Below are 57671 nucleotides of genomic sequence, written 5' to 3'. Positions count from 1 at the left end.
CGGGTCGATGTTGCTTTACGACGAGATAAACCGCAAAGGGTTTGAAGGAGATTTGGTATTAAACGGCTATGCAGAATTTATTCGCAATGTGCTGGTTTGTCAAAATCCCAGAGCTGCGTCTTTGCTTGATGTGGTAGAAGGTCTTCAGCCAAAATATATAGAAACAGCTAAAAAGGTCAGTCCTGCTTACCTTATAAGTGCGCTAAACATTTTGAACGAAGCGGAGATTAATTACAAGATGGCCCGAAACAAGAGGCTGCATGTAGAAATGACCATGATAAAGCTTACTTTTTTGCAGCAAGCAATAGAATTGTCTTTCGATAATCAAACGGCTTCGCTTGTAAAAAAAAAGCGGGTTAATGGCCCGGTAGCAGTAAGATTTGAACCGTTGCAATCGTTGCAAATAAAGTCTGCACCTGCTGTTCCATCAAATGCTACGTCAGCCAAACTATATATTGAGTCAAAGCTACCTTCTGCTACTGTGGCTGAACCAAAGGTTGTTGCTTTAAAGCCTGCACCTGTTGCAGCGCCGTTGTCAATGTTGCAAACTGCTACAGATACCTTAACTGAAACAGCGGTTAAGACAGCACCGGTTAAACCAAAAGAGCCTGCCACTGCAAAAAAGTCTCTTCTTCAAAGTCTTCGTGATAAACATATCACCAATAAAACTGCTGAGAATATAGAGGAAGCAGTTCCGGTAACGGAAGAAAACCTGAAAGAACATTGGAAATGCTTTACCGATAAATTAAAGCAACAGTTAAAACACTCAGTCGTCACTGTTTTTAATAATGCCGAGCTACAAGTGGTAAATGAGCAGCATTTTTCTATTACTGTTTCAGCCAGCCTTGAGCAGAAATTTATTGAACAGGAGAAAGTGCCTTTGCTTGAGTATTTAAAAAGTTGTTTCAAAAACCGAAACGTAGGTTTTACCATACGTATAATCGAACAGCCAAAAGAGATTGTAATTTCTGAAGCAACTTTAACTACCCGCGAAAAGTATCAGCGGGTTATCGAGCAATACCCAATGATTAAGGAATTAAAAGACCGCCTGAAATTAGAGCTGGATTATTGATTTTCTTAACCAACGGTGTTCGTTGTAGCAGCATTGTTGTGTCACTCACTTGTACTTTTATACTTAAGGCAGCTTTTTATATTATTTGCACCAGGCTAATAAAGCAGGAGGATCTTCAAATTTAGATTTTCAGCGAAAACAATTCAATTCCGTGGTTTTTTCCTTTCAATTCAACTATACCCAGGCTCTCGGTTTGCCAGTCCTTTAAATCAACATTTTCTCTAAAGTCAAGTGACACAATGTATTTCTGGTTCAATTCGCTGCATGCACTTCGTATACGGGCTGTTGTATTCATCGTATCACCACTCATAGCGATGTCCTTTTTTATCACACCTATTTCTCCAACCGTTACATCACCTAAATGAATTCCAACCCTAAACTCTGGGATCAGTCCATACCTTCTACGAAAATGTTCCCCTCGCTTCTGCAAATTTTTTCTTGCTTCAATTAAAGCATCCATACACTTCCGGGTATTCTTTTTTTCAAAAAGCCACGAGACCACTACTTCATCACCTACATATTGATAAATACTGCCACCATGTTCTATTAGTGCATTTGAAATTTGGTAAATGAACTCCCTTATAAATTTAAAATACTGCTGGTGACCCAATTTTTCAGCTATCGGGGTCGAGTCTTTTAGATCGATGAACATTACAATCCTTCTTTCTATTTTGGGCTCCAGATACTTTCCTAAAAGAATATCCATAAAAACCCCGGGCGCATACTTCTCGTTTACCTCTATTATTAATTGTGTAAATACGAAAAGAGCCATCCAATATATTATTTTTTGAGTAAGCCATAAAGGATGAAACGCATCTTGTCCGTAGCGTTGCAATGCTTCACCAACGCTTAAATGAAGAATGAAAATAATGTTTGCTGCGTGGATGAGATAGTTAACAATAAATGCGGCAATAAATAAAATACCACTTCGAAAAACAAAACTTACGGCGAGAGAACGATTTCTGAAAAGCCTTTTTAATTTAAAGACTAACACGTACCCTATAACAAGGCTCATGCAAAAAATAAGAACACTTCGAAGTAAGATGGCAGAGGCAAAGCTATAATAGGCCGGTTCGGGCCTGGTAAGAACGATTATAAAATCAACCACCGTCCAGAAAACAGACATGTAGAATATAAGTGAGAACCTATACCTGCTTACAAAGCTAAAAGCGAATAATTTCTTCAGTGGCGACTTCATATTTTCTTTTGAAAACATTCACAGAAAGAAAAAACTCGCTGCATCTTTAAATATTGGATGGAAAAGTTAAGTAACATTTTTGTTGGAATTGAGTTTTTAAAAGGAAAAGAAAAATGAGGGCAACCTGGTAACAGCTTTATAGCGGGGACCCTTGCGGAAGAGTTATTGAACTGCCGCTGCTACTCATCATAACTGCAATGGCAAAGGCAATCACTGAAATTATTATTCCAAACATAAAGATGTTGTAGGCCCACCTGATGAGTCTGTATTTACGCGCAAGTACTACGCCTAGCTGGTAAATATCTTTAATAAGGGAGCCATACAAATACTCCGAGTCAACCATCATCTTCGACATTGCTTTTTCATACTCCTCCTGGGTGCATTTATAAAAATTACCAAAGAAGAGAAGGTTGGTTTTTTTAGTATCAATATCCTGCTCACTAAACCTTCCTGCGCTTACTTTAGGGCGGGTAGCTAAAATGGCTACAACAATAGTGCATACTGACGATGATAGAAAAATAATGGTGGGAACGGTTAAATAAGTATCCTCCTGCAACCTTCGCATCAGCACAGATAAAATTACGGAGATGATAATGGCATTTACAGATATAAGAATGTTGGCCTTTCCGTCTGCCATGTCACTCAACTTCATGTGATTTTCCGAGGTAAGACGAAGCATTGTTTGGATACCTTTTGTAGTAAGGTTATTAGCAGCCTTTACAGATTGCCTGTCGCCAAGAAGAGTGGCCGCTTCGTCTGGTTCCTGTTCGATATTTTTCTTTAACTTTTTGATATTTTTCTTTTTTCTGTCGTTAAGCAGTTCCCTGCAATATGTGGTGTAATAGCGATGGTTTTCCAACATTTTCACCGTTTGCCTGTCCCAGTCCTTCTTGCTTATAGGTCCATTGCGAGCAGTAAATTCATCATGCACCTGCTTATTGGTAATATCAATTTCTTTTGTTCCAAAGTGATAGGAGTCGGCATCAACTAATATTTGTTGTAACAGATTTGCTGGCTTTGCCGATGGTTTTGTTGCTAATATTACCTCTTCAATACTTTTTATAATATCGTTATCGTTGATAAGCGTTTGGTTAAAATCGCTCATTACCTGTACACTCTTCTCTTCATGCAAAGCTACTTCATCAAACAAGTAGCCAGTATCGTGAAACCATGCAGCTACAAAAAGAACAAGTAAATCATTTTCAATCAGGTGGTAATGTGCTGAAATTTCTTTGGTTCTGGCTACTACTTTAATCGTGTGCTGTAAATTGTGGTAAGTTAGGTTTGGGTTCGCCATTCGCTCAAAAAGATCTGTGACATAGGCTTCTACTTTCTTATAGATTGAAGTGTAATCCATTAGTATTATTAAAAAGTCAGATTAAATTTTGTGCCGATCGAAAGATTAAAAAGCGTCCCTTCTTCAGAAAAGCCCATCGCCGCTGAAATAAGCAGCATATTAAATGGCGAATAATACAGTCCTCCACCAAAAGAGTTGTGCCATTTTTTACTCGTCTCATTTTCTGCCCAAACCCTTCCAATATCATCAAATGCAAGTACGCCAACAGAACCTGGCAAAATATAAGACTTGGTATCAAATAACTTCACAAGCAAAGACAAGCTTCCGTATGCTAATGAAGTTCCTGCAAACCGGTTTTTTCTAAATCCTCTTAAAACATTGTTTTGTCCCAGGTTCAACGCCTGGAAGTATTCGTAATTTTTGCTAAAGATATGCCCCCCACCAAGCCTGAGGATACTCACCACCCTGGCAGGATCGGTGAGGCTTGAGTAGAGTGTCATGTCTGAAGTTAGCGTAGTAAGTGGCTTACTGTTTTTATTAATACCTGCTAAAGCATTAAACTCGGTATTCCAATAAATTCCCCTTGTGGGCATAAACTCATTGTTTACATTATTTAACAATATTCCAAACTTACCCCCCACATAGGTCTTTGTCTTATATACGTTAATTGAATCTAAACCGACAAGAGAGGGAGCATCTAATATTTTGTCCCGGTTATCTTCAAGATGGTTCCAATAATTGAACACTTTTGGACCCCCAAACATCTTTAAAACATTCCCCAATCTACGTCGAAGTAACACCTCGGCATCAACATAGTTATAGCGTACACGGTAAAACAAAGGTTCTTTATTATTCGCCACTTTAGTAAAATTCCCGATACCGAAGAAATTGTTGAGGGTAGGTTTAGCGAGTGCCGCATTAATAACAATATCATCTTTTCCAATCACCTGGTTGAATTCTCCTGAGTAATTAAGCCTGTATGCACCACTACTAAAGGCATAAAGCGTTGAAAATTTTTGAAAAGTTGAAAAAGGCTCTTTTCTAAACCCAAAAGTTTTTCTTGAAAAGCCAAGGCCAGCCATTAAACCGTCTTCAGCATTAAAGCCTAGATTTAGATTTGGAAAATTGTTCTTGTTATAATTAAAACCTGTGGTGCTGTATTTATTTACTTCCGGAGTATTCTCAAATCGGATCCTCGTCCTGCTTTTATTTTCTATTAAATTTTTTTCGCTGGACAGATCGTAGAGGTAATTCTTAACATCTCCCTTAATGTTAAAAGTATCATTGCCCCTGCCGCCAATAATCCTCATTTTAATTTTTGACTTAGCATTTTCATCCACATCAAAAACGTCGTCTCCATTCAGCCCGTACATATGTATTTGCTCGGTCACCCCGGGCTCAAAAATGCGGCTATAGACGAGAGATGCGGAATCTGTTTCTTTTGTTTTTTTATATACCCGTACCTGTAGATTTTTACCAACTGACTGTACTTTGAAATATTCATTTTTATTGCTTCCTACTACATTTACCTGTTTGGATAGAAACCTGTAGTAATTCATTCCTTCTCGCGGCAAATAATTGCGGCGGCTTTTTAACTTGGCGCTAATTTCAGATCCACCTAAAGCGTACACTTCTGGCGGGAGTTTTTTGACAGCCTCATCTATCACGTTATCAGGAAGATTGGTTTTAAAATTAGCTAATGCTTTTGACCATGTTGAAGAGTCGAGGGAATTAAGAAAGCTACGGTCAAGATCTTTAGCCCAATATGCAAGCCATTGAATTCCTGGAATTTGTCTTCTAAACCCCTTTAAAAAAGGAATAAGATTTTGCGACGCCAGCTTTACAAGTAATCCATTGGAGTATGAAAAGGCCTGGTCACGATCTCTCGGAATAGGGTAATAAAGCTTGCCTTTGCCTGTATCTTTTTCTAAAAACCTCCACTGGTCAAAATGCCGGTCCCAGTCGGCGATAAGAAAGTCTAGTAAACGTGCGCGCAAAAACGCTTCCTGGTCTACGTGATTGTCATTATCCTCCAACATTTTGTTTACCACTTTCTGTTCACTCTTTGTGTCTTCTCCGCGTGCTATTGGCTGTCTTTCTTCCAACAGGCAAATCGTGTTAGCAAAAAAGGGTCGATAAGGACCTAAAGCAGGATCATTTGGAATAAAAAATATTCTTGGTGCAGCAACTGTAACATTTACAGCCTTGGCAAGGGGTGGAATAATCACAGGCGAATAAGGATGTGCAGATGAAATAAAATCTTGCAAATAGTCCTGCGCCAGCGTTCCCTGTACGTTTCCCGGAAGTATTTTGGTAATGTCTTTATTTATAGTTCTTAGAGTCCATTCTTTTCCGCTTGTGTCAGTTAACCGCAATGACTTGGTCTGGTGTCCTCCACCCATTTCTCCAACTTTAAATCCACCCATTTCTTCATTTACTCTAAAAACTTTCATCTTAACCTGTTCTGCCCATACATCACGATAATTACTGCCATTGAAAAATTTCTTAGTTCCGGAAACTTCGGCGTATGTAAGATTTGCAGCTACACTTATGCTATCAGCAGAATAAGGCACGTAAACGACCGGAACATCGTTTTTATTCTCCTCCTCGGGTAGTTTTGAAAAGTTTAGAAGGTGACTATTGTAAGCCTTTTTTATAGAATCGCTTACGGTATAAAAAGTAAGGTTAACGTTTTTGTTCTTTGACACATCCAATACAGCATATCCATTTAAATCCGAAACAAAGGGAGCTTTTTTATTGGGCGAAACACGAGTATGTTTGGTTCCACTTCCGCTTACAATGTAATTATAGGTGCTGTCTTTGATTAGTTGAAGGCTGTGCTCGTGACCCCCGGCAAAAATGACATTACGATGTCCCTTAACTACTTTCTCTACGTCGCGAATCATATTGGCGTAAGCGGGATGAGATAAATCTTCCGGTACTCCAAAAACACCACGGGCAATCGGGTAGATAGAACCAATAGCGGGCAGTGGGACATATAGGTTAGGGAAGGCATCAGTAAGAGGAAAAATATGTTGCTTAAGGGTAAAATAACCCCCATGAATACCATAACTTCTAAAAGTATGATGACATGCAAGTATCACAAGCTTCTTCGAGTTCTTCGAAAGAATATCTTCTAACTGGTTTAGTACTTCAAAAGGCGTTTTATATTCACAGTCAGACTCTATCCCTGGTTTGTCATATGGATGTATCCACCACTGGCTGTCAAACATTACCAGCGTCACGTCATCGCTTAAAGATACTTCCACCGGTCCACCGCAACCATCTTCGGGATAGAACTTCACATTCTTACCCCCTTTAGCATCTATATACTGCTGCTGCCGCCTAACTGCCTCCCAACCTCCTTTGCCTCCTCTATCCCAATCATGGTTGCCCGGTATGAAAAATACTTTTGCATCTGTACCATTTGCAATAGCAATTTGGGTATCTAGCACACTTCTTTTTATATCGTAAAAAGAATTTTGTTCATCGGGCAAGCCGGTGGTGTACAAGTTGTCTCCCAAAAAAACAATTGTCGTTTTCTTATCTAGTTTATTTGTTTGTCGCACCGCCTCTATTACAGGGTGCCTCCCACCTTTAAAGTCACCGGCATCCCCAATTAATATAACTTTTGCCTGTAGTGTATCCTCCTGGCCATAGCCGATCAAACCTAAAAATAAAAACATCAAAACCCCACTAGCCTTTTTCATTAACCAAACTTGTTTTTAAAATTGTAATATTTATTATACTCGTTATATACAAAATTCTTTATGCCCTTTTTAGGAATGACTAAAATCTATCTTATAATATCTCTTAATGTATTGGTAAGAAAATTATCAGGTATTATTTTATTTCCGTGCTTTTTTCGTCCAAAGTATAAAAGGTAGTGAAAACAAACAACTACGATTTTTCGTACAAACTTACCTGTATCAAAACTTACAGACAGATTAACGTTAAAACAGTCAATTAAAGTCAAATCCTCTGCCGCCTACTTTAACTATCAGAACAGCACAATCGCCATACAGCATTATGAAGCAAACAAGCGATGAGGAAACATTTCTACATCCACTTCTTTGCTTATCTTTTTTAACGGAATGATTTATAAAAGGCTATAAAATAGGGAGAAGAAGTGAACGTGTTTACCACAACGAATTTTACCTGGCAAAATTTTAGCGTAGGAGTTAAATCTCTTCTAATAACGCTTCACCCATTATACATGTGTTTCTGTTAGTGCTGTAACAATAACCAAAAAGCTTCCCGCGCGAAAAAATAGTAGCCAGCACCTTCTTTTGTTACGCTTATCTCCATTTGCATAAAAATATTTTTTTTCGAGGAAAGCACGTGTCCTCAACCTGCACCGTCAGTAATTCTTAAATTATTAAACCCAAAGGTGTTAACGGAGCTGCTACCACAGCAGTGCTCGCAAACACTGTCGCTCCGAAACGTTCACTGGAGGAGAAGGGTAATATTCAGTTAAACATGCGTGATTGTAGGGGGGAGTTTGAAAGAAGAAATATCGCTTGTGCCAGTATAACCTTAACTTTTTCCTAAAAAAACCGTGATAAACGCCGTTTTCGTAAATTCGTACCCATGGAAGAGCAGGACATAGTAGCGGTGCCAACCACCCAAAAATATAATCTAAACGAGGAGCAGGAGAAGAAGGAGATTTTGCGCCATTACCGCGCATTGCTGAGGGCATTACGGGAAAAATTAAAAAAGGGAGATAAAGAGCTTGTCCGTCATGCTTTTGAAATGGCTGCTGATGCTCATAAAACCATGCGAAGGAAAAGCGGCGAGCCTTATATTATTCATCCGCTTGCCGTGGCTATGATTTGTGTTGAAGAAATTGGCCTCGGGGTTCGCAGTACTATCTGTGCCCTGCTTCACGATACTGTCGAAGATACCGATATGACATTCGAAGACGTTGAAAGGGAATTTGGTCATGAGATCGCCCGAATTGTAGACGGCCTTACAAAAATTTCAACTGTTATTGATAATAACACCAGTCAACAGGCCGAAAATTTCAAGAAAATATTACTTACCCTAACGGATGACCCAAGAGTTATTTTAATTAAGCTTGCTGACAGGCTACACAATATGCGGACTCTCGACAGCATGAAACGTGAGAAGCAGTTGAAGGTCTCCAGCGAAACAGTTTGGGTATATGCTCCCCTTGCCCACCGGATGGGGCTATACAATATTAAGACCGAGCTCGAAGATTTATCCATGAAGTACATGGAGCCGGAAACGTACAAAGACATAGCACGCAAGCTGGCTGAAACCAAGAGAGAGCGTACAAGATATATCAACGAGTTTATTCGTCCTGTAAAAGAGAAACTAGTCGCCGGAGGCTTTGATTTTGAAATTCACGGCCGTCCAAAAAGCATTCATTCCATTTGGAATAAAATAAAGAAAAAAGGGGTTGCATTTGAAGAAGTATACGACCTGTTTGCTATCCGGATTATTTTGAACTCTCCTCACGCCCGCGAAAAAGAACATTGCTGGAAAGTGTACTCAATCATAACTGACGAGTACACCCCCTCACCCGAACGACTAAGAGACTGGCTTAGCAATCCAAAAAGTAATGGCTACGAAGCTTTACATACAACTGTAATGGGGCCGCAGGGTAAATGGGTAGAGGTGCAGATAAGAAGCAAGCGCATGAATGAAATTGCGGAGAAAGGGTTGGCCGCGCATTACAAGTACAAAGAAGGGTCAGCAGATGAAGATCGTTTTGACAAGTGGTTTAGCCAGATCAGAGAAGTGCTAAACACGCAGGATACGGACGGCGTCGACTTCCTGCAGGATTTTAAAACAAGTTTTCTCGCAGAAGAAATTTATGTATACACTCCCAAGGGAGATGTAAAAATGCTGCCCATCGGTAGTACCGCCCTCGACTTTGCATTCAGCATTCACAGCGCAATTGGTACGAAATGTATTGGCGCTAAGATCAATCACAAACTTGTTCCAATCAGCCATAAGCTGCGTAGTGGCGATCAGGTCGAGATCATTACAAGCAGCAAGCAAAAGCCAAGCGAAGATTGGCTAACCTTTGTGGTTACGGCGAAGGCCAAAAACAAAATAAAGGATGCACTAAAAGAAGTAAAAAGAACCATTGCAGAAGAAGGAAAGTACATATTGCAAAGAAAGCTGGAAGGTGTAGGAGCAGCTTACTCTCAGCAAAACGTCGATACGCTGGTAGCTTTTTACAAGTTCCATTCGCAGCTTGATTTTTATTACCAGGTTGCGGTAAAAGCCTTGGATTTAAAAGAACTGAAAGAATTCCAGGTTTTGGGTGATAGGCTCGAGCCACCTAAACCTCAAAAGCCGGTTCACGAAATACCTGCTGAGATTATCCCACATTATTCAAAAAAGGATTCAGAGCTTATTATATTCGGTGAAAGCAGCGATAAGATTATGTACACGCTGGCAAAGTGCTGCAACCCCATCCCCGGCGATGATGTGTTCGGCTTCGTTAGTACCGGCAAGGGTTTAATCATTCACCGTACAAGTTGTCCTAACGCCCCCAGTTTATTGTCTAATTATGGTCACCGTGTTGTTAAAACCAAGTGGGCAAAAAATAAGGCGATAAGTTTCCTTACGGGCCTTAAGATTATTGGAATGGACGATGTAGGTGTGGTAAACAAAATCACGAACGTCATTTCCGGAGATCTAAAAATTAACATAGCCGCGCTTGCCATAGAGTCGCACGATGGATTGTTTGAAGGAACGATAAAAGTGTTTGTACACGATAAAGAAGAATTGGAAGAATTGGTAGAACGCTTAAAAATGCTGAAAGGCATTCAAACCGTGGATCGTTTTGATGCCGAGTAGCTTTAAGAGCTTTATAGGTGTATTTTAAACATTCAGTATAAATTAGAAGGTTACTGCTTTCCATTTTCGCCTTTTTGTAGCAGACAGTTGACTCTAAATCAACATTGTTGTGTCACTCACTTGTACAGTAAATTTTTGTGGAGCATTCTTTAGAACCGGCTTGCCACTTAAAGCTAACTTGTTAATTTTTCTACTTTCCATTTTAATCCGTCTTATTTCTTCGTCACAATAAATAGCCAAGGTAAAGTCAGTTCCATTAATTTTGCCGGAAACGCAAATACATTTTAAAATGGTTGATGTTATTCTTGGTTTACAATGGGGCGACGAGGGTAAAGGGAAGATAGTAGATTTTTTTGCTCCTAATTATGACTTGGTAGCCCGCTTTCAGGGTGGCCCAAATGCAGGTCATACTTTATATGTGGAAGATAAAAAAGTAGTGTTACACCAAATTCCCTCTGGTATCTTTCATCAAAACACGATCAACCTCATTGGCGGTGGTGTTGTTTTAGATCCGGTTACCTTAAAAAGAGAATGCGACCTGGTTGCCTCTTTTGGTATTGACGTAAAAAAGAATCTTTATATTTCTGAAAGAACAAATATCATTGTTCCTACTCATAGGGCTTTAGATAAGGCATCAGAAACTTCAAAGGGAACAGAAAAAATTGGAAGTACTTTAAAAGGTATTGGTCCAGCTTACATGGATAAGACTGGTCGAAATGCAATAAGAGTTGGAGATATCCTTGACAAAAGCTTTATTACTAATTATATCAAACTGCGTTTAAAGCATCAGCGTTTATTGGATAATTTTCACTTCAACGAAGACATATCCGGGTGGGAAGACGAGTTTTTTGATGCAATAGAATTTCTAAGGACGCTTAATGTAGTTAACGGGGAATATTTTATTAATAATAAAATTTCTCAAGGGCAAAAAATACTTGCCGAAGGCGCTCAAGGGAGTATGCTCGATATAGATTTTGGAACTTTTCCTTACGTGACATCGTCTAACACCATTTCTGCCGGAGTTTGTACTGGCTTAGGTGTTGCTCCCCAAAAAATTAATGAAGTAATCGGTGTGTCAAAGGCTTATTGCACCAGGGTAGGAAGTGGGCCTTTTCCGACAGAACTTTTTGATGCAACAGGCGAAGAGTTACGCAAAATAGGCGCAGAGTTTGGAGCTACTACCGGTCGTCCGAGAAGGTGTGGGTGGATAGATCTTGTGGCCTTACAATATGCTTGTATGATTAACGGCGTTACAAAAATTGTGATGACAAAAGCCGATGTACTTGACTCTTTTGATAAGCTCAGTATGTGTACTTCTTATCTTATTAATGATGAAGAAAAGAAAGAAGTACCATTTGCTATTTCAAAAGTTAAGATCGAACCTCTTTATCAATCCTTTGACGGATGGAGTACAGATACTACAGCAATCAAAGAAAGCGCTAAGCTTCCCGCTACTATGAATACATACATAAAGTTTATTAATGAATTCGTAGGAGCTCCTGTTAAATATGTTTCTAATGGACCCGGCAGAGAACAAATTGTGGCACTTTAAAATTTTCCTTAGATTTCATCGTTTTAGATTTTTATTAATTTTTTTAAAAGTTTTTTAGCGACCAGAAAACCGTTCTAAGTTTTACGTGACCAAAATCTATAAGTTATGGCAGCAAAATCTGATAAAGAAAAGACCCCTAAAAAAGCGGCGCCGAAGGCGGGTATAGCGGCAAAGAAAGTTTCCGCAAAAGCTAAGAAACAATTGGAAGAAGATGACGAATTAGATGCTGACGATGACAAACCAGCAAAGGGCAAAAAAGTTGCGGCAGTAAAAGTAAAAGGTAAGTCTGAAGCAGATGGTGATGATGATAGCGATGTTGACGAAGTAGAGGATACTTGGAATAAACCAGAAGAAGGCGACGATTGGGATCCTGATTTTGATGAATTTGATTTACCAAAGTCAAGTGCTAAAAAGGTCGGACTGACAAAGAAAAGTGCGAAAGATGATGACGACGACTTTAAAGTAGATGATGAGTTTAAAGACCTGTTTGGTGGTAAATCATCGAAGTTTGACGACGATGACGACGATTATTAGCATTACCTAATAAAATATGTGGTAAGAGTTTATCATACTTTTCACGTAGAGGATAGCAATCTATTAAAGCAGCAGATGTTGGCCTGGTCAAGCAGGTTCAACATCTGCTGCTTTCTTGATAACAACCACTATCAATCTAATTACAATTCCTTCGACTGTTTGCTTGGCGTTGGAACTACCTCAATTTTCCAACCATCGGCTGATTTTTTCTCTTCCTTAGCCGAGTACATGCACGATAGTAATGATTACATTTTCGGTCATTTCAACTACGAAATAAAAAATATAATTGAAGGTGGCATTTCCTTGCCTCCGGATGATGGAACATGCTTTCCTGATTGTTTTCTTTTTGTTCCTAAAATACTGATTGAACTAAAAGAAAGCACCCTAAAAATCGGAGTGATTGATCAAGAGGCCGATTCTATTTTTTCGGAAATAATGAAACAGCATCCTATTGATCGTTCCGGCCATGTCATTTCCTTTCAACAAAAAATTTATAAAGAAGACTATTTACATAAAGTTGAATTATTACAGAAACACATACAACACGGAGACTGTTATGTAATAAACTTCTGCCACCAATTTTTTGCAACCGCTGAAATTAACCCTGTTTCTATTTACACTCAGCTAAGCAATATCTCCCCAAACCCCTTTTCTGCTTTTTATCGGATTGACAATAACTATCTCCTATGTGCAAGCCCGGAAAGGTATGTGAAGAAAATAGGTGACAAGCTAATATCACAACCCATTAAAGGCACATCAGCAAGAAAACATTTCGATTTGAAGGAAGATGGCGTAAGTAAAATACAACTAAAAAACAGTGCTAAAGACCAATCGGAAAACGTGATGGTGGTTGACTTGGTAAGAAACGATTTGAGTAAGATTTGTGAAGAGGGGTCAGTAGCAGTGGAAGAGCTTTTTGGTATTTACTCATTTCCTCACGTTCATCAAATGATATCTACCGTTGTAGGAAGGGTTGAAAAAGATCAAAGTTTTTCAAATATTTTAAAAGCAACTTTTCCAATGGGCAGCATGACCGGTGCCCCAAAGAAGAAAGTAATGGAACTGGTTGACAAGTACGAGCAAAGCAAAAGAGGAATATACTCAGGCACAGTAGGATATATAACCCCAAATAAAGATTTTGACTTTAATGTAGTAATCAGAAGTATTGTTTATAACACAGATACAAAGAACGTTTCTTTTCATGCTGGCAGTGCCATTACTGCTTCAAGTCAGCCTGATGAAGAGTATGAAGAATGCCTATTAAAAGCTCAGGCGATTATAGATGTGTTTTCGGAAACAAAAAAGCGGAACAAATAAAACGCCCTGCGCTTATTTGTTCCGCCTGTATTAAAGTTTACTCTCTTTTGGTTACATTTTCAGACTCCATTCAACACTTTCATTTAATATGGTATTCTTAATTCCATAAAACAAATTAGCTTTTTCAGTCGGCAATGTCATTTGGTAGGTTTGCCCCATGGCTATTAATTTGTCAAAGTTTGGATTAAGCTTGTTAAAGGCCGCAAGATCAACAGCAAGATTTTTAGCAATGACAGAAGACCGGTATTTACCCGAAACTTCAACTATAGTATTTCCTGCTTCTCCTGTGGCAGTGAGATTTTTATTATTAGTAGCGGCTAGATTAAGATCATAATCTAAAATTTCAGATGCTGTCATAGTAGTTAAACCGCCATTCCCTTCAAAAATGAAATGAGTTCCAATAAATCTTTTTACATGATTTCTGGTCTCAGCCGGTAAAAAGGCTTGCAGATCCCAGAAATTCTTTGTTCCACTTTTCCTTATAGCTTGTCTTAACCTGCCTGCACCGCAGTTATAAGCAGCAACAACAAGAAGCCAATCATTGAACTGCTTATGTAATTCTTTTAAGATCCTCGCTGCTGCGTAAGTACTCTTACTAAAGTTCTTTCTTTCATCATTGGGGCCTTCTACACTTAGCCCCATTCTTTTAGCTTCCTCCGCCATAATTTGCCAAGGCCCAACAGCACCGGCAACAGAAATACTATTTGATACTAACGAAGACTCTATCACCGACAGGTATTTCAACTCTAATGGTAAGCCGTATTGGCGAAGAATAGCATCATACACGTCAAAATATGGCTTGCCCCAAACCTTCATTTTTTCGAGGTGAGTACCCTCTTCACGGATATAATTTTGTACAAATGGTAGCGCTTTCGGATTCAGTTGAGTTACGTAAGGCTTTGTAGGGTCGAAATAGGAGGTAGAAAAAAGACTTTTAAAACCGCTTTTATCGTTTTTGATAATGGTTTTCGGCAATGGCTTTACAGGATCTCCCGGATCGGGTGATGATTTAAATGCACTACCGGCAATAAATACAGAGGGAATAAAAAAAGTGAGCGCCAATGATTTTACAAGCCGACGAAGCTTAACAGGAATTCTAACATTCTTCATGTACAGAAATGTTTAGTTAAATAAACGGGTTATGCGGCCACGTCTTGGTCGTCGGTAAATCTATAGGTGTGGATTATTTTCGGTTAATTGTAAGTTTATTAACAATTTGGAAAGGGAGAGCAAATGTAGGTCATTATTTTCATGCGACATCAACTGTAAGCCAAATGGCAGACCTTCCTCAGTTTTAAACAAGGGAAGTGAAATAGCAGGAATGCCCACGAGGTTGGCATACACAGTATATATGTCGGCAAGAAAGATTTCCACAGGATCTTTCTTTTCTCCTAACTTATATGCTGGGGTTGGTACAGTTGGCAAAATGATAGCATCGTATTGGTGAAAAATTTCTTTGGTTTTTTCAACCAGTAATCTTCTGACTTTTTGTGCCTTTGAAAAATAGGCATCATAAAAACCCGCGCTTAGCACAAAGGTGCCAAGCAAGATTCTTCTTTTTACCTCAGGCCCAAATCCTTCGCTCCTGGTTTGTTGATACAACTCATGTAAGTTGTTTTCTTTACCAGCGCTTTGATATCCATATTTAATCCCGTCATACCTCGAAAGGTTACTGCTCGCTTCAGCGGTAGTTAAGACATAATAAGCAGGAACAATATAATCAAGCAAATCAAAATTGACAGGCTCCACCGTATGACCTGCTGCTGTTATTTTTTCTATAAACCTATCTATGCCATTAGCGATAGTAGGGTCCAAGCTAGGATGTTCTAATGCATTTTTAAAATAACAAAATTTGTAGCTAGTCTTTCGGGCTGGAATATGAGAAGGTTTCTGCTTAGCGGTGCTATCAAACGCATCGGCACCTGCAATTACATCTAAAACTAACTTCACATCATCAATATGCTTCCCAAAAATACCGATCTGGTCAAAAGATGAAGCGTAAGCAATTAGTCCGTACCGGGAAATAGAACCGTAAGAAGGTTTCATTCCGATTATTCCACAAAAATCTGCAGGTTGTCTTACTGATCCTCCTGTATCGCTGCCCAGGCTCACCATACACATCCCAGCTTGCACAGCCACTGCAGAACCACCTGATGAACCACCAGGTACCCTTTCTTCATCAATAGCATTTCGTACTAACCCAAACGCCGAATTTTCGTTACTACTGCCCATTGCAAATTCATCGCAATTTTGTCGGCCTATTATAATGGCTTCATCCTGAAGCAACCGTTCGGTGGCGGTAGCATTATAAACAGAGGTGAAATTTTCTAGAATGCGGGAGGAGGCTGAAATGCGGTGGTCTTTATAGCAGATTACGTCTTTAAGACCTACTATAACGCCATGTAGTCTACCCAGAGGTGCCCCATTTTGCCTTTGTTTATCAAGCACTGCTGCTTTTTCCAAAGCTTCCGCTTCAAAAACCTCTAGCCAGGCATTGAGATGGGTAAAAGCAGAAATTTTATCCAGATAATGACGAACGGCCTCCACACAAGTGGTTTGGCCGTTCACTAATAAATTATGATATTCTGAAATAGATTGAGAGCTTACCAAAAGTGTCTGCTTTAACTAAAGAAATTATGGCTGAACAGATGAACTTTGAGAAGCTTTTTTAACCTCTTTTTCACTCATGCCTTCCTCAATTTCCTTCTTCACGTTATCTTTAGCATCGTTAAATTCACGGATACCTTTTCCAATACCTCTCATAAATTCGGGTATTTTTCTACCTCCAAATAAGATTAATACTGCAAGAACAATTAAAATCCATTCGCTGCCTCCTGGCATTCCGATTAATAAATTGGTAAACATCGCTTATGATTTTGAACTACAAAAGTAGGTTTAAAAAAATGTTTTAGAATAACGAACCTCTAAAATACGTGTAAAGTTTAGTAAAGGTTTAATATTTATCAAATAATTACAAGGACAAATTTTTGTAGGAGCATTGCGTAAAGAGGCAGCATAAAGATTAAATGTATAAGGGAGTGACACAACAATGTTGGATGAAGACATAATGTTGGAGAACTAACGTTATGTCTTCAATTCTAGTATTAATCGCCTATAATACAAAAACGGAAACCAAAAAGGCTTCCGTTTAATTATGTTGCAATCATAAATACTAATATCGTTTCTCTTTAATTCTTGCACTCTTACCACTTCTTTCGCGCAGATAGAAAAGCTTAGCACGGTTAACTTTACCCACTTTATGAAGCAAGATAGATTCAATATTAGGAGAATTAACTGGAAACAACCTCTCTACACCTACGCCATCAGAAATTTTACGAACTGTAAAGGTCGCAGTGGCACCTTGTCCTTGTCTTTTAATAACATCACCTTTAAATGACTGGATCCTCTCTTTGTTACCTTCAATAATTTTATAATTAACAGTAACATTATCACCTGCCTTAAATTTAGGTACCTCTTTGTTTACAGTTAATTGCTCATGCACAAAAGCTACAGCGTTCATATCAAATTTTTTTTCGGATTGCGAAGGTAAGGGGAAAGTATTAATATAAAAAGTATTTAAATAGTCTTTTTACATTCTTACCAGGTAGTGCGGTCCTTTGTCGACCGAAAAATTGCAAATTCGGTTATTAGAATATTTAAAATAGTCTTTAACAGCCCGGTAATCTTCTTCCTTTTTGTAGTAATTGTCGAAAATAAGAATGCCACCATGAACAAGGCGGGGATAGAAGTACTGAAGTGTTGTTAGTGCACTGTCATAGTCGTCGAAGTCAATATTGAGGTAGGATATTTTCATTTCCGGATTTTCTATCAGGTATTCCGGAATAGAGTCCCCGATGTTTCCTGGAACGAAATCGATTTGTTCGTTAATTCCCTTTTTGCTGAGTTTTTGTTGAATTCTGCTTACATCGATTGCGGCGCTTTCGACCCGGTAATTTAGCTTACTATTCTCTTCTGTGCTACTAGTAAGGTAAAGGCTTTTTGCGAACCTTTCAAAAGCGATCACTTTTTGATTTGGCTGGTTAGTTATCAAACGTCTTAAACTGGCAAAACGGATGAAACCTTCTTCTGCAGCTATTCCGCACTTTACAACACATCCTTCCAAGTGGCTTACTTTTTTGTACAATTCGTAATGTGCTATTAGTTTTCCTGAAGGGTTTTTCTCTGTTACTTCTGGAAATAGCATCTTTTCGAAGTCCAGGGGATACGCTACAAATGATTTCATACACCAATTAATTTATTTCTAAAAATTTTAGGGGGCTAACAAATTCCATCAGAGAAATTGGAATAGTCTTTAAGTAGAAATATTGGATAATTGATTGGTAATCTTACTACTAAGACTAGCATTAACCTTGTTTTGGTTGCACGGTTGTTAACGTAAATAAAAAACCCGCTTTTTATTGCGGGTTTTTTATTTTAAACTTTGTTTTGTCTCGTTTTATCTTGCAATGTTCACGGCTCTTTTTTCCCTGATTACCGTGACTTTTATTTGCCCCGGATAGGTCATATCCGTTTGGATCTTCTGCGCAATTTCAAAACTTAACTTGTCACTATCATTGTCAGTTACTTTATCAGCTTCTACAATTACCCTAAGCTCACGTCCGGCCTGAATTGCGTAAGCTTTCTCTACTCCCTGGTAAGTTAGTGCGATCGTTTCAAGCTCTTTAATCCTTTGCAAGTACTGCTGCATGATTTCGCGACGGGCGCCTGGTCTTGCTCCACTAATGGCATCACATGCCTGTATAATAGGAGAAATGACATACTGCATTTCCATCTCATCGTGGTGCGCACCAATTGCGTTTACCACTGCAGGGTTTTCGCCATATTTCTCTGCCAACTTTGCACCTAGCAGCGCATGACTTAATTCAGTTTCCTCATCAGGCACTTTACCTATGTCGTGCAACAAACCGGCACGTTTGGCTAGTTTAGGATTCATTCCTAATTCGCTCGCCATCAGCCCGCATAAATTAGCCGTTTCACGGCTATGCATCAACAGGTTCTGCCCGTAGGAAGACCGGAATCTCATTTTGCCAACAATACGCACCAATTCTTTATGTAGACCATGAATTCCTAGTTCTATTACGGTACGCTCACCAATTTCCATTATTTGTTCTTCCAGTTGCTTGCGCGTCTTTTCAACCACTTCCTCAATACGCGCCGGGTGAATACGACCGTCTGAAATAAGGCGTTGTAAGCTCAGTCGGGCAATTTCGCGGCGAAGCGGGTCAAACGAAGAAAGTACAATTGCTTCAGGTGTATCGTCAACGATAAGGTCTACCCCTGTTGCAGCTTCAATGGCCCGGATATTACGACCTTCACGACCAATAATCTGCCCTTTTATTTCATCTGTCTCAAGATTAAAAACCGTTATTGCATTCTCAATCGCTTGTTCTGCAGCAGTCCTCTGAATGGTTTGAATAATGATTTTGCGAGCTTCTTTATTGGCCTTTTGTTTTGCATCGTCAATAATGTCTTGTTGCATGCTAAGGGCACGGCTTTGTGCTTCCTGCTTAAGGCTTTCGATCAACTGGTTTCTTGCTTCATCCGCCGTAAGTGCGGCAATTTTTTCAAGGCGCCGTATGTGCTCTTCCTGGTGTTTTTCTAGCTCAGTTCGTTTCTGGCTTACTACCTCCAGTTGCCGGTTCAGGTTTTCTTTGATGGCCTCGTTGTCTTTCAACTGTTTGTCCAGGTTCACCTCTTTTTGATTAATTGAGACTTCCTTTTGTTTCAGCCTGTTTTCAACGTCAGCGATCTTCCGGTTTCTGTCTAGCACTTCCTTATCGTGCTCACTTTTTAGTTGAACAAACCTTTCTTTTGCCTCTAGAATTTTCTCTTTTTTCAGAGTTTCAGACTGCATTTGCGCGTCAGCAATAATTCTTTGAGCTTGCTGTTCTGCATCTTCAACCTGCTTTCGTGTGTCTTTAGCAAAAATGAATTTTCCTGCTATAATTCCTGCAATTACTCCGACAATTCCAATAATTACGGTCAATACTATGGTCCCCATGCTGATTTGATTGTTTTTAAAAAGTTTGATTTCATATGATTATACCCTCCATTTCTGTTATAAATGTTTGTATAGGCCTGCGAAGATAATTATTATGAACGATAAAAGCAGCCGACAAAAGCTGAAGCAAAATTCAACAGTTTAGCCTCTCAGCCAGGTACAATTCTTTATATTTTACCAGCTTTTTACCTGTTAATTTACTCTTTTTTAATTGCAGGCAGTGGGGCCAGACTAAACATCGTTGTGTCACTCACTTTTACCGCAAATCTTTATTGAACATCTTATCTACCTGGTAGTACTGGTGTAGCAAAATAAGATGATGTGTCTTTTGAGTAAATTTTTAATAAATACTAAAAAGAAGACGAAAGCGGGTTATGAAGACGAACGAATTGCATTGCAACGGTGAGGCAATGAAACACTAATGCGGGCACCAAGTTTAAAAAAAGTTTAAAAAATATCAGTATGTCGCCACATAAAAAGGAAATCGGAATAGATGTACTATATTTATTAAGGATACTAACTTTTTTTAAATTCGTATCCGTACCCTACGGCCTCTGTGAAAGCAGGGGCTTTTTATTTTGTAGAGGTAGCTTTATTTAGCAAGTCTTCCAGTTTATTCAGTTTTTCCTGGCTTCCTGACTGCGAAGTCATTTCGGGCGTTGGTTTTTGTTGCTCGGTAGCGTACCATAGTAACACCATCGATACATAATCCTGCATATCCTTACCGGCAAAATTTGTTTTGTAATCAATAATTTTCTCATTGATAGTCTTTAAAGTTCTTCGCACAACTTCCTCGTCGTCCGGATCTATCTTTAACCGGTAACTTCGATCAGCTACTACTATATTTATTGGAATCAGCGGCTTAGACATAGTTTAAGAGTGTAGTAAGGCAAGACATTTATCAATGTCTTTTAGGTAAGTATTGATACGCTTCTCGAGGTCTTTTTTTGCCTTATCCTCCATGTTCGAGGAAGAAAACGTTTGTGCGTCAACCCTTTGATGAAGTTGTTTAGCTTGTTCGGTTTGCGTTTGCAATTGCCTGCTAAGGTTTTCGTTTTCTTTTTGCAGACGCTGAATTTCTTTTTGCGAAGAATTGTACTCTTTTAGCAATTGCTGCACTTTATTTTCGATTCGCTGTATTTGCTCCTGCATATCTTCCATAGCAATGGTATTTGCAAAATTATTTTCTAATTTCTGCGCCTAAATCGTTTTCAAAACTTTGGACAAGCCTGTTCATTAATTCATCAATTTCTTTATCGGTCAATGTTTTTTCTTCATCTAAAAAGGTGAAACTTACTGCTAAAGACTTTTTTTCATAGCCAAGTTTTTCGCTTTCGAAAATGTCGAACAGTTGTAGGTTTTGTAATTTAGAAACTTTTGTTTTTCTAACCACATTTTCAACAGCTTCAAATGTTACGTTTCTGTTTACCACTAAGGCCAGGTCTCTCTGTACCCCAGGAAACCTGGAAACCTCCTTGTATGTGATCGTTTGATTTGCTGTTAACTTTAGCAAAAGCAGCAAGTCGAAATCAATGCAAAATACAGGTTGCTTTATATCAAAAGTTTTCAGCTTGGTTGCATCAATTTCTCCCACGGTCACCAATTGCGCCCCCAAATGAGTTGCAGACAAAGCGAGAGAATATCCATTAATTAAAACGTTTTCAAAACGTGGAGTTTCAAGCCCACAAATTTTAACGATACCGGCGGCAATTCCTTTTGCATAAAAAAAATCTGCTGCACTTTGTTTCGACTTCCAGGTATCCGGATGTTGCTGACCCGTTATATATAAACACAAGTGCTCGTTCTCTTGATAATGGCCTACAGCAGCAGCGTGATATGTTTTACCAAATTCAAATAACTGAAGATTTTTATTTTTTCGGTTGATGTTGTATGAAATGGTTTCCAGGCCAGTTTCTACCATTGATAACCGCATTACATCTAAATCGACACTTAAGCTATTGATCATTTTGGCGGCACCCGCCAATTCGGTCTCATTATAATATCTACTATTGGTTATAGAATTGGTAACAATTTCATTAAAGCCAAGCCCTACCAGGTAACCTGAAATTTTCTCCCTCAAATTTTCTTTAAAAATATTCTCGTCAACTGCCGGGGCAATTGTCATACTCCCGGTAATCTCTACATTGTCTAATCCATCAATTCTTAAAATTTCTTCTACTATGTCGGCAGGTAGCGAAATATCGGGTTTACTATAGGGAACTAACACCCATAGCTCGTCCATCCCTTCCTTTAAAATCTCAAACCCAAGGCTTGTCAATATTCTTTTTACAGCATCAGGGTGATAATTTTTACCACTCAGTTTTTTTAGGTAATGATATGTAATGCCTACCTGTGTCTTTTGCTGGGGAGCAGGATAAACATCCACAATGTCTGAAGAAATTTCTCCGCCTGCCACTTGTTTTATTAATAAAGCTGCCCGTTTTAAAACATTGACCACGTTTGAAATGTCAACTCCTTTTTCAAATCTTGCTGCTGCTTCGGTTCTTAGCCCGTGACGAAAGGATGTTTTTCGAATGGTTGTTGGATTGAACCAGGCACTCTCTAAAAAGATGTTTTTCGTATTATTTTTTACACCGCTTTCTGCACCACCAAACACACCTGCTATACACATCGGATCTTCCGAATTGCAGATCATTAAGTCCGTACTATCAAGCCGTCTTTCTTTTTCATCAAGTGTTACAAACTTTGCATCGCGGGGTAAGTTTGTAACTATTATGGCTCCCCCTTTTATACCCGCTGCATCAAAAGCATGTAACGGCTGACCGGTTTCATGCAGAATGAAATTGGTGATGTCTACAATATTATTAATAGGTCTTTGACCAATGGAAACGAGTTTGTCTTGTAGCCATTTAGGGCTCTCTTTTACAGTTACACCCGAAATTGTTACTCCAGCATAACGTTTACAAGCCTCCGTATTTTCGATACTTACCTTTATAGGAAGCGAATTGTTGTCGGTTTTGAAATCATTTGTAAACGGGCTTTTAGGCCAGGCTTCCTGCTTGTTGTGGTGCGTTAGGTAGGCACACACATCTTTAGCTACTCCCAGGTGGCTCATTGCATCCATTCGGTTTGGAGTCAAACCTATTTCAAAAACATGATCAGTATAAGGTTTATAATAATCTGAAGCTTTTGTTCCAACAGCAACATCTTCCGGTAAAACCAAAATGCCCTCATGACTTGTTCCCAGCCCAATTTCATCTTCCGCGCAAATCATCCCCTGGCTTTCTTCACCTCTAATTTTGGCCGCCTTTATCGCAATGGGCTGGCCGCCGATAGGGTAAACGGTTGAGCCTACAGTTGCCACCAGCACTTTTTGGCCCACAGCAACATTTGCTGCACCGCAAACAATTTTTAATGGCTCCCCCAATCCCACATCAACCTTTGTAAGCTTTAATTTATCTGCATTCGTATGTTGTGCAACCTCTAGCACCAGTCCAGTCACTACACCCTCTAATCCGCCTTTGATGCTTTCAAATTTCTCAACGCTTTCGACCTCCAAACCAATTGATGTCAAAATATTAGAAAGCTTTTGCGGCTCAATTTCTTCGGGCAGGTATTCACTTAACCATTTATAACTAATCGTCATCTAAACTTAATTTTGCGGTATGCAAATATAGCAGGTGGGCCACATCAATCACAATTCAAAAAAACCCCCTCTTTAGTTCTGCACATTCTTATGTCTTTTTAAAAGCATTAGGGCTTTTTTTAAGCAAGCTTTGAAGTATGATATGTAGTACAAGGGAGTGACACAAGAATGTTGACATAACAACTAATGACGGCAAAAAAAATTAAAAACAGGAGACAAATAAATTGAAACGGAAGAAAAACCTGAAATAGATTAATAGAAATCCGGCATCCGCTGCCTTTACTAATTTTTATTTTTGTCTAGGCTATTGCCCTTCTTTCAGCATGGTTGCGTCACTCACTTGTACTTTTATCTAAAACTTAACTAGTGATTAAAATTTTATTAATTTTTGTGGAAAAATTTCCCCTTCGAGTTAAGGTTAATCCTATTCCAAAACAACTTTTTGCAAATAATTTTTTGTGCACAAGCTGTGTGAATTGAAAATGAAAAAGGGTCGAAAACTTTTTTAGCTTGTGAATATCTTGCTGCTTTTTGTTGGTAAACCCATTAAAACCCATAAGAACTGTGTTGAATAAAATAGGAGAATTATAGCTGGGGTAAAAGTTTTTTCCTCACTTTTTAAGAGCCTATATTCGCCGTCCTGCAAAAAATCCTGGGTAACATGGGGAAATTGAAAAAAGTGAATTTTAAGACCTTGGTGAAGGGTTAAAAACAGTACAAAGACCAAAAGAAAAAAAATGGAGTTAACTAATTTTAATAAAGACCGCAAAAAGGGAAGAAAGCCCTCGCTGGATGTTAGCACAATGGTGTATGGTAAAGTTCCACCGCAGGCAAAAGAGCTGGAAGAAGCTGTATTAGGCGCCATAATGCTTGAAAAAAGCGCGTTTGATAACGTTGTTGAAATTTTAAAACCTGAATGTTTTTATGTAGATGCACACCAACGCATTTTTAAGTGTTTTCAGTCGCTTGCTCAAAAAAGTTTGCCTATAGATATTCTTACTGTTGTAGAAGAACTAAAAACAAAGGAAGAACTAGATGTTGTAGGGGGGCCTTATGCTATTACCAAGTTGACGAACATGGTAGTTTCAACAGCCAATATTGAGGCACATGCAAGAATAATATTACAAAAGTTTATACAAAGAGAACTGATTCGTATTAGCGGAGAAATAATTGGCGATGCTTACGAGGATAGCACAGACGTGTTTGATCTGCTGGATGAAAGTGAGAGCAAAATGTTCAACATCACCAATAACTACCTAAAAAAGAATTTTGATGATATTGGTAGTGTGTTGGTTAAAACTATTCAGCGCATTGATGACCTTCGCAATAAGCAGGAGGAGATTTCGGGAGTACCTACGGGTTTCCCGTCTTTAGATAAGGTAACGTTTGGTTGGCAGCCAACGGATCTGATCATCCTGGCTGCACGTCCTGCCGTAGGTAAAACCGCATTTGCGCTAAACCTTGTTCGAAGTGCCGCTTTACATCCCACCAAGCCCACCGCCGTTGCCTTCTTTAGTTTAGAGATGGGTTCTGCCCAGTTGGTCTCCCGTATTCTTAGTGCAGAAAGTGGAATTATGCTTGAAAAGATTAGCCGGGGCCGCCTCGAAGACTATGAAATGCAGCAGCTGTATAGTAAAGGGGTAACCAAACTTAGCGACGCACCCATTTATATTGATGATACAGCGGCGTTAAACATTTTTGAGTTTAGAGCTAAGGCGCGCCGATTGGTGAATAAACATAAAGTAGGGTTAATTATTATTGACTATCTCCAGTTGATGAGTGGAAGCGGTGATAAGAACTCTAACCGTGAGCAGGAGATCAGCCGTATTTCGAGAGACTTAAAAAGTTTGGCTAAAGAACTGCAGGTTCCCATTATTGCCTTAAGCCAGTTGAGCCGTGCGGTAGAAACACGTAAAGAAAGCAAAATGCCTCAACTGAGTGACCTGAGAGAATCAGGTGCTATTGAACAAGATGCTGATATGGTTATGTTTCTATACCGTCCTGAATATTATGAAATTAATACCAACGAATTAGGAGAAAGTAACCGCGGCGAAACGCATGTGCGAATTGCCAAACATAGAAACGGAAGTCTTGAAACAATTAAGCTGAGGGCTTTACTTCATATACAAAAATTTATAGAAGAAGAAAGTGATGACCTTGGAGGTGGCGGCCAGCCGCCAACAGGTGGAGGTGGAAACTGGAAACCTGTACCTTTAGGTGGAGGACCAACAAGCGCACCCCCTGCGAATGACGGAGCACGTTTATTTATTCAAAAAGGAAGTAAAATGAATACAGGGGAATTTGACGAAGGCTTTGACGAAGCATCTCCTTTTTAATTTTTTGGCAATCAACCACTAATATATCGGCCCCGGTTTTTCCGGGGTTTTTGTTTTTAATTTTACGCTTATGGACGTCCCCATTTTTTTTCTTGATAATTTTTCTTCTGCTGATATTCTCACCTTAAATGAAGATACTTCTAAGCACATAGTTCAGGTATTAAGAATGAAAACAAGGGAGAAACTACAGCTTGCAGATGGTGCAGGAAATTTATTGCTTGCTGAAATATTGGATGAGCATAAAAAAAAGTGTACAGTTAAAATATTAGCAAGAGAATTTATTGCTCGAAAACAACAGGAGGTTTGTATAGCAATATCATTATTAAAGAATGCAAGTCGTTTTGAATGGTTTTTAGAAAAAGCGACCGAAATCGGGGTTACAGAAATTATCCCTCTATTATGTGAAAGAACAGAAAAGCAACACTTTCGCTATGACCGAATGAAACAAATAGTTGTAAGTGCAATGATGCAAAGCAAACAAGCCTGGCTACCTGTACTACAACAACCGTCACTAGTCGACCCTGTTATTTCATCGGGCCACTACACGGTGCAGCTAGTAGCACATTGTGAAGAGGAAATGAAAAGTTCGATTAACGACTTTCGAACACAACCATCTGTTCAAATATTAATTGGTCCTGAAGGTGATTTTACTAAAGAAGAAATTTCTTTAGCTATCGAGAAAAAGTACCAGGCAGTAAGTTTGGGTAAAACGAGGCTGAGGACAGAGACGGCAGGGGTTGTAGCCGCTACCCTTTTGTGTATTTAATAACGATTAAAGCACGTGAAAATATTGTATCGCTACTTATAATCCATAATACTTATTACATCCCGGCAAAACGAATATTCGTTTAAATCGTTGCTGCTAACAATAATTGTTTTATTATTTGCATAATCACTTATTAGCTTGTTGTACAAGTTGAAACCGGCTTGGTCCATGTTAGTGCATGGTTCATCTAGTAAGAGAAGAGGAACATTCGAAAAAATGGCCTGGGCAAGTTTAATGCGTTGTTTCATTCCCGAGGAGTAATATCTTATTTGCTTATTTGCAGCTTTATCTAAGCCAATAAGTGTAAGTATTTCTCTAATTGAAAGTGTCTCAATTAATGGTTTAAACTGTTGGTGAAAAAGCAAAAATTCTGTGGCTGTCATTTCCTCAATGACCTCAACATAGGGAGCTGCAATGGTCAGGTAATTATAAATAGTATCGCCGCTTAAAGCGAGGCCGTTTATTTGCCATTCTATTTTGCCTTCACTGATGCCTGAACTCCCTGCTATTGCCTGTAATAAAGTGCTTTTGCCCGAACCGTTGGGGCCAGTTATTGCGTAAGTGTGGCCAGCTAAAAAAGTGTAAGTTGCGTTTCTGAAGATCCAGTCTCTGTTAAATCGTTTTCCTGCGTTAGAAAGCTTTATCGTCATCACTCTCTGTTTTGGAAGGACGCTTTATGATCCCAATTTTTGAGCTTTTGACAAAGTCAAGTATTGTGTCTCTTTCTGGTGAAAAAGGAAAAGAGCCTTCAATCTTTTCAAGTGCGGCAGATGTTATATTTTTTTCTATAAACAGTATTTTATAGATGTCAGCTATTTCCTGAATTTTTTCCGGAGAGAATTTGGCGCGCTGTAAACCTACTTTATTTATTCCGGCAAAACTCATAGGCTCGCGGGCACCCTTCACATACGGAGGGACATCTTTTCGCACTACCGCATGTCCTGCAACATAAGTATGGGCACCAATTCGTGTAAATTGTACTGCGCCGCTTAATCCGCTTATGATAGCAAAATTTCCTACTTCCACATGACCAGCTAGCTGCACCGCATTTCCCAAAATTACATTATCACCCAATACACAATCATGGGCTACGTGTGCGTACGCCATAATCAGGCAGTTTTTTCCTAGCACTGTTTTCCACTTTTCTTTGGTTCCCCTGTTAACTGTCACACATTCCCGTATAGTCGTTCCATCTCCAATCTCTACAGTTGTTTTCTCACCTACAAATTTTAAGTCCTGAGGTGTAGCGCCAATTACAGCGCCGGGATAAATGCTTACTTTTTTCCCAATTATAGAACCGTCCATTATTACGGCATGAGACATGACGTGAGTACCGTCGCCGATAGAAACTTCACCATTGATGACAGCAAAAGGGTCAATTGTTACATTGTCACCAATTTTTGCATCAGGATGAATGTGGGCAAGCGAACTTATTTTGCTCATGCTTTAGGTCTTTTTACAATTTGTGCCACGAGCGAAGCTTCTGTAACAATCTTGTCACCAACAAATATTGTCCCCTTCATTTCACATATACCTCTACGAATCGGATTTAATAACTCCATTTTTAGGATTAATGTATCGCCGGGCACCACTTTTTGCTTGAACTTACAGTTCTCTATTTTTAAGAAATAAGTATCGTATTTGTCGTCAGTATCCCTTGGGATAGCAAGAAATCCCCCCGCCTGTGCAAGGGCTTCTACTTGTAAAACACCAGGCATCACCGAATTACCAGGGAAATGTCCCTGGAAAAAGGGCTCATTGTACGATACGTTTTTGATCGCTATCACAACTTTGTCCGTCAGCTCTATTACCTTGTCAACTAACAGAAAGGGGTAACGGTGTGGAAGAACCTGTTCAATTTGTTGGATGTCAAAAATCGGACGTTTATTGGGATCGTACTTAGGAACGTCCAGCCTGTTTTTTATTTTTTTAATATGCTCTTTAATCTTCTTTGCAAATTTTACGTTACTAGCATGACCGGGGCGATTTGCAATAATATGAGCTTTAAAAGGATAGCCAACCAAAGCAAGATCTCCTATAACATCCAGCAACTTATGCCTCGCTGGCTCATTAGGAAAACGAAGTTCAAGGTTGTTTAAAATACCCTCAGAGCTTATTTCAACATCTTTCTTGTGAAAGACTTTCGAAATTCTTTCAACCTGCTCTTCACTTACTTCCTTATCTACAACGACAATTGCATTATTTATATCTCCGCCTTTAATAAGATTATTAGCAAGAAGCCATTCTAATTCGTGAAAAAAGCAAAACGTTCTGCAAGGGGCAATCGCCTTGCTAAAATCTGAGAAGTTTCTCAGTGAAGCATGTTGAGTACCTAAAACAGGACTATTAAAATCAATTAACGTGTTGATTCTATATTCGTGGTATGGGAGTGCGACCATTTCTACTTTTTTCTCTTCATCAGAAAAAGTAATATTATGGTCAATAGAATAATATATTTTGGGAACACCTTGTTGTTGCAAACCAGCCTTTTCCAATGCTTCAACAAATTGTTGAGCACTTCCGTCTAAAATAGGAACTTCTTCTCCATCAATCTCTATAAGAGCATTATCGACCTGCATTCCTAAAAAAGAAGCCATTAGATGTTCGACGGTGCTAACCCTTGCTCCGTTATTTTCAAGTGTAGTACTGCGGTTTGTTTCAACGACGAAGTCAACATCAGCTTTTACAACGGGCTTGCCAGGAAGATCAACTCTTTGAAAATTAATTCCTGTGTTAGGGGCTGCAGGCTTTATGTTCATAGTAACTGACTGACCAGTATGGATGCCGGCACCTGAAATACTTATTTCATGACGTATGGTATGTTGGAATGATTGTCCGGTACTATTCATAAGCTCCTAAAGGCCACGAAAGTATGAAAAGTATCGGATTTTAGTTGGAAAGGGGTATAATTATAAATAGCTTAATTCTCCCCTTAACAGTCTATTCTAGTGGAGATGCTCCGCATTTAACTTTTCTTCCAGTAATAGTTTTATCTGGTTTTCAAGTTCTGTTATTCGTTTTTCCATGTCTGGTAAGTTACGTGTCAACGCCTGACTTCGTAATGCACTCGTATAATCGAAAGCAGGAGAACCGGTAACAGCAGACTTAGGAATTTTAATAGATTTGCTGACGCCACTTTGCGCATTTATTTTGCTAAAGTCTGCTATCTGAATGTGCCCCACTACACCGGCTTGCCCACCAATCATTACGTTATTTCCGATTTTAGTGCTACCGCTTACCCCGGCCTGCGCTGCAATTACAGTATTTATTCCTACTTCTACGTTATGAGCTATCTGAATTAAATTGTCAAGCTTAGCCCCGGCTTTTATAATTGTAGACCCGATTGTTGCCCGGTCAATTGTAGCATTGGAGCCAATCTCAACATTATCTTCAATGATTACATTGCCTATTTGAGGTACTTTTTTAAATGATCCGTCGGCCTGGGGAGCAAAACCAAAACCATCGCCACCAATAACAGTTCCGGCGTGGATAGTAACATTTTTACCAATGATACAATCGTGGTAAATTTTTACTCCCGGATGTAAAAGACAGTTTTCTCCAATTTTTACACTGTTTCCTATATATACTCCTGGAAAGATCTTTACATTGTTACCAATCTCGCTTGCTTCACCTATATATGCAAAGGCACCTACAAATACATTTTCCCCTTTTTTTGCTGTAGAAGAAATGAAACAGGGCTCTTCAACTCCCTGCAATTGCTGTGTTTTTAATTCCTGGTAGTAATGTAATAAACTCGCGAAAGCTGAATAAGGATCGGCGACACGAATTAGGGTAGAATCGACAGGTTGTTTTAACTCTAGTTTATCTGAAACAATAACCACCGAGGCTTTGGTACTATACAGATATTCTTCATATTTCGGATTAGCCAAAAACGCAAGCTGCCCTTGTTGAGCTTCTTCAATTCGGCCAAAGCTATTTGCTGAGCTTTCCGGGTTGCCTTCAATTTGTCCCTTTATTAAAACCGCTATTTGATTCGCAGTAAATATCATTTTTAAAAGTTTGGCAAAAGCATCTGGCTTAAGCGTAAGTGAATTTGTATTAATTGGGCAACTTGAAAGGGGCAAATGTTATTCGTAATAACAAATGTAAAATTTTTTAACCGTGCTACTCAGCGTTTTATGAATAAGAGCGTTGTCGACTTGTGAAATATCTTTAACCGTTCCGTCTTTAAATAAAATATTAATCCGCTCATCACTCGTTTTATACATTGTATTTACTGCTTCACCGTCAAATACAAAGTATGCGGCATCTTCTGCAGAAACATTTAGCTTTTGACAAGTCTCTGTAAGTTTTTGTTGCATTATTTCTTTGATAAAAGGCTCGGCCTGAAGTTTAATCTTCAACAATCTTCTATCCAAAATCCCCTGGCATAATATACTTAACACTTTATCTGCATGCTTGCTCCATCGTTTAATGGCATGCATAAAATCATTATCATCAAGGTTCACAAAATTTTGAATTGCATGGTCGTTCATTCTTCCATCAAATTCGTTTAAGAAAAAATCGAGAGAAGTGCCCGTAATAAGACTGCTATCATCTTTGGTCCAAATGGCTCTGACACGCTCTATAATCTTTATTAGCATTTTTTCTGCAACCAGTACAGTCTTATGCAGGTACACCTGCCAATACATCAAACGTCTTGCAACTAAAAATTTTTCAATACTATAGATACCTTTTTCCTCCACTAGTAGTTCGCCATCTTTTACAGTCATCATTTTAATTATTCTATCGTAGCCAATAACGCCTTCGCTTACTCCTGTAAAAAAGCTATCCCGGGTCAGGTAGTCCATTCTGTCAACGTCTAGTTGCCCGCTTACGAGCTGATGCAAAAAACGTTTTGGATATTTATCAGTGAAGATATCTATCGCTATTTGAAGCGCTCCTTCAAACTCCTCGTTTAGCAGCCGCATTATGTGCAAACTCAACGTTTCATGATGAATTCCTTTAAGCAGAATGTTTTCCAGGGCGTGACTAAAAGGCCCATGCCCAATATCGTGTAATAAGATAGCCGCTTTTGCAGCAACCTCTTCTTCATGTGTTATTTCTATGCCTTTACTGCGCAATTCGCTGAGTGCATTACACATTAAATGGTATGCACCCAAAGAATGATGAAACCTTGTATGAACCGCACCAGGGTAAACAAGATGCGCCAAAGCCATCTGGTATATACGCCTTAACCGCTGGTAATAGGTGTGTGTAGTTATCTTATATATCAGCGGATCTTTGATGCTAATAAAACCATAAACGGGATCATTAATAATTTTTCTTGTTGGAACCGGCATTGAAAAAGTTGTTGTTAAAATATAGATACCTCCGGCAAATCTACTATCGACTGTTATTAAAAAGGGTATTTTTGAACTATTGCACATCAAATCAGTGTTTTAATTATGTCTGCAGCTAAAATTTTATGGGTCGATGATGAAATAGAAAGTTTACAAAGTCAGAAGATATTTTTAGAAAATAAGGGTTACGAAGTCACCACCCTGACAAATGGATTTGATGCCATTGAGTATGTAAAGGAAAATGCTGTTGATGTAGTATTAATGGATGAAAGTATGCCGGGCCTCACAGGCCTTCAAACACTTGCACAGATAAAAGCAGTTAATTCTCAAATACCGATAGTTCTTATAACAAAGAACGAGACGGAAAATTTGATGGACGATGCAATTGGTAACGAGATTAGCGATTACCTTATAAAGCCTGTAAATCCAAACCAGGTTTGGTTAAGCCTCAAAAAAATAATAGATAACAGACGCCTTGTAGCAGAAAAAACGACAACCGCGTACCAGCAGCAGTTTAGGGAATTATTTATGTCGCTAAACAGCAACCCTGACTATAACGAATGGATGGATATTTATAAAAAGCTGGTGTACTGGGAACTGGAAATGGAAAAAAGCGATAGCCCCGAAATGCAGGAGATCCTGCAAAGCCAGAAACAGGAAGCCAATAGCGAGTTTTTTAAATTTATTAGCAGAAATTATGCTTCGTGGCTCGACCCGAGAAACAACGCGCCGATAATGAGTCACAACCTGCTTCAGTTCAAAGTACTGCCACATGTCGAAAAAGGGGTGCCCACGTTCTTTCTTTTAATTGATAATCTTCGCTTCGATCAGTGGAAAGCGATACAACCTTTGTTTGCTGAAAACTTCAGAATTCTGGAGGAAGAAACCTTTTACAGTATTTTACCTACAGCCACCCAATATTCGCGCAATGCCATTTTCGGCGGATTATTACCTATCGATATTGAGAAACAATTTCCCGTCGAGTGGAAAAACGATGATGAAGAAGGTGGAAAAAATCTTTTTGAAGAAGCGTTTTTTAAAGGCCAGTTAAAAAGACTTAGAAAAGAAAATATTAAATACAGCTATACTAAAGTTGTAAATAATAACGAAGGGCAACAACTCTTAAACAATATCCATAATTTAATGGGTAACGATTTAAACATTATCATTTACAATTTTGTCGATATGCTTAGTCATGCCCGTACAGAAATGGAGGTGTTAAAAGAACTTGCTGGTGACGAGATAAGCTATCGCAGTATTACCCGTAGCTGGTTCGAACACTCCACACTAAACCAGGCACTTAAAAAAATTGCCGATAAAAAGGTAAACCTCATTGTGGCTACCGACCACGGTACTGTAAAGGTAAAAACGCCATATAAAGTAATTGGTGATAAACAAACCACTACAAATCTCCGTTATAAACACGGCCGCAACTTAAACTACGAGCCAAAAGATGTGTTGGCATTTAAAGATCCGAGGCAAGCAGGCCTACCTGTTCCAAATGTAAATTCATCTTTTATTTTCGCAAAAGAAGACGGCTTTCTCTGTTACCCAAACAACTACAATCACTTCGTTAATTATTACCGTAACACTTTTCAACACGGTGGTGTAAGTATGGAAGAAATGATAGTGCCGGTGATTAAAATGGTAAGTAAAGTCTCGTAACATTATTGGTCTTTTTTTGTACCCGGCTATAAATCTTTGTTGTTGCAGTTGTTGCGTCGCACACTGCAACTTTTTGTTTTCTTATCATCAGGCTTACTTTCAATGATATTAGTGTGGATAATTGTTAGGATCAGAAAAAATAGCCAGGATTACTTTTGTATTCATTAAAATAGAAGCCCGACACGGCAGCAGTGTATGAAATATAACCAGGCAACATTAAATAAAATAGAAAAAATTTTGGATGAAGGCGAATACGTAGTCCGTTATGAGAGAGGTACGTTTCAAAGTGGTTACTGTATTTTAGAGGCTAAGAAAGTGGTTGTGTTGAATAAGTTTCTGGACGCTGAAGGCCGTATCAATACCCTGGTAGACCTAATTCCTCAATTGAATATTAATTTCGATTTACTCACTCACGATTCGCAGAAGTTGTACGAAGAACTAAAAAAGAAAGCCGTGGCTTTAGCCGTTGAAGCCGATAAAAAAGCTACAACCGAAAAAAGTGAGACCACCGTAAAGGAGGAAGTTGTGCCGGAAGAAACACCAACTCATGAAGGAGTTTAAACAAAACCCTCAGCTGCCCTTTTTGCTTTAGTATAAGGGTGTGACACAACAATGCTCAGTAGAAATTCTGTTGCTTGTTAAAAAAAAATTACACCCCTCCATTCTTACAAGGGGATTTATTACGGTATTCCCGTTTTTAGGGCAAGTGCTATAGAAGATTGTTCAAATTCCTGTAGGTTTGTAAAGTGTCCTATCCTTCTCTTACTATAACTTTTTTAGGTACCGGTACCAGTAGCGGTGTACCTATGATTGCTTGCGGTTGCGAAGTATGTACTTCTACCGATAGCAAGGATACAAGGTTGCGAAGCAGCATTATGGTTCAATCTGCTGCAACAACTATTATTATAGATGCAACTCCCGATTTCAGGTTTCAGATGCTGCGCGAAAAAGTGAAGAAAATTGATGGCCTATTAATAACTCATCCACATAAGGACCATATTGCGGGAATAGACGATACGCGCGCTTTCCAGTTTTTTAATAAAAAGGCTACCGACGTTTTTGCAAACAAAATGTCACTTGAAGGAGTTAAAAAAGAAATTCCTTATGCTTTTCAACAGTTGGCCTACCCCGGAGTTCCTAAAATAAACCTTCATGAAATTACTTTAGACCCTTTCGTGATCGGAGATATTCCCATAACACCTATTCTGGTATGGCACCATAAAATGCCTGTTTACGGCTTCCGGTTTGGCAAGTTCACTTATATCACTGATGCAAATGCTATTGATGAAGAAGAGCAGCATAAAATACGGGGAAGCGAAATAATTGTGTTAAACGCCTTAAGAAAAGAACCCCATATTTCTCACTTTTCTCTGCCCGAGGCAATCGCTCTTGTACAAAACCTTGAGATACCCACCGCCTATTTTACCCATATTAGTCACCAGCTTGGTTTAAATACTAAAGTCAACAACACTTTACCCAAAGGCATGCTGCTGGCCTTTGACCGAATGCAATTATTTGTCTGACTAATGTTGTATATTATTCCAAATATCTCACCAGATGAAATTATGGTGGTCACACATTGCGAAAGATTACCTGAGTTTTTCAAAAAAAGAAAGGCGGGGGATATACCTGTTCCTTTCCCTTTCTGTATGTATTTTTCTTATTGCACGATTTCTTCCGGTAAAGAAAACACCGGTTGCAAAAGATGCGTTTCAGAAGGAACTGGCGCAATTAAAAATTTTTATAGACACCTCTCATAACACATTTGGATATCAACGGCATGACGATGCGGAGGATTATAGGCCAAAGCATTACGATAACTATAATAAGACAGTTGGAGAATTATTTGCCTTTGACCCCAACACGTTAGACGCAGAGGGATGGAAAAGATTGGGAGTGAGAGACAAAACTGTAAACACTATTCAAAATTTTATCGCAAAGGGCTATCGTTTTCGTGCACCGGATGACATTCGGAGAATTTATGGACTAAGATCGCAAGAAGCAGATCGCCTGGTTCCTTATGTGCGCATTGCTGAAAAGGAAGCGTCTTATAAAAATTCTGTTGAAAGCGCTAATTATACAACTGCTAAAAAAGAGAATGAAAATATTAGAACTAAAATAATAGACATTAACCTTGCTGACACTTCAGCGTTTATTTCTTTACCCGGTATTGGCAGTACACTTGCTACCCGAATTGTAAACTTCAGGCAAAAACTGGGAGGATTTAATTCAGTTGATCAACTTGGTGAAACATATGGGATAGCAGACAGTACTTTTGAAAAGATAAAAGGGCGTTTGCAATGCAACAATTCCGACGTAAAAAAGTTAAATATAAATACTGCGGATGCAAATGAACTAAAAATGCATCCTTACATAAAATGGAACATTGCCAATGCGATCGTTACCTACAGGAGTCAGCACGGCGCTTACAAATCGGTGAATGACCTCCTTAAAATTCAGATTATTGATGATGAAGTCTACAATAAAATTGTTCCCTATTTAGTATTAACTCAATAAGGGATACTTTTTTTGTCTTTTATCATTCTTTTATACCTCAACTTTTTCCCGCTATGTTTCGCTTATTTTTGTCTCTAATAAAATGATGGCTACCCATGAATTTTGAGGTATCTGAATTAACTCAACAGGTTACACAGACAGCACGAGATTTCGCCTTGCAACACATCAAACCTCACGTGATGGAGTGGGACGAAACGCAGGAATTTCCGGTGGAAGTTTTTAAAAAATTAGGTGAATTAGGCTTGATGGGTGTTTTAGTGCCCGAGGAGTATGGAGGTGCAGGGCTGTCTTATTATGAATATATAGAAATCATACAGGAAATATCAAAAGTATGTGGCTCTATCGGTCTTAGTGTGGCAGCACATAATTCTCTTTGTACAAGCCATATCATGCTCTTCGGAAACGAAGAACAGAAGCGGAAATATTTGCCAGCACTAGCAAGCGGCGAATATTTAGGGGCATGGGGATTAACTGAGCCAAACACCGGTAGTGACGCTGGAAATATGAGAACGACGGCAACGCTTGAGGGTAATGCATGGGTGTTGAATGGCACAAAAAACTGGATCACGCACGGAATTTCAGGAAACGTAGCGGTAGTAATTGCACGTACCGGCGAACCTAGAAAAAGCGGAAATTGTACTGCCTTTATTGTAGAGAAAGGGACTGCAGGTTTCTTAGGTGGTAAGAAAGAAAATAAACTTGGCATGCGTGCAAGTGAAACGGCCGAGATGATCTTTGATAATTGTCGAATTAGTGATGCGCAAAGAATCGGCGAGGTGGGAGACGGGTTCAGGCAGGCTTTGAAAGTATTAGACGGTGGAAGGATTTCCATAGCGGCCCTAAGTTTGGGAATAGCAAAGGGAGCTTTTGAGGCGGCTTTGCAGTACTCCAAGGAACGCCACCAGTTCGATAAGCCTATCTCCAGTTTTCAGGGGATCAGTTTTAAGCTGGCAGATATGGCGACAGAAATTGCAGCAGCGGAGTTGTTAACCCAACAAGCTTGCGACTTGAAGATGAGGGGCGAGCATATGACAAAAGAGGCAGCTATGGCTAAATATTATGCGAGTGAAGTTGCCGTGAAAGTTGCTACAGAGGCCGTCCAAATTTTTGGCGGATACGGATATACGAAGGATTTTCCGGTGGAGAAGTTCTACCGCGACTCAAAGCTTTGTACAATTGGTGAAGGAACCAGTGAAATTCAGAAATTAGTAATTGCCAGGGAATTATTGAAATAAGATGTTTTATAGGCAAAAAAAGAGGGGCAAGGTTCTTTATTATACCAGCCCCTTTTTTATGCTATTATAAGTAACCAGGTTATTGACCGAATCCTCCAAATCCTCCAAAACCCGAACCGCCGGAGTTGGAACCGGCGCCACCACCGGAAGTGAAGAGTTGATCTACTGCGCCACCAAGCATGGGAAACTTTTCTTTAACAAAATCAGCAATTGTTTCAACTGCTTTTTGTGCCTGCTCAGGACTAAGTCCTGCTTTTTGAGTTAAACGTTCTACTATTTCGTTCATAATGTAAAATTTAATTGCAATTTAATGAATGGGAAATGTATAAAAAGTATTCTAACAGCGGAAAGAGCGGTGCAGGAGAACCGGAAAGGGTTTTGATTGAATTTGGGACTTACAGATATAATGTGAAAAAGGCCAAATAGCGATATGCAAGTACAAGTGAGTGACACAACAATGCCGATTGAAGCCGATTAGTTGATAATAAAAAAATAGTTTTTATAAAGAAGGCAAAAAAAAGCCCCAAAACACTTTGGGGCTTTTTTATAATTATTTACTGACTAAGCAACTTTCAACATACTCATCTTACTCTTTCCAAATTGTCTTTCGGCGTACTCCAAGGTTACATGAAGGGCTTTTTGACCAGAGCTGGGTAGCTCATACATGGCCTCCGTTAAGATGCTTTCGCAAATACTTCTTAGTCCGCGAGCTCCCAACTTGTATTCCATAGCTTTTGTTACCATGAAATCATAAACATCATTGTCAATTGTGAGGGTAATATTTTCGATTTCGAACAAGCGGTTATACTGCTTAATAATACTGTTTTTAGGCTCGGTTAAGATCGCCCTCAGCGTTTCCGCATCCAGAGGATTTAAGTAAGTAACGACCGGAAGACGACCTAATAGCTCGGGGATTAAGCCAAAAGACTTTAGATCTTGCGCATTTATAAACTGCAGTAAATTCTTTCTTTGGTAGTCCTGCAGTTGTTTATTTACGTTAAAGCCGATTGCATTGGTATTTACGCGTCGTGCAATAACCTTATCAATTCCATCAAAAGCGCCGCCACAAATAAACAGGATATTTTGTGTGTTTACTTTAATCATCTTTTGCTCAGGATGCTTTCGACCTCCCTGCGGCGGCACCAGCACTTCGGTGCCCTCCAGCATTTTTAATAATCCCTGCTGAACACCTTCACCACTAACATCACGGGTAATAGACGGATTGTCTCCTTTACGGGCAATCTTATCAATTTCATCAATATATACTATTCCTCTTTCTGCTGAATTTACATCGTAATTGCAGTTTTGTAATAAACGTGTTAGCATGCTTTCCACGTCTTCACCAACGTAACCTGCTTCAGTAAATACGGTTGCATCTACTATGGCAAAAGGAACATTTAAAAGGCGCGCAATGGTTTTAGCAAGAAGTGTTTTGCCGGTACCAGTTTCGCCGACCATGATTATATTGCTCTTATCAATTTCTATATCGGACTCTGTCTGGCGATATTGCAAACGCTTGTAGTGATTGTAAACCGCAACCGCCAGCACCTTCTTAGCGTCATCCTGCCCTATAATGTACTCATCCATAAACTTCTTTATTTCCATTGGCTTACGAACAGTAAGCTTGAAAGAAGCAGGCTGAGATTCTGTTTTTAACTGCAATTCCTGTGAAATGATTTCCTGCGCATGTTCTACACAGTTTTCACAAATGTGTCCATCCTGGCCAGCGATAAGGATCTTAACCTCATCCCGGCTTCTTCCGCAGAAAGAACAGTGTAAATGACTTTGTTTAGGCATAAGATAAAATTATCCTTTTCACAGGAATGTATATAATAAAAGAAGGATAGAGTTGCAAAATTTCTACTTATTCAGTGATAGAACTGCAAATTTACAAAAAACCGCTACTAAACAGGCCTAAATAAAAAGCCTATTGTAGTAGCGGGAGCATTTTAACAAAAACCTACAGTTTCTCTAATATGTTGTCGGCAATTCCATATTCCACAGCTTCTTTTGCGTCCATCCAATAGTCGCGGTCAAAGTCTTTCATAATCTGTTCGAACGACTTGCCGCAGTTTTCAGCTAATATTCTTGCACCCAACTCTTTCGTTTTTTGCGTTTGCACAGCTTGTATTTCGAGGTCTGCACTTGTTCCCTGGTAATAACCACCCAAACTTGGTTGATGTATCATTACCTCGCCATGAGGATAAATAAAGCGTTTGCCTTTTTCACCCACGCTTAATAAAATAGATCCCATACTGGCTGCAAGACCCATACAAATAGTACTTACAGGAGAGCTGATTAGCTTAATCGTGTCATAAATAACCATGCCGCTCGTAACTACTCCACCAGGGCTATTTATATAAAATTTTATTTCTTCGCCGGGCTTATCCGTGTCTAATAATAAAAGCTTGCTTACTACATCTCTTGCACTTTTGTCATCAACAACTCCCCATAGATAAACGCTTCTTTTCTCGAAGAATTGTTTTTCCATCTTTTTTGCTAAAAGTTTACTTTCTACAGAAGGTTGTTCTTCTTTAGGTTTTTCCTCTTCATCATCCATTCTAAAAGAGTTGGTTGTATATTTTGATGTAATCATTGTATTGAAAATGTTTGTTTTAAAAATAGGTGGCTCTGAAAAAGCAAAAAGCAAAAATTAAAACTGTTCTTCTTTTTACTTTTTATTTTACTCAGGCTTGCTTAATCTTTATTCTGCTTTCGTGGATTTATAAGCAATACCTCGTCTACAAGGCCATAGGCCTTTGCTTCTTCTGCACTCATCCAGTAGTCTCTATCGCTGTCTTTTGCTACTTCCTCAGCAGTTTTTCCTGCGTGAAAAGCAATGATCTCGTATAGTTCCTTTTTAATTTTCTTAATCTCATTTACTGTTATCAAAATGTCGCTTGCTTGTCCACCTATTCCGCCACTTGGCTGGTGCATCATTACACGGCTATGTTTTAGAGCGGTTCGCTTTCCTTTTACACCCGCGCACATCAACACGGCTCCCATGCTTGCAGCCATACCTGTACAGATTGTAGATACATCCGGACCTATAAATTGCATAGTGTCGTAAATACCAAGACCAGCATATACACTGCCACCAGGACTGTTGATATACATCTGAATATCGCGACCGCGATCTGTACTTTCAAGAAAAAGCAATTGAGCAGTAACAATGTTTGCTACGTAATCATTTATTCCTTCGCCTAAAAAAATAATTCTATCCATCATCAGACGGCTAAACACGTCCATGCTGGCGACGTTCATTGGCCTTTCTTCAATGATATAAGGAGTAAGATTCGTAACCTGGTGTTGCTGAAAATTATGCAGTGTGGCGCTGCTTATACCATGATCTTTCACAGCATATTTTTCGAACTCTTTTCCAAAATTCATTTATAAAAATTTATTTAAGTGAATATAAGTGTTGTTAGTTAATAGGTTATCCTTTCATTCAAATACTATGCAAAACAAGAAATGCGACAAAATAGCACTCACAAACCCTCCGTTATTTCAATTGTTCGGTCTTTTACAAACGACTGTATGCAAAAAAATAAGGCCAGACCTTCGCCTGACCTTATTTTTAATAGTTGTGCTGCCTTAATGGCTATGATTATGCTGCATAGCAGTTAATTCATCAGGAGATACCACATCTTCAATCACATTCACTTGCTGCTCCAGCGCGTTGAATAACTTCGTTGTCTGTAGCTGATAGTAAGTGTTTTCAATGAACTTTTTGTCTTTAAGCATGCTGTCTGCATAGCTATCCAGCCATGGCGCATCCTCTAAACTTTGCCCGCCCATATAACCGAGGATCTGCTGCTTCGCAAACTCTTTAATTTCGGCCGGATCTACATTTATTTCATTCTGGGTAGTAAGCTGTGTGGTAATTAAAGTCCACTTCAAAGAGTTGGCAAAAGTTGGATATTCCTTTTCTGCCTCTTCGGCAGTTTTAGGTTCTTCCTGTCCCTGCTGCATCCAGCGCTTTAAAAAATCTTCGGGGAATTCGATTTGTGTATGGTCTATCAATTGGTGATAGATCTGGTCATGCAACTGGTTACGGCTTTGTGCATCCCATGTAGCTTCTATACCTTCTTTTACGGCCATACGAAAATCATCTTCATTTGTTATATCTCTTCCGGGAAAAGCCTGCGCAAAGAATTCTTCATTCATTTCAGGCTTTTCTACCAGGCCCACTTTAGTAATGGTCATCTTGAAATACTTATCAGCTGCACCTTCTTCATTTACCGCAATGCCCAAGTCGCTGGTGATCCACTCTCTTTCTTTTTCTTCAAAAGCTGTATTTAATTGCAATACCACTGTATTATCTTTTCTCTTACCCATTAACTGTGGTCTAAACGCTGCTGCAAAGTACTTTACAAGTACAGAATTGCCTTTGTTTATACCACCTTCCAATTCATTTCCTTCGGCATCACTTTCAGCAAATGTTACGTTTAGCACGTTTTCTTCGGTGGTTACTTCTTCAGGGTCCGTCATCTTGCCGTGCCGTACCTTTAAGCGCTCTACTTCTTCTTCAATCATTTCATCTGTTACATTCACCTTGTGACGGGTAACGGTAATACTCTTAACATCAATATCAATAGCAGGCTTTAAACCTATTTCAAAGGCAAATGCATAATCTGCAGGATTATTCATGTCCAGTTGTCGCGCGTCTGCTTCAACAGGTAATGGCTGTGCAAAAATGTCCAGCTTCTCATCCTGCATGTATTTGTTTAATTCTTTCTCTACTGTACGAAGCACCTCTTCAGTAAATACACCCGATCCGTGCATTTTCTTTATCATTCCTGCCGGAACCATTCCTTTACGAAATCCCGGGATGTTTGCAGTTTTAGCGTATTTTTTCAGCGATTGTTCAAACGCGGGCATGTAATCATTTTTCGACAGCGTAACAGTTAACTTGTCTGTCAGCTTACCTATATTCTCTCTTGAAACAGTTGCCATACTAAATTTATTTATGTAAATATTTAAAAAGACTTCGGGCAAACGGGAAAGCTTGCTGAAATTTTTGGGTTGCGAAGGTAAGTTTTAGAGCCGAAAAAAATATGTATTATAATTTTATCTACTTTAAAACCGCTTTTTGGTATTGGTGCAAGTTATTTTTGGGTTATCAGCAGAGTATTTTTCATGCAGCTTTTGTTGCGACGCTCCGTTCGTCAGTATGTTTCTGTTGAACATTTGTCTTTGTACAAAATGCCTTTATACCACTAAAATTTATAGTTGCAGAAAAGAATATGGGTATAGTAACGACATTATTATGCTTTAGTGCTTCGAGAACCAGGAATGTTACCAATTAAAATCGTAGAGGTGAAACGACTGTAAGAGCTAAACTGATTGAACAAGTTATCCATGAGCTTGGAAAAGAAATGCTAAGGATTTAAATATCTACGAAAGGAAAAACGACTTCTACTGTTTTAAGCGGCGCAATTTCATCAATAAAAAAAGGACCTTCTTTCGAAGGTCCTTTTTTGTGCGGATGATAGGGGTCGAACCTACATGCCTTGCGGCGCTAGATCCTAAGTCTAGTGCGTCTGCCAATTTCGCCACATCCGCGGGGTTGCAAAAGTAGGGGTTTTCATAAAAACAAAAGACACGATTTATTAAAAAGTTTAAAAAAAGCTCCATTCTATTAATTGCAGTCCCTGTTACGGTACCGCTTGCTCCCTCTACATATGCCGTACACGAGTGCGACGCAACAAAAGCTACACAGTAGTTATAAAGACGGCCTCATCATAACTTTACTTATCCCTTTACTTATCGCGCTTCACTTTCCTCAACTTTATCTTAAAGACATTTATCTTTAAAAATTATTTAAAGCAGAATAAATCAATCAAGCAAGAAACGAATTGCATGCAAACAGACTTTCTGGTAATAGGCAGCGGAATAGCAGGACTTACATACGCACTAAAAGTTGCAGAAGCAAAACCCGGCAAGCAGGTAACCGTAATAACGAAAGCCCATTCGGATGAAACAAATACCAAGTATGCACAAGGTGGTATAGCCGGGGTTTGGGACGACGAAAATGACAGCTACCAAAAACATATAGAAGATACCCTTATTGCGGGCGACGGACTTTGCAATGAAAAAATTGTAGAAATTGTTGTTAAGGAAGGTCCGGAAAGAATAAGGGAAATTATTGAGTGGGGGGCACAATTTGACAAGGACCCGGACGGTGATTATACACTAGGCAAAGAGGGCGGGCATAGTGTAAACCGAATCTTGCATCATAAGGACGTTACAGGAAGAGAGATGGAAAGAGCGCTCATCCAAAAAATACAAAGCCTTCCTAATATTACGCTAATCAACCATTGTTTTGTAATTGATCTGATAACCCAACATCACCTGGGTTACCTGGTTACAAAATCTACTTTAGACATTCAATGTTATGGTGTGTATGTTCTTAACTTAGAAAGTAACGATATAGAAAAAATTATTTCGAGGGTTACTGTTTTGGCCACTGGTGGAAACGGTCAGGCCTATAGAACCACCACCAATCCTATTATAGCAACCGGTGATGGGGTGGCAATGGTGTACCGCGCAAAGGGCAGAATTGAAAACATGGAATTTATCCAGTTTCATCCGACTGCTTTGTTTCAGCCGGGCGAATCGCCTTCTTTTTTAATTACGGAAGCTGTAAGGGGCGACGGCGGCATACTTAGAAATAAGTTTGGCGAACCATTTATGGAGCGGTATGACGAACGAAGGGATCTTGCTCCGCGAGACATTGTTGCCCGGGCAATTGACAGCGAAATGAAAAAAAATGGTACGGAGCATGTCTTTCTTGACTGCCGACACATGCCCCTTGACAAATTTATTCATCACTTTCCTAACATATATGAAAAATGTTTGAGCATAGGCATTGACGTTTCAAAAGATATGATACCCGTTGCACCGGCGGCACACTATAGTTGCGGAGGTATTAAAACAGATGAGTTGGGCAGGACTTCAATTAAAAACCTTTTTGCATGTGGGGAGTGCGCAAGTACCGGCTTGCATGGGGCCAACCGCCTTGCCAGCAATAGTCTTCTGGAGGCAATGGTGTTTGGGCATAGAGCATATTTACAGTCAATCGAAAAATTTGAGGAACTGGAGGCCTTACACCCGGTGGGAGCTGTACAGGAAGAAGCAAATATTCCTGATTGGAACGCTGAAGGTACAAGGGAACCTAAAGAGATGATCCTGATTACCCAAAGCCTTAAAGAGCTGCAACAAATAATGAGTGATTATGTGGGTATTGTTAGAACCAATGTTCGTTTGACAAGAGCTTTAAAAAGGTTGGACCTGTTGTTTGAGGAAACGGAAGATTTGTACCGATCTACTAAAGTTTCCCCTCAATTGTGCGAACTTAGAAACCTTATTAGTGTGGGATATCTTATTGTAAAAGGTGCTTCTTTCAGAAAAGAAAGTCGCGGTTTACATTTCAATACTGATTATCCTGAAAAGAGTGGCTTGAAGGAAAATATTATAATGTAGCAGTTGTTGACAAAATTGAATAAACGAGCAGAAATGATTGTATTTATAAACGACCGTTTAGTTGATGAAAAGGAAGCTTTCATTGGTATAAGTGATCTTTCGGTTCAGAGAGGTTTTGGCATTTTTGATTTTTTCCGGACCTGCAATCATGTACCTCTTTTTTTAGATGACTATCTTGACAGATTTTACAATTCCGCTACTCAGCTACGTCTTGAGCCACCACATAGCAGGGCGGATTTAAGGAAGATTATTTTTGAAATGATTGATAGGAATAAGATTGCGACTTCAGGTTTTAAACTGATCCTGACAGGAGGATATTCTGTGGATGGCTTTGAACCAGGAAAGCCTAATTTGATTATTACCCAACAACCAATAGAGATCTCTCCCGAGGAAAGATTTGAGAAAGGAATTAAGATAATACTGCATGAATATTTGCGTGACCTGGCGTCGGTAAAATCAATCAACTACATGATGGCTATTTATCTTCGCGATAAGCTCGTATCTAAGCAAGCTGATGATGTACTTTATTACAAAGACGACGAGGTATTTGAGTTTCCGAGGTCAAATGTGTTTGTCGTAACAAAACACGGTGCAGTTGTAACACCTGCAGAAAACGTTTTACATGGAATTACAAGAAAGAAGGTATTGGAAATTGCTGGTAAAAAATTTATGGCAGAAGCCCGTATGGTAACTACTGAGGATTTGAAGGATGCTGCTGAAGTATTTTTAACCAGTACAACTAAAAGGCTTTTACCGGTTTTACAAATTGATGATGTTATTGTTGGTGATGGAAAACCAGGAGCAATCACAAGAGCACTTTATAACTCTTTTCGGAAATTAGAAGATGAATATTGCCAACGCCCTTTTTCACCCCTTAGTTGATCCCGTAATTTTGACACCTGGAAGAGTAGAAAATCAAAAAAAAAGGAATTAAAACAGGTAGCTGACAAGGGTTTTTGCTGCAAAAAGTTGTACAAGTACAAGTGTGCGACGCAACGATGTAGCAAAAAGAACTGATGTTTGGTTCAAAAAAAAATCCAGATAAATATTTAATAGGACATTCTACTACCCTGCACGTAGCTGTACTTATTCCGCAATGCTTCTTTCACCATCATTTGCGTTCATCATTGCTGTAATAACAATTCAAAATAGAATCCGTTGGTTCGTTACCCTTGCTAATAGATGTAACCTTTCTTCGGTACTGCGGTTAAATTAAAAAGGAAAGTGCTTGTTTCGCTTATTGAAAGGCCGAAAGCGCCTATCACTTTATGTACCACTCTTTGTAATAATGCAGCAAATGATCGGGTATAAGATGGGTACGGGAAATATTGGGTTCAGGAAGACATTAGACAGGTTAAAGACAATTCAGGTAACGGTAATCGTTGTTCAATTCTTCTCCGGTTCCTGACAGCGAGTTAAAAATTGTAGGGGTAGTAATACAATTTTGAACTTGAAGCTATGATGTACAAACCGTGAATAATTCCAACAAGGGATTAAAATTGCCTTGTTTTGGCGGTATGTGTATGGGAGTAAATTGTTTTCGTACACCTCATCTAACTCGCTCCTTAATGACACAATCAGCCTAAGCTGTTACCACCATTTCTAACACTCTTTTGCGTCGGGCACCCCGTATAGCAGTGCCAGATGTTTGATGCACACAAAATAAAAAAGCGGAGGTTGCTCCCCGCTTTTCTACTATAAATACAAAAGGTTTTTTACCCGTTACAGGTTGGTTGCCCATATATTGTTAGCTTCATTTATATCCGGTAATCTTTTGCCCGGATCGACAACCACAGAGGTTATTTTGTCTGTAGAATTTACCCTAAACGTCCACTTGCTGCCATGATGCCACACTTCAACCGGCAGTTTTATAAGTTCGGTTTTTCCGTTTGCCTGGGTTACCTGTACGGTTACCGGCAAAGGCATCATTTGTAACAATTCTATTGTTACCAAACCGCCCCTTGCCGGATCCCTTTCTATATATCTTACATCTGCTACACCTACATCGAACTTCCAGTTATTTATAAACCAGCCGCGCCAGAACCAGTCGAGCGTTTCTCCGCTATAATTCTCAATGGTGCGAAAGAAATCCCACGGGGTAGGGTGCTTAAAAGCCCAGCTATTTATGTAGTAACGAAAAGCCTTATCAAACCTTTCCTGGCCAAGAATTTCTTCGCGCAACAACAGAAGGCCCAATGCAGGCTTGTTATAACTATTGATACCCCAGTTCATGGGAGAGTTGACATCAGGAATATTAAAAATGCTTTCTGTTCTATCTGAAAAATATTGCTTCGCCAGGGCGTACCTGCCGGTGGTGTCGTTGCCAAACTCACCGTTGTTATAAGTTGTGTTGGCTATGGTGTTTATGAAGGTATTAAAGCCTTCATCCATCCATGCGTACTTTCGTTCGTTACTTCCGACGATCATAGGAAACCAGTTGTGACCAAACTCATGGCTCGTAACGCCCCAAAGGCTTTTTTTCCTGGCTCTGAGACTACAAAAAACAATTCCCGGGTATTCCATTCCGCCGACTCCACCGGCCACGTTTACGGCAACGGGGTAGGTGTATGGATACCATTGGTTTGAGTAATGTTCAAGTGATCCTTTCACAAACTCAGTAGAACGGCCCCATGCTGTGTCGCCCGCGCTTTCTACAGGGTACACCGACATTGCTAAAGCAGTTTTATTATTTGGAAGGTTCATTTTAGCCGCGTCCCAAATAAACGCTTTACTAGCTGCCCATGCAATATCGCGTGCGTTCTGGCACTTAAATCTCCAGGTTAATTTGCTTTTGCCGGCCGGGCGCGAAAGAGGGTTTGTAACTTCGCTTTCATCCCTGATCATTATTGTTTTGTTGCTTTGTTTTGCCTGCTTTAACCTGTTTACTTGTGCAGCAGTTAAAACCTCGGTTGGGTTTTGTAACTCACCAGAGCCAACAATTATGTGGCTGGCAGGCGCCGTAATGTTGTATTCAAAGTTGCCGTATTCAAGATAAAATTCACCTTGGCCCAGGTAAGGTAACGTGTTCCAGCCCTGCACATTATCAAACACGCACATTCTGGGGTACCATTGTGCAACCTCATAAATCCATCCATTTCTTGTTTGTACCCGGCCAAGACGGTCGGTACCGTATTCGGGGATAATAAAGGAATAATTGATCTTAACCTGTACTGAGTCACCATTTGCTTTTACAGCCTGGGGCAGTTGTACCTGTAGGCGTGTGTCGGAAATAAGATAATCTGCTTTTGTTTCTCTGCCTGCCTTTACAATACTTACTGATTGAATATTGTAGCCTCCGTTAAAGTTCTGATTAGCCCATCTGCCCCCGCCTGTTGCTGTTTGTGCAACTCCAAGCGACTCCACCTTGTAAATGTTTTGATCGGCCTGCAACCATAGAAATGGCAAGCTTTGAGGGCTGTTATTTTTGTAAGTAATCAATACGGTTCCAGTAACGGAGTGATTGGCGTCATCGAGCGTTACGTCAATTTTATAGTTTGCCGCGTTTTGCCAGTACTTAGGACCGGGAGTTCCCAAAGAAGTACGAAACTCATCGCCGTAGTTCGGATAAAATTCCGGGTTAAAAGCCTGGTGCCGGTCGAAAATAGAAGTAGCTGCCGGCAGGCTAATATTAAGCTGGGCAAAAAGACTAGTGTTGAAAAGCAATGCACAACAAAGAGCAATGGATAATTTCATTGGTTATAACTGATTTTAAAAGCAATATTTTTAAAAATTGGATAAATCTCTTACCGGCAAATATCCTTCCATTTGCAGAAAAGGTAGCTTTTTTAGATTTTAATTAATGCAGTGATAATTAGATGCTGAACCTTATAAATAGGATGCCCGCCAGGAAGCAGCCGGATTAAACAGAACTGTTGAAAATAGCATTTCGGGGCCAAACTTTTTATCGATTTTTGCTATTGTATCTTAAATAGACAAAAGGTGGGAAGACTTTTTTTCTCTCCAGGTGTACTTAAAGCGCTTCTCATAATTTGTTAGTACTTTTCATTTATGCAACAGAACCAATTTTTACTTTACGGGGCAAATGGCTATACGGGTGAACTGATAGCAAGGTTTGCTTCAGAATATGATCTGCAACCCATTCTTGCGGGAAGACGCAAAGAGGCGGTGAAAGTTTTAGCTGACAAACTTACAATGCCTTACAAAGTATTTGATCTTAGCGATACCGCTGCGTTGGAAGCTGCACTACGCGAGGTAAAAGTAGTGGTGCATTGTGCTGGTCCTTTCGACCATACAGCAAAGCCAATGGCGGATGCATGTTTAAAAACGGGGGCGCACTACCTGGACATTAATGGCGATATGGATGTGTATGAGTTGTTGTATTCTTACAATGAGTCTGCAAAAAAAGCTGGAGTTATGATTATGTCGGGGGCCGGGTTCGACGTTGTTCCGACTGATTGTACTGCACTGTTTCTAAAAAAGTTATTGCCGTCTGCTACCTCGTTACAGTTGGCTTTTGCCACACCAGGCGGAGGGCTTTCTCACGGAACTGCTACCACCACGGTGCAGAAATTAGGCGAACCGGGAGCAGTAAGGAAAGATGGCAAGCTTACACCTGTTCCGGTAGGTCATAAGGGAATGAGAGTTGATTTTGGGGGAGGGCAAAAGTTGTTTGTAATGGGCCTGCCATGGGGCGACGTATATACCGCTTATCTTACTACAGGCATCCCTGATATAGAAAGTTATACTGCCGTACCTCCCGCAGCTTACTGGCTGTTGAAGTTCCAGTTTTTGTTTAACTGGCTTTTGCGAACCTCGCTGGTAAAGAATCTTGTCAAAAAGAAAATTGACAAGGCCCCCGCCGGTTTGAATGATTCCAAGAGGGAAAAAGCAACCAGCTTGGTTTGGGGGAAAGTGACAGATAAAGCAGGAAACACAAGAACAGCGAGATTGTCAGGACCCGATGCTTATACACTTACTGCTTATTGCACGTTGCTTATCGCCAAAAAAATATTAGAGGGTAATTTTAAAGCAGGATACCAAACACCTGCCGGGGCTTATGGAGAAGATTTGATAATGGAGATTAACGGGGTAAAGAGGGAAATAGTAGATTAATAAATAAATGAAATTTTTATAATTCCAGCTATTGTTTTCATAGCGGCATCGTTGCGTCGCAATCACTTCGTCGGCATATCAATTAGCATCTGTCCTTTTATTTCAAGCCGGGTAAAAAAACAGGTGCTGATTGATGAATAAAAAATAAGCCGTTGCAGTGTGCGACGCAACGATGTTTAATTGAAAACCAATAGCCGGTACCAAAAGAAAAAAACTTAGGCTAAAAAACCATTCTTAAACAGCCGGCTCGACCCATGCATCACTTTCTTTTAGCAGCATGATTAATTCTGACACGGCAATATCGCTGTTTACATTACGCTTTACCACCTCTTTACCACGGTACAAAGTAATCTTACCCACACCGCTGCCTACATAGCCGAAATCGGCATCAGCCATCTCGCCCGGACCGTTTACAATACAACCCATGATGGCAATTTTAACCCCCTTTAAATGGTTGGTAACTGCACGAATTTTTGCTGTGGTTTCCTGCAAATCAAAAAGGGTTCGACCGCAGGAAGGGCAGGAGATATACTCAGTTTTAGAAATGCGAGTGCGGGTTGCCTGCAAAATGCTAAAAGCTGTTGAATTGATAAACTGTTCGACAGTTGAATTGTTGAAATAGTTTCTGCCGGAAGCATTGTTTACAGAATTATTGTAAGCATTGCTGTTCATACCAAGACAAATGCCATCACCGAAACCGTCTAGCAAAAGAGCACCACATTCAGTAGCATAATGAATGAGATGTTCATCAGCAGTTTGCCAGTAACTGTTACAAATAATTACCGCAGGATTGTGCATGTTTCTAAGCTCTAATTCCATGAACATTCGACGGACTGCGGGCATTGGGTGAGGATGTGTGCTGCTAAGACAAAGCACGACAGTCGGGTCATTAGCGAACGCATCTAAATGAGTAAAGTCATTTACAGACGTGCTGTCGTTAAAGCAGTCAATCATTACAAAATTGAGGTGGCTTCTTATATCGGCTTTTACATAACCACTATCCTGATATATGGGAAAGTACTTTGTTTTGTCTTCGGCCTGCAGCCACGCGCTGGGATATACAATCACCTTTAATGTGCCCGGCAACGCGAAAGACAACATTTGGTTGCCGGTAAAAACATAGTCAGCAGCAGCATCGCTGATAGTCCATTTATCTGTTGCTTCATTGTAGGTATAGCCAATACTTTGCAGATGTGCCGGCGAAATTTTATCTATTTTACTAAAGTCAGCAATTACGACCGGTACATGTTTTTCTCCAATATTATCTACAGCAAAGGTGGCTCGTCTTTTATAAATAAAGGGATCGTACGGAATTTTGTCGACAGGGGGAATGACAGGGGAAGAAGTTGACAGTTGAGTGTTGACAGATGGCAGATGAGTGTTGCTGCCTGTCGTCGGCTTGGGTTCATATCTTTTAACAAGATCACGACAAACGGGTATTTCAAATTCGGGATCTTCGGTAAGGCTTACGCGAATAGTATCGCCGATGCCGTCTTCTAATAACGTACCGATGCCTGCGGCACTTTTAACCCTTCCATCTTCGCCATCACCAGCCTCGGTTACGCCGAGATGTAAAGGGTAACATTCGTTAAACTCCTGCATCATTTGCTGAATAAGCAACCGGTAAGCTTGTACCATAACCTGGGGGTTGCTACTCTTCATGCTAAGCACAATACTGTGATAACTTTCTGCTCTTGCTATACGTAAAAACTCCATCGCACTTTCTACCATGCCCATTGGCGTGTCGCCGTAGCGGCTCATAATACGATCGCTTAAACTGCCGTGATTGGTTCCAATGCGCATAGCTGTTCCATACTCGCGGCAAATTTTTACAAGAGGTGTAAAGCGCTCCCTGATGCGGTCTATTTCCTCGTTGTATTCGAGGTCGGTATATTCAATAAATTCAAACTTTTTTTTGTCGACGTAATTGCCTGGGTTAACGCGTACTTTTTCAATAATTCTCGCCGCAATCTCCGCGGCGTTGGGGGTAAAGTGTATGTCTGCAATCAACGGGGTTGTATAGCCCCGTCGTCTCAGTTCTTCTTTTATGTTGCGTAGGTTTTCTGCCTCTTTTTTGCTTGGCGCAGTGATGCGAACCAACTCAGCACCAGCTTCAATACAACGGATTGTTTGTTCAACAGTACCAATTGTATCCATGGTATCAGTAGTAGTCATGGTTTGAAGCCTTATTGGGTGGTTATTTCCCAATACCAGATCTCCAACTTTGACTTCGCGGGTAACTAATCTTTTATATTCCGTTAAGGAGTTACAATATAATTGCATGATGATATTAAATTAGGAATTGGGTACTTAGGAGTTACGAAGAAGGCTTTCAAATTGATAAATTCCTAATTGATCCGCTACCAATCTTTGCTATTTGCACCGCCGGTATTATTTTTTTTCTGGATACCCTGTTGCAGCTTTTTCTCTTCCTGTCTTAAGGAATTCAGCATTTGTTCAGCCTGTTTTTGATTGAGCTTGCTTTTATTTTTGGGCTGGTCGTTTGGCTTTTGCTTCTGGTTGTCCTTATCCTGTTTTTTCTTATCCTCCTTAGGTTGTTGCTGCTTTTTTAATTCATTTAGCGCTTTTTGCAGGTTTTGCCTTGCTTCCTCATCTGTAGGAATTAAGCGAAGAGCGTCTTTATAAGCACTTATACTTTCCTGTAATTTCTGCTGGCGTGTTAATGCAACACCTTTATTATAAACAGCTCTTGATTTTCCCGTTGCATCCTTTGCATTATCGGCTGCGCTGCTATACACTTTTTCGGCAGCTTCTGTCTTTTTACCTTTGTACAGGGCATTACCAAGATTATACATTGCAAGCGGATTCTTGTCATTTAGATCAGTAGCTTTCTGGTATTCTTCGGCAGCCTTATCATATTGTTGTCTTTTGTACAGCTCGTTGCCTTTTATTACCAAAGGCTTTTCTTGCTGACAATTAGCAACTATAGTAACGATTGCGAATAATGTTGTAAGTGCTATTTTCCCCATGTGAACCACTTCATTTTTCGTTCAGGAATAATTATTTCAAGCAAAAGGAAAATAACAGCAATCAATAAAAACCATTGGAAGAAAGAATTATAAACCCTTATCCCGGTTCCCCCTATTTGTTTCTTTTCCATTTGATCTATTGATGCAACAACCCTGCTTGCAACCTCATCTGAGGTAGAGAACAAATGATACTCGCCGCCTGTTTGTGTTGCAATAAGCTGAAGATCGTGCTCGTTTAATTTTGATACTACAGTGTTTCCACTTTCATCTTTTTTGAAATCATTCGCCCCGGGATCAAAAATGGGTGCCCCGTCAGGAGAGCCAATTCCTATAGTATGCACTACTACTCCATTGTCTTGCAAGTTTTTTACAATAGCGGTCGCCTTTTCATCATGATCTTCACCGTCAGAAATAAGTATAATTGCTTTATATTTTTTTTCCTTCGTATCTAACGAGGTATTGCATAATCTTAGTGCATCTCCAATCACAGTACCCTGAGTTGGTACAGCATCTGTACTGGCATTCGAAACATATAGTTTAGCAGCAGCAAGATCAGTTGTAAGCGGCATCTGCAGAAAAGCCTGGCCAGCAAACACTACCATTCCCATCCGGTTATTGCCCATCTTGTCTATGATCTTTCCCAGAACTTGTTTGGCTCTTTCTAAACGGTTTGGTTTAACGTCTTGTGCCAGCATGCTATTACTTACATCCAGCGCTACCATTACATCTACACCTGCCCTGTTGCCAGTATTTCCCGGCGCCGGCGTTCTCATATTTGCTGCGCCAATAATGCATAAAGCCAGGGCAGCAAGAATTAAAAGAAATTTATAATTGAAATATGTAGGAGAATAATCAGAAGTAAGTGAGTTAACCAACTCTTCATCTCCGATTTGCTTTTTTACTTTTTTCTTCCACCGAAGAACCATTACAAATAGTAATGTGACAGGAATTAGGACTAAGAGCCCGAGTAAAAAGTCTGTATTTTGAAATGATACCATTAAATAAAAAAGTGCATTTAGCGCAAGCTACACCGATGTTTACTAAGGAAAACAAAAAATGAACCAATCACATTGTGCCAGCCAGGAAACCTAGTTGTTTTAAGATTCCCTTCAAAATATTGATTCTGGTTTCAGCCATTTGCATGTTCTGCGGCCCCTCCAGATTTAATGAAAAAAAATAAGGATGTTGGTTTTCTACCACCCACCCAACTATCCAACCCAATGAGTTGCCGTTTTCACGAAAGCCCCACCCGGTTTTATAAGCAAGGGTGTAATTAGAGTTCTTCTCCATAACCATCACGTCCCTCATAATCCGCATACTCCTTTTTTGGAAAGGCAACTGATCAAAATAAAGTTTTTTAACTAACCCTAACTGTTCATCGGCGGTAACCTTTACAGAATTATCAAGCCAGAAAGTATCAACCTTTCCAATCTTTGGTTTCTGATACCTTGATCCGTAGCCCAGGGTATCAAGCCAAAATTGCATTGTGTCCTTTCCAATTCGCCTCGCTACTTCCTGGTAGTAGGGGACGGCGGAAGCCTTGAAAGCCTGTTCCATACTCAGATCGCGGTTCCATTCTGCGACATTGCGCTGTATACCATCCCACTTGATCACCATTTTTTCGTCCGTTATCTTACCGCTTTCCAGCGCAATAAGAGAGTTGATGATTTTAAATGTAGATGCAGGCAAGTAAGCGCTATCTTTAAAACGGTTTAAATTGTAGATAGTAAACTTTCCGTTACCATTATTAAACAAACCGAAAGTGCCTTGTACGTGATTATCGTCAAAGAACTTTTTAAGACTATTATCAACAATTACATTATTCTGTCCGCAAGAGGCAATAGTAAACGTCAACAATAGAAAGTATAACCAATTCCTCATTTAAAAATTTTTTGCAAAGATAGAGAACAGTAATCTGATGAATTTGTTTTGATTCTTATGTTTCAACGTTGCTAGTTCCATTGCATAACTATAGGATTAGTATTCGAGATTCATTGCCGCGGCATCGTAAGCGTTAACACAAGCTTAAATTAATCACGGCAGTTTTAGTATCATATATATATTTGCCATTAATAAATTTAATGAGACTTTTAAGCCCTGCCATATCAAGATTAGCCAGATTTAGGCTTTGGAGAATTGAACATTGGATGAATAACCCGGTGACTGTTCAGTTCGAATTATTGCAGGATTTGATAACCTCTGCCCAGTATACAGAAATCGGACGGAAATTTGGTTTCGAAAATTTATATACCCTTAAAAGTTTTAAAGAAGCCGTTCCCATTCATGAATACGACGATCTGAAACCCTACATCGAGCGGTGCATGCAAGGTGAACAGAACCTGCTTTGGAACACCCCAATAACATGGTTTGCAAAGAGTAGCGGTACAACAAGTGAGAAAAGTAAGTTCATCCCTGTCTCAGACGAGAGCCTTGAGGAGAGCCATTTTCAGGGTGCAAAAGACGTACTGACTTTATACTACAATTATAATCCTGATAGCGACCTTTTGATGGGTAAGGGTCTTGTTATTGGAGGAAGCCACCAGGTTAGTAAATTAAATGAAGAAACACAATACGGAGATCTGAGTGCGGTACTAATGCAGAATACACCTTTCTGGGGCCACTGGTTAAGAACGCCGGAATTATCTATTGCCTTATTAGACGAATGGGAGACCAAGATTGAAAAACTTGCCGAAACGACCATTGTAGAAAATGTAACCAGCATTAGTGGGGTGCCTACCTGGACGGTAGTATTAATTAAAAGAATACTCGAAATTACCGGCAAACAATACCTGAAAGAAGTTTGGCCGAACCTGGAGCTCTACATACATGGAGGCGTTTCTTTTACACCTTACAGGGAACAGTTTGAAAAACTAATTGGCGCTCCTATACACTACCTGGATCTATATAATGCGAGCGAAGGATTTTTTGCAGCCCAGAACAACCCTACTGAAGAAGGGATGCTACTGTTTTTGCAGCATGGCATTTTCTACGAGTTTATGCCTGTAGAAGAATATGGAAAGGAAAAGCCACAAACCCTGCAACTAGATGAAGTCGAAATCGGGAGGAACTATGCAGTAGTTATCAGCTCGAACGGTGGATTATGGAGATACCTTATTGGCGATACTATTCAGTTTACTTCAAAGGCTCCTTTTAAGATTAAAGTTTCAGGTCGGATAAAACACTTTATAAATGCCTTTGGCGAAGAAGTTATCGTTGACAACTCTGACCGTGCAATTGCGGCAGCCAGTGAAAAAACCGGCGCTATTGTAAAAGACTACACTGCCGGACCCATTTATTTTAGCGAGCATGGAAATGGAGGTCACGAGTGGTTAATTGAATTTGAAAAAGCTCCTTCCGACCTTGGCCTGTTTACCTACGAACTCGATACTGCTTTAAAAAACGTCAATAGCGATTATGAGGCAAAGCGCCATAAAGACATCGCGCTGAAGATGCCGGTAGTTCAGTCGCTAAAGAAGTACGTTTTCGAAGAATGGTTAAAAAGCAAGGGCAAACTCGGCGGACAGCATAAAGTGCCGCGTTTAAGTAACGATAGAAAATATATTGAAGAGATACTTGCTATTGCAAACAGCGAACAAGTAAGCAAGTGTTTTTGATAAAAAGTATAATTTGATATTTATAAGGGTACAGGCAGTTGTATTTTATAGCATCATCGTTGCGTCGCATTTCGTTCGTCTGTAAACCTTTAGCTGTACTGGCCGTTCGAATATTAAATCCCGGCCTACTTACAATCTCAATACTTCAGTTTACCAGTGTTCAAAATACTAGGGCTGGTTTTTTAGCATGGACATTCCGTCGGTATTAATTGAAGAAGGTGTTTGGTGGGTTCGGCGCGAAAATGGTTCGGCAAGACAACTTCCTTCAAATGATTGCCGGCCTCCATTCTTTCAAAGAACCTGTTTTTTCATTGTTTAGTTTACAAATACCTGGACCATATTTTTGTTTCCATTTTTTTGTTGTAAGAGCAAAAGCAAATGCTTTTGGCTACCAGGGTATTTTCTCTTTTGTTACTAAGTGCATTGCTTGTTAAGGTCATCTATTAAAAACGTGGTTGTTGACGGAAGAATAAAAAGTACAAGGGTGCGACGCAAGGATGTTCAATTTATTTACTTTTGCTCACTCCATAATTAAAACATGCATATGAAACTTCTTGAAGGGAAAGTTGCGATTGTTACAGGCGCAAGCCGCGGTATAGGCGAGGCGATTGCTTTAAAATTAGCAGCGCATGGAGCCAGTATTGCGTTTACTTATGTAAGTAGTGACGAGAAAGCAGAAGCTTTGGAAGTGCGCCTTAAAGAACTTGGCGTGAAAGCAAAAGCTTATAAAAGTAATGCAGGTGTTTTTGCGGAATGTGAGGCAATGGTAAATGCGGCAATTAAGGAATTTGGAACAATAGACGTATGTGTAAATAATGCCGGAATAAGTAAGGATAATCTTTTACTGCGTATGACCCCCGAGCAGTGGGATGATGTAATGACGACCAACCTGAAGAGTGTTTTTAATATGACCAAGCAGGTGATAAAGCCGATGATGAAAGCTAGAAAGGGCAGCATCATCAACATGAGTTCAATTATTGGAATTCGGGGTAATGCAGGGCAAAGTAGTTATGCTGCATCAAAGGCGGGTATTATTGGTTTTACAAAATCTATGGCACTTGAAGTGGGCAGCAGAAACATTCGTTGTAATGCAATAGCTCCGGGATTTGTTGAAACTGATATGACAAATTACCTTAAAGAAGGGGAGGCTTCAACAGCGTTTTTGCAAAAAATTCCACTTGGCCGTTTTGCAAAAGCAGAAGAAGTTGCAGACACTACATTATACCTTGCCAGCGATATGAGTTCGTATGTGAC

General features: G+C 39.7%; 44 protein-coding genes and 1 tRNA gene (1 of these 45 running past the window's edge). 17 read left to right on the top strand and 28 right to left on the bottom strand.

Features of this window, described 5'->3' with window-relative positions; genetic code table 11:
* Positions 1-1072: the 3' portion of a DNA polymerase III subunit gamma/tau gene (locus tag JWR87_RS17345; RefSeq protein WP_297822518.1), read on the top strand. It extends 791 nt beyond the left edge of the window; the window shows 1072 of its 1863 coding nt (coding positions 792-1863); the start codon falls outside the window, past its left edge; the stop codon is at positions 1070-1072.
* A gap of 121 nt (positions 1073-1193) precedes the next feature.
* Here JWR87_RS17345 and JWR87_RS17340 read toward each other — a convergent pair whose 3' ends face one another.
* The 3 genes from JWR87_RS17340 to JWR87_RS17330 form a co-directional block, all read right to left on the bottom strand.
* Positions 1194-2270, bottom strand: a complete 1077-nt coding sequence (locus JWR87_RS17340) for an adenylate/guanylate cyclase domain-containing protein (protein ID WP_297822515.1) — start codon at positions 2268-2270, stop codon at positions 1194-1196.
* Between the two features lie 136 nt (positions 2271-2406).
* Positions 2407-3627, bottom strand: a complete 1221-nt coding sequence (locus tag JWR87_RS17335) for a Pycsar system effector family protein (RefSeq protein WP_297822513.1) — start codon at positions 3625-3627, stop codon at positions 2407-2409.
* An 8-nt stretch (positions 3628-3635) separates the two neighbouring features.
* On the bottom strand, positions 3636-7277 hold the full coding sequence (locus JWR87_RS17330; RefSeq protein ID WP_297822511.1) for a BamA/TamA family outer membrane protein: 3642 nt from the start codon (positions 7275-7277) through the stop codon (positions 3636-3638).
* 880 nt (positions 7278-8157) lie between these two features.
* Here JWR87_RS17330 and JWR87_RS17325 point away from each other — a divergent pair.
* The 4 genes from JWR87_RS17325 (at position 8158) to JWR87_RS17310 (ending at position 13804) form a co-directional block, all read left to right on the top strand.
* A complete protein-coding gene (locus JWR87_RS17325) occupies positions 8158-10401 on the top strand; it encodes a RelA/SpoT family protein (protein WP_297822510.1) in 2244 nt (747 codons plus the stop codon).
* Positions 10402-10690: 289 nt separating this feature from the next.
* The gene (locus JWR87_RS17320; protein WP_297822508.1) at positions 10691-11953 is read left to right on the top strand and encodes an adenylosuccinate synthase; all 1263 of its coding nucleotides are present in this window, start codon (positions 10691-10693) and stop codon (positions 11951-11953) included.
* Between the two features lie 105 nt (positions 11954-12058).
* The gene (locus JWR87_RS17315; RefSeq protein WP_297822506.1) at positions 12059-12487 is read left to right on the top strand and encodes a hypothetical protein; all 429 of its coding nucleotides are present in this window, start codon (positions 12059-12061) and stop codon (positions 12485-12487) included.
* Positions 12488-12505: 18 nt separating this feature from the next.
* The gene (locus JWR87_RS17310) at positions 12506-13804 is read left to right on the top strand and encodes an anthranilate synthase component I family protein (RefSeq protein ID WP_297822504.1); all 1299 of its coding nucleotides are present in this window, start codon (positions 12506-12508) and stop codon (positions 13802-13804) included.
* Positions 13805-13855: 51 nt separating this feature from the next.
* Here JWR87_RS17310 and JWR87_RS17305 read toward each other — a convergent pair whose 3' ends face one another.
* The 9 genes from JWR87_RS17305 to pheT all read right to left on the bottom strand — a co-directional run bounded on the left by JWR87_RS17305 (position 13856) and on the right by pheT (position 23433).
* Positions 13856-14914 carry a lytic transglycosylase domain-containing protein gene (locus tag JWR87_RS17305; RefSeq protein ID WP_297822502.1) on the bottom strand — a complete coding sequence of 353 codons (1059 nt, stop codon included), beginning with the start codon at positions 14912-14914 and terminating at the stop codon, positions 13856-13858.
* A gap of 60 nt (positions 14915-14974) precedes the next feature.
* Positions 14975-16414 (bottom strand): Asp-tRNA(Asn)/Glu-tRNA(Gln) amidotransferase subunit GatA, encoded by a 1440-nt coding sequence (gene gatA, locus JWR87_RS17300; RefSeq protein WP_297822500.1) that lies wholly within the window; start codon positions 16412-16414, stop codon positions 14975-14977.
* A gap of 24 nt (positions 16415-16438) precedes the next feature.
* A complete protein-coding gene (locus JWR87_RS17295; protein WP_297822498.1) occupies positions 16439-16669 on the bottom strand; it encodes a twin-arginine translocase TatA/TatE family subunit in 231 nt (76 codons plus the stop codon).
* Between the two features lie 307 nt (positions 16670-16976).
* On the bottom strand, positions 16977-17324 hold the full coding sequence (gene rplS, locus JWR87_RS17290) for a 50S ribosomal protein L19 (RefSeq protein ID WP_297822496.1): 348 nt from the start codon (positions 17322-17324) through the stop codon (positions 16977-16979).
* A 69-nt stretch (positions 17325-17393) separates the two neighbouring features.
* Positions 17394-18047, bottom strand: a complete 654-nt coding sequence (locus JWR87_RS17285) for a TylF/MycF/NovP-related O-methyltransferase (protein ID WP_297822494.1) — start codon at positions 18045-18047, stop codon at positions 17394-17396.
* 213 nt (positions 18048-18260) lie between these two features.
* The gene (gene rny, locus JWR87_RS17280; protein WP_297822492.1) at positions 18261-19826 is read right to left on the bottom strand and encodes a ribonuclease Y; all 1566 of its coding nucleotides are present in this window, start codon (positions 19824-19826) and stop codon (positions 18261-18263) included.
* Between the two features lie 573 nt (positions 19827-20399).
* Entirely contained in the window at positions 20400-20696 is a 297-nt protein-coding gene (locus JWR87_RS17275) for a cell division protein ZapA (RefSeq protein WP_297822490.1), read from the bottom strand.
* Positions 20697-20699: 3 nt separating this feature from the next.
* Positions 20700-20987: a hypothetical protein gene (locus JWR87_RS17270; RefSeq protein WP_297822488.1), complete on the bottom strand. Its 288-nt coding sequence runs from the start codon at positions 20985-20987 to the stop codon at positions 20700-20702.
* A gap of 19 nt (positions 20988-21006) precedes the next feature.
* Entirely contained in the window at positions 21007-23433 is a 2427-nt protein-coding gene (gene pheT / locus JWR87_RS17265; RefSeq protein WP_297822486.1) for a phenylalanine--tRNA ligase subunit beta, read from the bottom strand.
* 737 nt (positions 23434-24170) lie between these two features.
* Between pheT and dnaB the strand changes: the two genes are divergently transcribed.
* Positions 24171-25769 (top strand): replicative DNA helicase, encoded by a 1599-nt coding sequence (gene dnaB, locus JWR87_RS17260; RefSeq protein ID WP_297822484.1) that lies wholly within the window; start codon positions 24171-24173, stop codon positions 25767-25769.
* Positions 25770-25839: 70 nt separating this feature from the next.
* Positions 25840-26535 carry an RsmE family RNA methyltransferase gene (locus JWR87_RS17255; protein WP_297822482.1) on the top strand — a complete coding sequence of 232 codons (696 nt, stop codon included), beginning with the start codon at positions 25840-25842 and terminating at the stop codon, positions 26533-26535.
* Between the two features lie 32 nt (positions 26536-26567).
* Here the strand turns inward: JWR87_RS17255 and JWR87_RS17250 are convergent, their stop codons facing one another.
* The 5 genes from JWR87_RS17250 to JWR87_RS17230 all read right to left on the bottom strand — a co-directional run bounded on the left by JWR87_RS17250 (position 26568) and on the right by JWR87_RS17230 (position 31925).
* On the bottom strand, positions 26568-27185 hold the full coding sequence (locus tag JWR87_RS17250) for an ATP-binding cassette domain-containing protein (RefSeq protein ID WP_297822480.1): 618 nt from the start codon (positions 27183-27185) through the stop codon (positions 26568-26570).
* Positions 27166-27978 carry an acyl-ACP--UDP-N-acetylglucosamine O-acyltransferase gene (gene lpxA, locus JWR87_RS17245; protein ID WP_297822478.1) on the bottom strand — a complete coding sequence of 271 codons (813 nt, stop codon included), beginning with the start codon at positions 27976-27978 and terminating at the stop codon, positions 27166-27168. The genes JWR87_RS17250 and lpxA overlap by 20 nt, the downstream gene beginning before the upstream one ends.
* Entirely contained in the window at positions 27975-29384 is a 1410-nt protein-coding gene (locus JWR87_RS17240) for a bifunctional UDP-3-O-[3-hydroxymyristoyl] N-acetylglucosamine deacetylase/3-hydroxyacyl-ACP dehydratase (protein WP_297822476.1), read from the bottom strand. Before JWR87_RS17240 ends, lpxA begins: the two co-directional genes overlap by 4 nt.
* Before the next feature lie 96 nt (positions 29385-29480).
* The gene (lpxD, locus tag JWR87_RS17235) at positions 29481-30545 is read right to left on the bottom strand and encodes a UDP-3-O-(3-hydroxymyristoyl)glucosamine N-acyltransferase (RefSeq protein WP_297822474.1); all 1065 of its coding nucleotides are present in this window, start codon (positions 30543-30545) and stop codon (positions 29481-29483) included.
* Between the two features lie 78 nt (positions 30546-30623).
* Positions 30624-31925 carry an HD domain-containing protein gene (locus JWR87_RS17230; RefSeq protein WP_297822472.1) on the bottom strand — a complete coding sequence of 434 codons (1302 nt, stop codon included), beginning with the start codon at positions 31923-31925 and terminating at the stop codon, positions 30624-30626.
* 18 nt (positions 31926-31943) lie between these two features.
* Here JWR87_RS17230 and JWR87_RS17225 point away from each other — a divergent pair, with 18 nt between their 5' ends.
* From JWR87_RS17225 to JWR87_RS17205, 5 genes are all read left to right on the top strand, one after another.
* Positions 31944-33503 (top strand): response regulator, encoded by a 1560-nt coding sequence (locus JWR87_RS17225; protein ID WP_297822470.1) that lies wholly within the window; start codon positions 31944-31946, stop codon positions 33501-33503.
* A 195-nt stretch (positions 33504-33698) separates the two neighbouring features.
* On the top strand, positions 33699-34064 hold the full coding sequence (locus tag JWR87_RS17220) for a hypothetical protein (protein ID WP_297822468.1): 366 nt from the start codon (positions 33699-33701) through the stop codon (positions 34062-34064).
* 185 nt (positions 34065-34249) lie between these two features.
* Positions 34250-35026: an MBL fold metallo-hydrolase gene (locus tag JWR87_RS17215; RefSeq protein ID WP_297822466.1), complete on the top strand. Its 777-nt coding sequence runs from the start codon at positions 34250-34252 to the stop codon at positions 35024-35026.
* Between the two features lie 34 nt (positions 35027-35060).
* A complete protein-coding gene (locus JWR87_RS17210) occupies positions 35061-36020 on the top strand; it encodes a helix-hairpin-helix domain-containing protein (protein WP_297822465.1) in 960 nt (319 codons plus the stop codon).
* 95 nt (positions 36021-36115) lie between these two features.
* Positions 36116-37255: an acyl-CoA dehydrogenase family protein gene (locus JWR87_RS17205; protein WP_297822463.1), complete on the top strand. Its 1140-nt coding sequence runs from the start codon at positions 36116-36118 to the stop codon at positions 37253-37255.
* Between the two features lie 79 nt (positions 37256-37334).
* On the opposite strand, the gene JWR87_RS17200 is transcribed toward JWR87_RS17205, so the two are convergent.
* The 6 genes from JWR87_RS17200 to JWR87_RS17175 all read right to left on the bottom strand — a co-directional run bounded on the left by JWR87_RS17200 (position 37335) and on the right by JWR87_RS17175 (position 42820).
* Entirely contained in the window at positions 37335-37541 is a 207-nt protein-coding gene (locus JWR87_RS17200; RefSeq protein ID WP_297822461.1) for a hypothetical protein, read from the bottom strand.
* A gap of 275 nt (positions 37542-37816) precedes the next feature.
* A complete protein-coding gene (gene clpX, locus JWR87_RS17195; protein ID WP_297822459.1) occupies positions 37817-39052 on the bottom strand; it encodes an ATP-dependent Clp protease ATP-binding subunit ClpX in 1236 nt (411 codons plus the stop codon).
* A gap of 163 nt (positions 39053-39215) precedes the next feature.
* Positions 39216-39851, bottom strand: a complete 636-nt coding sequence (locus JWR87_RS17190) for an ATP-dependent Clp protease proteolytic subunit (RefSeq protein WP_297822457.1) — start codon at positions 39849-39851, stop codon at positions 39216-39218.
* A gap of 101 nt (positions 39852-39952) precedes the next feature.
* Positions 39953-40645 (bottom strand): ATP-dependent Clp protease proteolytic subunit, encoded by a 693-nt coding sequence (locus JWR87_RS17185; RefSeq protein ID WP_297822454.1) that lies wholly within the window; start codon positions 40643-40645, stop codon positions 39953-39955.
* A gap of 204 nt (positions 40646-40849) precedes the next feature.
* On the bottom strand, positions 40850-42211 hold the full coding sequence (tig, locus tag JWR87_RS17180; protein WP_297822452.1) for a trigger factor: 1362 nt from the start codon (positions 42209-42211) through the stop codon (positions 40850-40852).
* Positions 42212-42738: 527 nt separating this feature from the next.
* Positions 42739-42820, bottom strand: a tRNA-Leu gene (locus tag JWR87_RS17175).
* Positions 42821-43117: 297 nt separating this feature from the next.
* On the opposite strand from JWR87_RS17175, the gene nadB reads away from it, so the two are divergent.
* A complete protein-coding gene (gene nadB / locus JWR87_RS17170; RefSeq protein ID WP_297822450.1) occupies positions 43118-44740 on the top strand; it encodes an L-aspartate oxidase in 1623 nt (540 codons plus the stop codon).
* Positions 44741-44773: 33 nt separating this feature from the next.
* A complete protein-coding gene (locus JWR87_RS17165) occupies positions 44774-45622 on the top strand; it encodes an aminotransferase class IV (RefSeq protein ID WP_297822448.1) in 849 nt (282 codons plus the stop codon).
* 840 nt (positions 45623-46462) lie between these two features.
* Here the strand turns inward: JWR87_RS17165 and JWR87_RS17160 are convergent.
* Positions 46463-48433, bottom strand: a complete 1971-nt coding sequence (locus JWR87_RS17160) for a M1 family metallopeptidase (protein WP_297822446.1) — start codon at positions 48431-48433, stop codon at positions 46463-46465.
* Between the two features lie 315 nt (positions 48434-48748).
* On the opposite strand from JWR87_RS17160, the gene JWR87_RS17155 reads away from it, so the two are divergent.
* Positions 48749-49813, top strand: coding sequence for a saccharopine dehydrogenase NADP-binding domain-containing protein (locus JWR87_RS17155; RefSeq protein ID WP_297822444.1), 1065 nt, complete (start codon positions 48749-48751; stop codon positions 49811-49813).
* 234 nt (positions 49814-50047) lie between these two features.
* On the opposite strand, the gene ispG is transcribed toward JWR87_RS17155, so the two are convergent.
* The 4 genes from ispG to JWR87_RS17135 form a co-directional block, all read right to left on the bottom strand.
* Positions 50048-52096: a (E)-4-hydroxy-3-methylbut-2-enyl-diphosphate synthase gene (ispG, locus tag JWR87_RS17150; protein WP_297822442.1), complete on the bottom strand. Its 2049-nt coding sequence runs from the start codon at positions 52094-52096 to the stop codon at positions 50048-50050.
* Between the two features lie 77 nt (positions 52097-52173).
* A complete protein-coding gene (locus JWR87_RS17145; protein WP_297822440.1) occupies positions 52174-52803 on the bottom strand; it encodes a tetratricopeptide repeat protein in 630 nt (209 codons plus the stop codon).
* Positions 52791-53801, bottom strand: a complete 1011-nt coding sequence (locus JWR87_RS17140; RefSeq protein WP_297822438.1) for a VWA domain-containing protein — start codon at positions 53799-53801, stop codon at positions 52791-52793. Before JWR87_RS17140 ends, JWR87_RS17145 begins: the two co-directional genes overlap by 13 nt.
* A 67-nt stretch (positions 53802-53868) precedes the next feature.
* Complete coding sequence (locus JWR87_RS17135) at positions 53869-54684, bottom strand: penicillin-binding transpeptidase domain-containing protein (protein ID WP_297822436.1); 816 nt, start codon at positions 54682-54684, stop codon at positions 53869-53871.
* A 200-nt stretch (positions 54685-54884) separates the two neighbouring features.
* Here JWR87_RS17135 and JWR87_RS17130 point away from each other — a divergent pair, with 200 nt between their 5' ends.
* Both JWR87_RS17130 and fabG read left to right on the top strand, forming a co-directional pair.
* The gene (locus tag JWR87_RS17130) at positions 54885-56417 is read left to right on the top strand and encodes a GH3 auxin-responsive promoter family protein (RefSeq protein ID WP_297822434.1); all 1533 of its coding nucleotides are present in this window, start codon (positions 54885-54887) and stop codon (positions 56415-56417) included.
* A gap of 544 nt (positions 56418-56961) precedes the next feature.
* Positions 56962-57671: 3-oxoacyl-[acyl-carrier-protein] reductase (gene fabG, locus JWR87_RS17125; protein WP_297822432.1), on the top strand; the 710-nt coding region annotated here is incomplete at its 3' end.

The organism is Segetibacter sp., assembly GCF_025963695.1.
Lineage (GTDB): Bacteria > Bacteroidota > Bacteroidia > Chitinophagales > Chitinophagaceae > Segetibacter.
This window is presented reverse-complemented; position numbering and strand designations above follow the sequence as displayed.

Bases quoted from the DNA above. Each gene is read 5' to 3' on its own strand.
- JWR87_RS17340 (WP_297822515.1), bottom strand. From the start codon at position 2,270: ATGAAGTCGCCACTGAAGAAATTATTCGCTTTTAGCTTTGTAAGCAGG.
- JWR87_RS17335 (WP_297822513.1), bottom strand. From the start codon at position 3,627: ATGGATTACACTTCAATCTATAAGAAAGTAGAAGCCTATGTCACAGAT.
- JWR87_RS17330 (WP_297822511.1), bottom strand. From the start codon at position 7,277: ATGAAAAAGGCTAGTGGGGTTTTGATGTTTTTATTTTTAGGTTTGATC.
- JWR87_RS17325 (WP_297822510.1), top strand. From the start codon at position 8,158: ATGGAAGAGCAGGACATAGTAGCGGTGCCAACCACCCAAAAATATAAT.
- JWR87_RS17320 (WP_297822508.1), top strand. From the start codon at position 10,691: ATGGTTGATGTTATTCTTGGTTTACAATGGGGCGACGAGGGTAAAGGG.
- JWR87_RS17315 (WP_297822506.1), top strand. From the start codon at position 12,059: ATGGCAGCAAAATCTGATAAAGAAAAGACCCCTAAAAAAGCGGCGCCG.
- JWR87_RS17305 (WP_297822502.1), bottom strand. From the start codon at position 14,914: ATGAAGAATGTTAGAATTCCTGTTAAGCTTCGTCGGCTTGTAAAATCA.
- JWR87_RS17295 (WP_297822498.1), bottom strand. From the start codon at position 16,669: ATGTTTACCAATTTATTAATCGGAATGCCAGGAGGCAGCGAATGGATT.
- rplS (WP_297822496.1), bottom strand. From the start codon at position 17,324: ATGAACGCTGTAGCTTTTGTGCATGAGCAATTAACTGTAAACAAAGAG.
- JWR87_RS17285 (WP_297822494.1), bottom strand. From the start codon at position 18,047: ATGAAATCATTTGTAGCGTATCCCCTGGACTTCGAAAAGATGCTATTT.
- rny (WP_297822492.1), bottom strand. From the start codon at position 19,826: ATGGGGACCATAGTATTGACCGTAATTATTGGAATTGTCGGAGTAATT.
- JWR87_RS17275 (WP_297822490.1), bottom strand. From the start codon at position 20,696: ATGTCTAAGCCGCTGATTCCAATAAATATAGTAGTAGCTGATCGAAGT.
- JWR87_RS17270 (WP_297822488.1), bottom strand. From the start codon at position 20,987: ATGGAAGATATGCAGGAGCAAATACAGCGAATCGAAAATAAAGTGCAG.
- pheT (WP_297822486.1), bottom strand. From the start codon at position 23,433: ATGACGATTAGTTATAAATGGTTAAGTGAATACCTGCCCGAAGAAATT.
- dnaB (WP_297822484.1), top strand. From the start codon at position 24,171: ATGGAGTTAACTAATTTTAATAAAGACCGCAAAAAGGGAAGAAAGCCC.
- JWR87_RS17255 (WP_297822482.1), top strand. From the start codon at position 25,840: ATGGACGTCCCCATTTTTTTTCTTGATAATTTTTCTTCTGCTGATATT.
- JWR87_RS17250 (WP_297822480.1), bottom strand. From the start codon at position 27,185: ATGACGATAAAGCTTTCTAACGCAGGAAAACGATTTAACAGAGACTGG.
- lpxA (WP_297822478.1), bottom strand. From the start codon at position 27,978: ATGAGCAAAATAAGTTCGCTTGCCCACATTCATCCTGATGCAAAAATT.
- JWR87_RS17240 (WP_297822476.1), bottom strand. From the start codon at position 29,384: ATGAATAGTACCGGACAATCATTCCAACATACCATACGTCATGAAATA.
- lpxD (WP_297822474.1), bottom strand. From the start codon at position 30,545: ATGATATTTACTGCGAATCAAATAGCGGTTTTAATAAAGGGACAAATT.
- JWR87_RS17230 (WP_297822472.1), bottom strand. From the start codon at position 31,925: ATGTGCAATAGTTCAAAAATACCCTTTTTAATAACAGTCGATAGTAGA.
- JWR87_RS17225 (WP_297822470.1), top strand. From the start codon at position 31,944: ATGTCTGCAGCTAAAATTTTATGGGTCGATGATGAAATAGAAAGTTTA.
- JWR87_RS17220 (WP_297822468.1), top strand. From the start codon at position 33,699: ATGAAATATAACCAGGCAACATTAAATAAAATAGAAAAAATTTTGGAT.
- JWR87_RS17210 (WP_297822465.1), top strand. From the start codon at position 35,061: ATGAAATTATGGTGGTCACACATTGCGAAAGATTACCTGAGTTTTTCA.
- JWR87_RS17205 (WP_297822463.1), top strand. From the start codon at position 36,116: ATGAATTTTGAGGTATCTGAATTAACTCAACAGGTTACACAGACAGCA.
- JWR87_RS17200 (WP_297822461.1), bottom strand. From the start codon at position 37,541: ATGAACGAAATAGTAGAACGTTTAACTCAAAAAGCAGGACTTAGTCCT.
- clpX (WP_297822459.1), bottom strand. From the start codon at position 39,052: ATGCCTAAACAAAGTCATTTACACTGTTCTTTCTGCGGAAGAAGCCGG.
- JWR87_RS17190 (WP_297822457.1), bottom strand. From the start codon at position 39,851: ATGATTACATCAAAATATACAACCAACTCTTTTAGAATGGATGATGAA.
- JWR87_RS17185 (WP_297822454.1), bottom strand. From the start codon at position 40,645: ATGAATTTTGGAAAAGAGTTCGAAAAATATGCTGTGAAAGATCATGGT.
- tig (WP_297822452.1), bottom strand. From the start codon at position 42,211: ATGGCAACTGTTTCAAGAGAGAATATAGGTAAGCTGACAGACAAGTTA.
- nadB (WP_297822450.1), top strand. From the start codon at position 43,118: ATGCAAACAGACTTTCTGGTAATAGGCAGCGGAATAGCAGGACTTACA.
- JWR87_RS17165 (WP_297822448.1), top strand. From the start codon at position 44,774: ATGATTGTATTTATAAACGACCGTTTAGTTGATGAAAAGGAAGCTTTC.
- JWR87_RS17160 (WP_297822446.1), bottom strand. From the start codon at position 48,433: ATGAAATTATCCATTGCTCTTTGTTGTGCATTGCTTTTCAACACTAGT.
- JWR87_RS17155 (WP_297822444.1), top strand. From the start codon at position 48,749: ATGCAACAGAACCAATTTTTACTTTACGGGGCAAATGGCTATACGGGT.
- ispG (WP_297822442.1), bottom strand. From the start codon at position 52,096: ATGCAATTATATTGTAACTCCTTAACGGAATATAAAAGATTAGTTACC.
- JWR87_RS17145 (WP_297822440.1), bottom strand. From the start codon at position 52,803: ATGGGGAAAATAGCACTTACAACATTATTCGCAATCGTTACTATAGTT.
- JWR87_RS17140 (WP_297822438.1), bottom strand. From the start codon at position 53,801: ATGGTATCATTTCAAAATACAGACTTTTTACTCGGGCTCTTAGTCCTA.
- JWR87_RS17135 (WP_297822436.1), bottom strand. From the start codon at position 54,684: ATGAGGAATTGGTTATACTTTCTATTGTTGACGTTTACTATTGCCTCT.
- JWR87_RS17130 (WP_297822434.1), top strand. From the start codon at position 54,885: ATGAGACTTTTAAGCCCTGCCATATCAAGATTAGCCAGATTTAGGCTT.